This window comes from Burkholderia sp. BCC0322 (genome assembly GCF_902833045.1).
GTDB lineage: Bacteria > Pseudomonadota > Gammaproteobacteria > Burkholderiales > Burkholderiaceae > Burkholderia.
Genome location: NZ_CADFDU010000001.1, coordinates 562,161 through 618,785, shown reverse-complemented (window position 1 = coordinate 618,785; position 56,625 = coordinate 562,161). Strand labels below are relative to the sequence as shown.

Sequence of the window (56,625 nt, the reverse complement as noted above, 5' to 3'; positions counted from 1 at the left end):
CGACGTGTTCGAACGCCATCTGCTCGACCGCGACCCGCATCACGTCGAACGGCTGTTCCGCCAGGCCTATTCGAGCGGCTTCACGCAGCGTCCCGACCTCACGATGATGGGCGTCGTCAGCGGCCTCGAAATGGCGTGCTGGGACATCGTCGGCAAGGCCGCGGGCAAGCCCGTGTATGAACTGCTCGGCGGCAAGATCCACGAGCGGCTGCGCTCGTACACGTACCTGTACCCGAAGAACGCGAAGGGCGAATACGACTACGACGACCCCGACCTCGCGGCCGAATGCGCGGCCGAGAACGTGAAGCTCGGCTTCACGGCCGTCAAGTTCGACCCGGCCGGCCCGTACACGGCTTACTCGGGCCATCAGCTGTCGCTCGAGGTGCTCGACCGCTGCGAAACGTTCTGCCGCAAGGTGCGCGACGCCGTCGGCAGCAAGGCCGACCTGCTGTTCGGCACGCACGGGCAGATGGTGCCGTCGTCGGCGATCCGGCTCGCGAAGCGGCTCGAGAAATACGACCCGCTGTGGTTCGAGGAGCCGGTGCCCCCCGGCCAGGAAGAAGCGATCGCACAAGTCGCGAAGCACACGTCGATTCCGATCGCGACCGGCGAGCGCCTGACGACCAAGTACGAATTCCACAAGCTGCTGCAGGCAGGCGGCGCATCGATCCTGCAACTGAACGTCGCGCGCGTGGGCGGCCTGCTCGAAGCGAAGAAGATCGCGACGCTCGCCGAAGTGCACTACGCGCAGATCGCGCCGCACCTGTACAACGGGCCGGTGGGCGCAGCCGCGAGCATCCAGCTCGCGACCTGCACGCCGAATTTCCTGATCCAGGAAAGCATCATGACGTGGGGCGGTTTCCATGCCGAAGTCGTCAAGACACCGATCCGCTGGGAAGACGGCTACATCATTCCGTCGACCGAACCGGGCCTCGGCATCGAGCTCGACATGGACGTCGTGCGCCGTCACACGCCGTACACCGGCAAACGGCTGCACCTGCAGATGGGCGAACACCCCGTCGACGTGAAGGATCTCGCCCCCGCGAAGGGCTGAGCGCAAAGGACAGACATGAGCTACGACTACATCATCGTCGGCGCGGGCTCGGCCGGCTGCATCCTCGCGAACCGCCTGAGCGAATCGGGCCGTCACTCGGTGCTGCTGCTCGAAGCCGGCGAACGCGACGCGTCGTTCTGGTTCAAGGTGCCGGTCGGCTTCACGAAGACCTACTACAACCACCGCTACAACTGGATGTACTACAGCGAGCCCGAGGCGCAGCTCGCCGACCGCAGGCTGTACTGCCCGCGCGGCAAGGTGGTCGGCGGATCGGGCTCGATCAACGCGATGGTCTACGTGCGCGGCCAGCGCAGCGACTACGACGACTGGGCGAACGCCGGCAATCCGGGCTGGGCGTACGACGACGTGCTGCCGTACTTCCGCAAGCTCGAAACCCACGCGGCCGGCGCGACCGACCCGCAGCATCACGGTTCGACGGGACCGATCCACATCACGTCGATGAAGGCCGACGTGCATCCGATCGTCCACGAATTCCTGAAGGGTTGCGCGCAACTGAACCTGCCGCGCACCGACGACTTCAACGGCGCACAGTTCGAAGGCGCGGGCATCTACGACCTGAACACGAAGAACGGCGAACGCTGTTCGAGCAGCTTTGCGTACCTGCGTCCCGCGCTGGGCCGCGCGAACCTCACGCTGCGCCCGGGCGTGCTGGTGCGGCGCGTGACGTTCGACGGCACGCGGGCGACCGGCGTGGTCGTCGCGGGCGAACAAGGCGACGAAACGCTCGTCGCCGCGCGCGAGGTCATTCTCGCGGCGGGCGCGGTCGATACGCCGAAGCTGCTGCAACTGTCGGGCGTCGGCGATCCGTCGCTGCTCGCGCGCCAGCACGTGCCGCTCGTGCATGCGCTGCCGGCAGTCGGCCGCAACCTGCAGGACCACCTGTGCGTGAGCTTCTACTTCAAGGCGAACCGGCCGACGCTGAACGACGAGATGGGCACGCTCGTCGGCAAGATGAAGATCGGGCTGCGCTACCTGCTGACGAAGCGCGGCCCGCTCGCGATGAGCGTGAACCAGGCGGGCGGTTTCTTCCGCGGCTCGGACGACGCGCAGGAGCCGAACATCCAGCTGTACTTCAATCCACTGTCATACCGGATCCCGAAGAGCGACCGCGCGAGCATCAAGCCCGAACCGTATTCTGGATTCCTGATCGCGTTCAACCCGTGCCGGCCGACGAGCCGCGGCACGATCGAGATCGCGTCGAACCGCGCGGAAGATGCGGCAAAGATCCACATCAACGCGCTCACCACGCGGAAGGATCTCGATGAAGCCGTGCAGGGCAGCAAGATGATCCGGGCGCTGATGCACGCGCCGGCGCTGAAGTCGATGACCGTCGAGGAAATCTCGCCGGGGCCGCAGGTCGATTCCGACGAAGCGATGCTGCAGTATTTCCGCGAGCAGTCGGGTTCGATCTATCACCTGTGCGGCTCGTGTGCGATGGGGCCGGACGCGGCGACGTCGGTGGTCGATGCATCGCTGCGCGTGCACGGGCTGCAGGCGCTGCGGATCGTCGATGCGTCGGTGTTCCCGAACATCACGTCGGGCAACATCAACGCGCCGACGATGATGGTCGCGGAGAAAGGCGCGGATCTGATTCTGGCGGATGCGCGGCGCGGCGAGACGGCGGCGGACCGGGCGCACGAACGCGAGACGGCCGCTCACTGACGCGCGGCGGATTTCAGCCGCTTCATTCCGGTCACGGCAGCTCAATTGAGCGCTGCCGTGACCGCGCTCCAGAAGGTCGGGGCTTCATCGCCCAGGGCCCACATCATCAGGTCCGCGCTCCGGACGAGCGCCGCGTATTCGTAGGGCCACGTCCACGTGTTGGTCGAATCGTCGCTCGTCTTGGCCGGCACGCTCAGCACCAGCGTGGCGTGGATCGCGTGCAATTGCGCGGCCAGGTCGGTCACGAAGCGGGGGTACGCATCGCGATCCGCAGGATCGACGCCTTCGAAATCGAGATTGATGCCGGTAAGGTTTGCCGTCCTGGCGAGTGCAACGATGTTCTGGAGCGCGGCGGCACGGTGGGTCACCACGGCGCCGTGGGCAAGCGCCGGATCGAAGTCCGTCGCGCCGAAATTGGAGATGCTCGCATACGTCGGCCGCCACCAGGATGACGTCCAGCGACACGGCGGTGATCGGTGAGGCGGCGGCCGGGGCGCCGGCTGCATCGGATCCGCATTGACAGGCGCTTCACCGGAATGACTCGCGCGATCGCGCCGTTTCCTCAAGGGCGCGTCACAGGCGCGAAACGTGCATTCGGTTGTCGGGAAAACGCTCGCGAATCGGCTCGCCCCGTATCGCGCGCCTTACGCAACCCGGGATTTGCCCGGTTGGTTCCGAATGCCTGCCTGAACGAGGATTCCGACAAATGGAACGTGCATGCGTCGCCACAAGAGCGGCCATCCGGCGACGGCGTTCGTCGCCTGTCTGGCGCGTTCCAACGGAACCCCGCACGGCTTGCCATCCGCCTCGCAGCAAGTCCTCCCGAAGGACGGGCGACTTCGCGCCGGGAGACACGCCGTGAAGCGCATGCCGATCCGCTACGTCCGTGCCATTACCTACGCCAGCCTGCTGCTGTTTCAGGCCGAGACGCTGGCGCAGTCGCTGGACAACCAGTCGACGCAGGAAAACATTTCCGCGCTGCGCCAGGAAGTCGACCAGCACCTGAAGGAACTGGATGCGCTCAAGCGCAGGCTCGCCGAGGAAGAAACGAATCTCGCCCGCCTGAGCCGCGCACTGGACACCCGCGAGCTCGCGGACAAGCGCGGTGCGGGCACCGGCGAGACGGGCGGTGCTGCACAGCAACCCGATGCCGGCGGCGCAACAGGCGCGGCCGAAGGCAATGCCGGCAATGCGCAACCCGCCGCCGCCCCGTCTCCCGCGCAGCCGGTCGGCCAGGCTCCCGTGCCGGAAACCGCGCCGCCGCCCGTCGCGCCGATCTTCGATCAGCCCGGCGTGCTGACGCCGAAGCACAAGCTCGTGATCGAGCCGTCGTTCCAGTTCAGCTATTCGTCGTCGGACCGCGTCGCCCTCGTCGGCTATACGATCATCCCGGCCTTGCTGATCGGCCTCATCGACGTGCGGGAAGTCAAGACGACCATCCTCACGGCTGCGGTCGCGGCGCGCTACGGGATCACCAACCGGATGGAATTCGAGATCCGTGTGCCCTACGTCTACTCGACGACCGACACGATCAGCCGCGAGATCTTCACCGGTTCCGCGCAGGACAACGCGTTCAACAGCCACGGCCACAACATCGGCGACATCGAAATGACGCTGCGGTACCAGTTCAACACCGGCGGCCCCGACAAGTTCTATTACATCGGCTGGCTCCGCTTCAAGACCGCCACCGGCAAGAGTCCGTTCGACGTCGTCACCGACTGCGTCACGCGCTGCGTCGGCAATACCACCGGCACCGGCCTGCCGCTCGAACAACCGACCGGCTCCGGTTTCTACGCGATCCAGCCGGGCCTGACGTGGCTCTTCCCGTCCGACCCGGTGGTGTTCTTCGGCAACGTCAGCTACCTGCACAGTTTCGGCCGTGACAACCTGAGCCTGACGATCCTCAACGGACAGAAGGATTTCCTCGGCAGCGTGCAGCCCGGCGACATCTGGGGATTCAACATCGGCATGGGCCTCGCCCTGAACGAGAAGGCGTCGGTGAGCCTCGGCTACGACCAGAGCATCGTGTTGCCCACGAAACAGAACGGCCAGACGGTGCCGGGTTCCGTGCGCGTGATCCTCGGCACGCTGCTCATCGGCTACTCGTACCGGCTGTCGCCGAAAACCACGCTGAACCTGTCGGTCGGCGCGGGCCTCACGCGCGACACACCGGATCTGGTCCTGACGCTGCGCATGCCGATCGCATTCTGAGCGCGAGCGGTTCGCCGGGCATCCCCCCCGGCGAACCGCGCCCGCTCACCGGCCCGGCAACGCACCGGCCAGCGCGCTGTTGATCGTCGACATGACGTTCAGGTTCTTGAACAACGACAGCGTGTTGACGGTCGTGTTGATCGTCGTCAGCGTCTGGAGGTGCTGATTGTTCAGCGTGTTCTGGATCACCGCGCCGGTCAGCGCGGGCAGCGTGCCGGCCTGCACGGTGTTGCCGTTGCCGACCTGGAGCAGCGCGCCTGCGTTCGCAGACGCCAGCGCCTGCGCCTGCTGCGCGGTCATCTGGCCGACATCCGGGATGTTGAAGCTGGTCGATGCGACCAGATTGCCGTTCACGAATGCGACACGCGAGATGCCGAACGACACCTTCAGGCCGTCCGGCATGTCGAAACCGCCGCGCATCGCATCGAGACGCGCGTCGCTGAGCGCAAGCGCTCCACCTGCCGGCCACGCGCGTTCTTCCTGCGCGCCATCGGCAGCCGGCACCGCCGCGTCGCCCTCCGCCTGCGCCGCACACTCACCGGTCGCGGCCGGCGATCCGTCCTGCATGGCCACGGCGTCCGTGGCGGTCAGCGCGCCGCACGCCATCGCGACAACGCCGGCCAGTCTTGCGTGTGCCGATCTCATGGTATTCCTCAGAAGTCGCCCGGACCGTGCTTGGGCACCACGACGTTGAACAGGCCGTCGCGTTCGATCCCGATGGAGAGCGGCGCGCTCGGTGCGATGCGCCAGTCGCGCGGATCGTTGAACGCCGCACGCTCGGGATGGTTGTGGATCACGAAGATCACGTGGTCCTCCCATTTCTGCTCGAAACTCGACAGCGTCATCGGCGTCGTGCCGTTCGCCGGATCGCCGACCAGCACCCGCCCGTTGCGCAGCCCTTTCACGACGACGAAGTGGTGATAACCATGCTCGGTGATCAGCACGATCGCGGGCGTGTGCGTCTTCGCGAGCGTCTGGATCGGCAGTTCGTAGCCGTCCGCGACGAAGCCTTGCGCTTCGAGAAAGCGCCGGATGTCGAGCAGCGAGAAACCCTGGCGGCGAATCTTGTCCTGGTTGCCGTTCTCCCACATCTGCGCGAAGGCCGTCTGCTCGGTCACCGGATAGTCGTACTGATAGGTCAGCAGCGTCGCGACGGCGGCAGACCCGCAGCTGAAGTCGTACTGCTGCTTCACCGTCCGCTTGAAGCGCGCTTCCTTGAGACTCGTGACGTGCATCGCGTAGCCGGCCCCCGTCGGGTCGACCACGGTCATCTCGTCCGCCCGCGCCGCCGCCACCGACGACATGCACGCGAGCGCCGCCGCCCACACTGCCGCGCAATGTCTCATCGCTCAATTCCCGAAGCGCACGTTGAGGACCGTGGCGTTCTGGATCAGCACGTTCGCGCCCGTATTCTGGATGACCGTCGGCAAGCCGCTCGAATTCGCGAACGAGCCGTCGGCAATCGCATTCGAGCCCGTCGACACCCGGCTCGCGACGTTGTCGGACACCGCGCCGTTCAGATAATTCTGGCCGATCAGCGCATCGCCGCCCCGGCGGGCGTCGAGCTGGTCGGCACTCATTGCGACCCCGAAGCCGCCTTCACGCGCGGCCGCGCCGCCGTCGGCGGGTTGCGCGGCGTCTGCCGCGTCTTGCGCCCCATCCGTCGCCGCCCGGGCAGCCGGGCCCGACAGCAGCAACGCAGGCACTATCACCATCGACACTGCGATGCGGATTCGCATGGCTGTCTCCTTGGGCCCTGCGCACGTCCACGGGGGCCGTACGCGCAGGGACCGTCGTCGGCGCGATCGCCGCGAGGCAGGCTGCGCCCCGCGGCGATTCGCACGACTCACCTGGATCGGCCTGCCGTTTCAACGTCCGACGGTCAGGTTCGCCTGCACGGTCACGGCCTGCTGCACGAACGACGCCATGCCGCTGTTCTGGTTGGCAACCATGATGCCCGCCGCGGTCTGCCCGACGCTCGTCATCGTGTTGGACATGTTGAACGTCCCCGCGTCGACGACGTTGGCTCCGCCCGCGCCGCCCGTGCCGCCCACCGCTCCGGCGCCAGTGCCGCCGTTGCCGACTCCGCCCGCGCCGCCTGCACCGCCCATGGCGCCTGCCGCGCCGACCGCGCCGTTGCCGGCGGTCGCACTGCCGTTGCTAGCCATCGACGTCGAGCTGCCATTCGCCGCGCCGCCGCCCGTGCCCGCGCCGCCTGTGCCGCCGTTGCCGGCACTCGCTGTCGCGGCACCGCCGCTGCCGCCCGCCGCCCCTGCCGCGCCGCCCGTTCCCGACCCCGAACCGCCGGATGCCGTCGACGCGCCCGCCGTGCCGGAGCCGCCTGTGCCGCTGCCCGAGCCTGTCCCGGTGCCGGTGCCCATGCCGCTCCCGCTCGATGCGGTCGCCGTACCGCCGTGGTGCGTCGCGGCGCTTGCCCAGCCGGCACCTCCCGTGCCCGTGCCGGAGCCCTGGCCCGCGCCGCTGCCGTAGCCGCCTACGCCGACCGACGCGGCAAGCGCGCCGCCGCCCGAGCCGGTCCCGGAGCCCCCGCTCGCGGTGCCGTAGCCGCCTCTGCCTGCACTGGCGGTCGCCGCACCGCCTGCACCGCCTCCGCCCGCATTGCCGTTGCCGGCCGTCGCACCGCCATTGGTGGCGTTGCCGGCCGACGCACTGCCGTTGACCGAACTGCCGCCGCTACCGCCCGCGCCGCCGCCGCCGCCGTTGCCGGCATTGCCGCCCGCACCGCCGTGGCCGCCATAGCCGTAGCCATTGCCGCCCTTGCCACCGCTTCCGCCGCTGGCGCTGCCGCTGTTGGTCGCCTGATTACCGATACCGTAGACCTGGACGTTGGTCACGTAGCCGTCGAGCTTGCTGAGCGCGACGACCTTGGTGGTGTTGTAGGAATCCTGATAGACAGCTGCACCGGGCGAGACTTCATTCGCATTGGACCCGGTCGTGCTGGTCTGCGACGAATTGACCGTATTGGTCAGGTTGTTCGATCCGTCGTCAGCCTTCTGGCTGCATGTTGAACTCGTATCGCTGCTGCATGGGTTGGCCATCGCGTAACCACTGCATCCTAGGGCGAGGAGCGCAGCGGACGCCATTAATGTTTTGCGCATGAAATCCTCCTGAGTCAACGAGGGACGGCTTGGCCGACTGCGCCAATCCGTGCCACCCGACGCATCGGCAATGCCAGCCGCGCGGGTGACCCATGGCCGGAAGGGGAGCGCGTGTTACCGGACGATACGACCCGGCGCGGCCAGGTCCGGCGTGCGATTTATGTTTCAGTCTTGAAACACCTCGATCGTCACGACGACAGGGGTTTCGAGATCTGCGGGTGAAAACCCTTGCTGTTTCAAACGCCTGCATGCGCTTTCGAATGACGGCCTGACGAGCGCAAAATGTTTCACTTCCGATACCGTCCTGCCCGGCCCGCGGGATGCCCGATCCTGCGTGCGATTCGATCGCGATCGTGGGCGCCCGTCGGGCAAGGGCCGCGACCGGATCCTCGCCCGACGAGGCGGCAACGGCCGCCGGCAACGGCCTTCCGACAACGTTTCAAACATGATCATGCGGCGCGTTTTCGCCGCATTCCAGCGTCGTCGCCCTGCGCCGGCATCCGTCGTTTCATATGGAAAGAGGATCGCCGCCGCCGTCCGCCGTAACGCGTGCTCACGCAAAAATTGCAGCACGCGTAAACGAAAAGAGGCGGCACAGTGTGCGCCGCCCTTTCGCCTTTCGCTTCGATACGTCAATACGTCAGTTCACGCTCGACCTCTTCTCCACGAACCGCCGCACATAGTCATCCGCCGGCCGCGACAGGATATCGTCCGGCGTCCCGACCTGCACGAGCGTACCGTCGCGCAAAATCGCGATGCGGTCGCCAATCCGCAGCGCTTCGTCGAGATCGTGCGTGATGAACACGATCGTCTTCGCAAGCGTCGCCTGCAGCTCGAGCAACTGATCCTGCATCTCGGTACGGATCAGCGGATCGAGCGCCGAGAACGCCTCGTCCATCAGCAGCACATCGGTATCGGCCGCCAGCGCGCGCGCCAGCCCGACACGCTGCCGCATCCCGCCCGACAGCTCGTCCGGATAGTGATCGCCATAGCCGTCGAGCCCGACTTTCGTCAGCCAGTTGCGCGCCGCCTCGGCCGCATCGTGCCGCTTCTCGCCGCGCGTGCGCAGCGCATACGCGGCGTTGTCGAGCACAGTCTGGTGCGGCAGCAGCCCGAAGTTCTGGAACACCATGCTGACCTTGAAGCGGCGCAGCTCGCGCAGCCCGTGCGCGTCGAGCTTGATCACGTCGCTGCCGTCGATCACGATCTCGCCGGCCGTCGGCTCGATCAGCCGGTTGAAGTGCCGCACGAGCGTCGATTTCCCGGAGCCCGACAGCCCCATGATCACGAAGATCTCGCCCGACTCGATGCCGAGGCTCACGTCGTTGAGCCCGACGTTGCAGCCCGTTTCGGCCAGCACGTCGGCCTTGCGCTTGCCCGAGCGCAGCAGGTCGAGCACGCGCGCATGCGCGGCCTGCGGCCCGAACAACTTGTACACGTGTTTGACGTCGATGGTCGCCATGTCTGTCTCCGTTCCTATGCACGCGACGACTGCGTCGCCTGATTCGAATCGACGCCCGCCGACTGCGCCTTGCGCGCCAGCCGGTACGGCACGCGCGACGCGCCCTTCTGCCGGCGCTGCTGCGCGAGCCGGCGGCGCGCGCGTCGTTCCTGGCCGAAGCCCTGGCTGATCCGGTCGATCACGATCGCGAGGATCACGATCGCGAGGCCCGCCTGCGTGCCCTTGCCGACGTCGAGCGTCTGGATGCCCGCGAGCACGTCCTCGCCGAGCCCGCGCGAGCCGATCATCGACGCGATCACGACCATCGACAGCGCCATCATCGTCGTCTGGTTGATGCCGGCCATGATGCTCGGCCGCGCGAGCGGCAACTGCACGTTGACGAGCAGTTGCCAGCGCGTCGTGCCGAACGCGCGCGCGGCTTCCGTCACGTCCGGATCGACCTGGCGGATGCCGAGATCGGTCAGGCGGATCAGCGGCGGCAGCGCGTAGATGATCGTCGCGAGGATCGCGGGCACCTTGCCGAGCCCGAACAGCATCAGTACGGGGATCAGGTACACGAAGCTCGGCAGCGTCTGCATCACGTCGAGCACGGGCAGCAGCATCCGCCGCAGCCACGCGCTGCGCGACGCGAGGATGCCGACCGGCACGCCGATCGCGACCGACAGCACCGTCGAGACGAGCATCAGCGCAAGCGTCTGCATCAGCTTGTCCCACAGGCCGAAGCAGCCGATCGCGTAGAGCAGCAGCATGAAGAGCGCGCCGAGGCCGATGCGGCGCGTCGCATTCCACGCGATCGCGCCGACGACCAGCAGCACGAGCCACGGCGGCGCCACGCGCAGCGCGCCTTCGAGCGGCACGAGCAGGTAGCGCAGCACCAGTACGCTGAAGTGATGGAAGCCGTCGCCGTATTGCGCGACGAACGTCTCGAGCGCGCTGTTCACCCAGTCGGCGATCGACAGGTGCAGAAAGAAGCCGTTCATGTTGATTCTCCGTCGCGCCGCGAAGGCGCGTGACGGCGGCAGCGGGCGCGGGCCCGCCGCCGCGCGCAGGTTACGCGCCCTTCAGGCTGCCGGCGATCTTCTGCGCGACGTCGGCCGGCACCCACTGCTTCCACATGTCCTGGCGGGTCTTCAGGAATTGCGTGGCCATCGCCGCGCCGTCGATCTTCTTCGTCGTCATTTCGAGGATCGTCTGGTTCAGGAAGTCCATCGGGAAACGCACCTTGCCGAACACGCCGACGAGATCGGGGTTCGCATCGGCGAACGGCTTCGACACGCCCACCGTCAGCCGCGACACCATGTACGACGATGCGCACTGGTGCGTGCTGCTCTCGTCGCGCAACGTCTTCCAGCATGCTTCGTTATAGGCCGGCATCTTCAGCGCGGTGAACTTGTATTTCGCCATCAGCGCGGCCGGGCCCCAGTAATAGAACACGATCGGCGCGCCGCGCTGGTACGCGGACGCGATCGCCGCGTCGAGCGCCGCGCCCGTGCCCGGATGGAAGTTCGTATACGACTGGTCGAGCTTCAGCACCTTCAGGAGGCGCGTGTTCACGCGCTCGCAATCCCAGCCGGTCGGGCAGTTCAGGAAGCGGCCCTTGTCCGGTTCCTCCTCGTCGGCGAACACCTGCTTGTACTTCGGCAGATCGTCGACCGACACGAGCCCCGGCGCGACCGGCTTGATGTTGCGCGCCGGATCGCCCTTCACCACGTAGTCGGGCACGAACCAGCCTTCCGTCGTGCCGCCCGGCAGCGTGTCGCCGATCAGCTTCACGGCGCCCGACGCGACGGCCTTCGCGGTGATCTCGCTGCGCCCCGTCCACTGCTCGGCCCAGATCTGCAGGTCGTTGCGCGCGAGCGCCGTTTCGGTGGCGGCCGTGCTGCCCGGCACGACGTCCGTCTTGCAGCCGTAGCCCTTTTCCATGATCTGCCGCAGCACTTCGGTCGCGAACGACCCGCTCTCCCACGTGATGCCCGCGAAATGGACCGTCTTGCCGTCGGCGCACGCGCCGCCGGCCGCATGGGCGGCAGGCGCGGACAGGATCGCCGCGGCGGCGAGAAGGACCGTTTTCAGTCGTCGAATCTGCATGGTGGGTTGTCTCCAAATCGAATCTGTTGTTTGTGCGTCGCGGCATGCGCGGCGACCGGCGCATCGTGAATCCCGCCACGTCCGGTCAGCCTGCATGTTTCAGCCGCCAATTTGTTTAGGGAAACGAGTAATTCCGATCATTGCAATCGGCAGCGTCAATCGATCCCCGGGCATCCCTGCAAGCCCGCCGGACGGGCCTCCCAGCCGATTCCGCCAGTCCAGCCACGGCCCCGCGCGTGCCGTGTCGCGCCCCTGTTCGGCCGTCGCGCGAGCGGCCTTGAATCGTGGTGCGACGCACCCCGTTTCGACTGTCGAAACAGCCTGTCGCGCCCCCATTGGCGAAGCCGATTGCAATGATCGAAATTACTCGCTTTCGAATCCTTTGCGGCTTGGGAAGAATGCGCGGTGTCATCGGAGGAGACACGACCCGACGCTGCCGGTTGCCGCGCCGCCGCGCCTTGCGCGTTTCCGGCGCCGCACGCGCTGCGCAGGGTCGCCCCGGATGACGGGGCGCGCCTCGCCGGACGCGCTCACGACAACCGATACAAGCTGGATATCCCGGAGATCTCAATGAAAAAGACCCTGACGGCGCTCGCCGTAACGGCAACCTTCGCAGCCCCCGTGTTCGCGCAAAGCAGCGTCACGCTGTACGGCGTGATCGACGAAGGCCTGAACTACACGAACAACGTCGGCACCGGCCACGTCTACGAAATGGCGAGCGGCTACGCGCAGGGCAGCCGCTGGGGCCTGAAGGGGAGCGAAGATCTTGGCGGCGGCATGAAGGCGATCTTCCAGCTCGAAAACGGCTTCGACGTGAACACCGGCCGGCTCAACCAGGGCGGCCGCATGTTCGGCCGCCAGGCCTACGTCGGCCTGAGCCAGACCCAGTACGGCACGCTGACGTTCGGCCGCCAGTACGACTCCGTCGTCGACTATCTCGCGCCGACCACGGCCAACGGCAACTGGGGCGGCTACCTGCTCGCCCACCCGTTCGACAACGACAACACCGACAACTCGTTCCGTCTCGACAACACGGTGAAGTACGCGAGCCCGAACTTCGGCGGCTTCCAGTTCGGCGGCGCATACAGCTTCAGCAACAGCACGAACTTCTCGGACAACCGCGCGTACAGCTTCGGCGCGCAGTACCAGAACAACGGCCTGCTGATCGGCGCGGCCTACCTGCAGGCAAACCGCCCGGGCGACGGCTCGGCCGGCGCGATCACCGCGAACGACGCGAGCTACATCGCCGAGCGCATGCGCGTGTTCGGCGCGGGCATCAACTACACGTTCGGTCAGGCGACGGTCGGCTTCGCGTACACGAACTCGAACTACAAGAATCCGACCGGCAACGGCTACCTCGGCACGCCGGGCGCGATCATCGCCCCGGGCGCGACCGTCAGCGCGATCAAGTACCAGAACTTCGAGCTGAACGGTTCGTACCAGATCACGCCGGCGTTCATGGTCGGCGCACAGTACGTGCTGTCGCTCGAGAAGTACGACGCGTCGACCGGCAATGCGAAGCCGAAGATCCATTCGGCCGGGTTGATGGCCGACTACAACCTGTCGAAGCGCACGGACGTGTACGTGCAGGCCGCCTACCAGCACATCGCCGGCGACAAGACGAACTCGATCCTCGACAACGCGTTCATCCCCGGCACCGATGCGCCGTCGTCGACGTCGAACCAGGTGGCCGTGCGCGTCGCGCTGCGCCACAAGTTCTGACGCAGCCCGGTTCTCCATTCTTCACGCGACACCCGCGCGGGTCTGCCCGAGGTGTCTTTGCCCGCCCGCAAGCGCAAGCCTGCCGGCGGGCTTTTTCATGGTTCGTCGCCGGATGCCGGAGCGCGTGCGCGATATCGGCTGACTCGCCAGGCCGGACACACGCGTCCGACGGCCTCATGAGAATCCGCGACAATCGTTTCCAGCCTTTCATGCCCGTCGGCGCCTGTCTCGATCCGGCGCTCGGCCAATACCCTCGCAGGGCGTGCGCCATCCGTCGGGCAGCGCACGCCGTGCCGCGTTCGGGTCGATCGTAGACAAGCCGCTTGCGGGATGAAGGACGCTCGCGCTTGCGCATTGCTCACAATAATTTGCAATTCCACGTCAGGCCGGTCGATATGATCTGCCTGTCACCACCGTGGCGGTATGGGCATATGCAATCCTGCGGCCACGCACCGCAAAGAGCCCAAATGGCTCGACGAACACAACGCATCGGGGGCTACGGCAATGGAGCACAACGAACACCCAAAATCACACGGCGCTGCCGGCTTCTGGCGACGAACCGCCGCCTTTTCGATCGATTCAATCATGCTTGGACTGATCGGGCTGGCGATCGCGATCCTGTTCTTCAATGCCCTTTCGACGATTGGCGAATGGGCAAGGCTGATCGGCTTCCTGATCGGTTCCATTTACTTTGGCCTGCTCGAGGGCGGAACTCGGCACCAGTCGCTCGGCAAGCGGGTGATGCAGATCCGTGTCGTCGATAGCGCCGCCCCTGACGGATCCGGTCCCGGGTACCTTCGCGCCTGGGCACGGTACGCGCTGATCGCCGTTCCGCTAATACTCGGCGGCATTGCCTTTATCGATCTGCCCGCGCTTCACGAGCCGGACATGGAATGGCTCGCCGCCGCAAACGGCGCGATCATGTACTTCTGGGGCATGGCGTTGCTGTATCTGCTCGTGTTCAACAGGCCGAGCCGCCAGTCCGTCCAGGATCTGCTCACCGCCAGCAGGGTCGTGCGAGTCGCGGCCCCTGTCGAGGATGCCGCTCCGGTTGGCCGAAAGCACTGGGCGATCCTGGCTGTCCTTGGCCTGCTTTTGTTCGTCGGCAGTCGTTTTGCGGCATCGCGGCTGATCGACGACGATCGCCTGGCCGATATCCATCAGATCCAGCGTGCGGCATCCACCGTTCCGGGCGTGCTCCAGAGCGGCGTCTGGATCGGCAACCTGCGTGCGGTCGGCCCAGCGGGCCAGACGGCGAAAACGGTCGTCACCATCACCGTGGCCGCGAGCACGCCGACGATGATGAACAAGGCCGGGGCGACCGCTGTTGCACACGCAGCGCTTTCTGCATCGGCCTGGCTGCGGCAGCAGGACCTCGTCAACGTGGTCAGTGTCCGCTCAGTCAATCTTGGCATTGCGACGTGGCGAAACCAGTTTTTCATGGGGCGTTCGCCTGCCGAATGGGCCGCGACCGTCAGCACCGGGTCGACGTGACGATGCAAGCGTGACCGCCGCTCAATGAATCGAGTCATGCCCGTCAGCCGGGCGAAAGCGAAGGACGCACTGCGGAAGCAACGATGCCGACGCCAGCGCACGCGGCCAGTGATTCCGGCGATTGCAGGCCCATGCGAAACGCGCGTCGGGAGTCGCCACGTCGGATCGCGGCGCCAGCTGAACACGACGGAACGTACGTCCACACATACAACGGAGCATCCTGAATGAGTGACATCGGCATCGACCTGCCGATCTGGGTCGTCCCGGTCCTTTACGGCGCCATCTACTGGCCGGTGACGCTCTTTTTCGGATCCCTCAGCCTGTATGTCGCCGTGACTCGCCTGCACGGCATCCGTCGTATTGCCTTCATCGTCATCGCGCTCCCGCTTCTCGCCGTTGCGTGCCTCGGGATCTATTACGTCCTCGCAGGACATTGAGCAACGGCGCATGCCCCTTGACTGCACGATACCCGCGGCTACCCGGGTTCGATCGGGCCGTACCGTGTCATGAACGCCAGCCGCCCCGTCAACCGTGACAGGTCGACAGCCGACGATCCGTCGATACACTGTGTGCCGCCCCATCCGAAGGAGTGTCACTTGATGCACTGGCGCCGCACCCAGTCCGTAGCCGCCGCCGGCCTCCCGGCCGCGCGCTCCACCCTCGCCGAACCAGGCAGCCCGCAATGAGCACCGGCCCGCGCAACGCGCGAATCGACCTGCTGCGCGGCGTGTCGATCATGCTCGTCCTGCTGCATCACTTCAACATCCCCTACTCGCTGCGCGATACGTCGCTCGCGCGCGTGCTCGGCTGGGACGCGGTGCATGCGATCGTGCGCAACGGCAACTACGGCGTGACGATGTTCTTCGTGATCTCCGGCTACCTGATCACGTCGAATGCGCGCCGCCGCTGGGGCCGCCTCGGCACGGTCGACGTGCGCGCGTTCTACGTGTCGCGTATCGCGCGCATCGTCCCGTGCCTGGTCCTGCTGCTCGCGCTCGTCAACGGCCTCGCGGCGGCCGGCGTGCCGATCTTCCAGAACCATGCGCCGGAAGGCATCGCCGTATCGTTCTGGCTCGTGAATCTCGCATCGCTGACGTTCTGGATGAACGTGCTGATCGGCGCATACGGGTGGGTCAACTACGCGCTCGGCGTGCTGTGGTCGCTGTCGGTCGAAGAGGTGTTCTACCTGTCGTTTCCGCTGCTGTGCGTCGCGCTACGCCGCGACGCGCGGCTGGTCGCGTTCTGGGTGGTCATCGCCGCGATCGGGCCCGTGTACCGCTTCACGCACGCCGGCGACGAAGGCGGGTTCCTCTATGCGTACTTCGCGTCGTTCGACGGGATCGCGATCGGCTGCTGCACCGCGTTGCCGGCCGAGCGCGCGAACGGGCAGCGGCTGGCCGCGCCGTTCGTGCAGTGGCCCGTCGCGGCCGCGATGGCCGCGCTTTACCTGGCCTGGCCGATCGCGGAAAGCCATGTCGCCGGCGTCACCGCGATGGCGCTCGGCACGGCCGTGTTGCTGATCGGCGCGCACGTCGGCGGCGAGCGCGCGCAGGGCCGCCTGCTCGCGCCGTTGGGCCGGGCCGGCAAGCTGAGCTACGAGCTTTACCTGTTCCACCTGATCGTGCTCGGCGGGCTGCGCACGTTCTGGCCGCCGTCGGCCACGCACGGCGACACGAAGCTGCTGTTGCTGATGGCGTATCTGGTGTTGTCGGCGGCGCTGAGCGCGGCGATCGCGCGCGGCTATGCGACCCCGCTCGACCGCTACATCAAGCGGATCGCGTCGCGGCCGTCGACGCGCGTGCCGGACGGCGCGCGCTTCTAGCAGACCGTGCGGCGCGGCGCGCGACCCGGCCGCAATCGAACGACGAAAAAAACGGCCAGGCGCCGGCCGTATCGCTTGACGATATCGGCCGGCCTGACCGCAAGCCCCGTGATGAATCGTCGATCGACCGTGAGACCGCGCGGGTCGTCCGCCGGTCGCCGGTCGCCGGTCGCCGGTCGCCGGTCGCCGGTCGTGGGTCAATCCAGATAGTCCGCGTATTCCTTGCGCGTATAGCGGGCGAGCGTCTGCCACGGCAACGTCTCGCGCCGCGCGGCCGGCGCCGGTGTCAAGGTCAGCTTGCGCGCGACGCTGCCGTCGGCGCTCCGGTATTCGACCGACAGCGGCGCCTGCAGCCGCTCGCTCCACAGGATCCGGTTCACGCCGCGCGCGCCGGGTGTGTCGACCGCCTGCTCGTACCAGCGGGTGCCGGGCACGTCACCGCGCTTCGCCACCGCGAGCCGCTTCAACTGCGACGGCGGCGTGATGTAGTACGCGTTGTCCCACGAGCCGTCGAAGCCGGTGGTTTCGTACTCGGCCGGCGGCACGCCGACAACCGTCCGGTTCGCCGCGTCCACATACTCGATGCGCGCCGCCTTGCCGTCGTACGTCACGTGTCGCGCGGCCGCCTGGAAGTTGAAATGCTTGTGGCCCGCGTGGGCAGCGGCCGGCTGTACGCCGGTGCGAGCGCCCGCGTCGTGGTCATGGTCGTGATCGTCGCCATGACCACCCGCCGCCGCGACGGGCAGCACGCGTTCGACCCACACGTGCCCGTCGCGCCGCACCATCCGTTCGCGATACATCGTCGTGCGCGTCACGCCGTCGGCCGTCACCGTGCGGCTCTCGTGCAGCAGCACGGCGTCGAGATCGGCCGCAGCAAGGGCCGGCAGCGCAACCCACCCGCAAGCGAGCGCACAGAGAAGCTGACGTTTCATCGGGCGTTCCCGTTCCTCATGCCGTCCACGGATTCAGAAACCGAACGCCGAGCGCACGAGACCGAACACCTTCGTGTTGTCGATCGTGCCCTTGAACGCCTTCGCATCGGCGCCGTCGGCGAACAGCATCACGTCGCCGCCGCCGTGCGTCTCCGAGCCCGCGCTGCCCATCCGCACGCCGACTTCCTGCAGATACGCGTCGTTCGTCGCGGTGGCCGAATCGACCGACGCGCGCACGTTCGGCCGGTTCGCGCCGTTGCCGAACACGAGCGTCGTGTAGGTATTGCCGTCGGCGTCCTTGCTCGGCTGGCCGTCGCGGTAGTTGCGGCTGATGTCGAGAATCGGGTTGCCGCGCTTCGAATAGCCGTTGATCGTCATCGTGTGGTCGTGGTCGGCCGTCACGACGATCAGCGTGTTCGACAGGTCGACCTTCGACAGCGCGACGCGGATCGCTTCGTCGAACGCCACCGTATCCTCCAGCGCGCGCTTCGCGTTGGTGCCGTGCAGCGCGTGATCGATCCGGCCGCCTTCAACCATCAGGAAGTAGCCGTTCGATTGCTTCGACAGCACGTCGATCGCCTTCGACGTCATCTCGGCGAGGCTCGGCTGCGACGGCCCTTCGCCCTTGCCCGCCACCCGGTCGAGTTCGTACTCGAGATGGCTCGTCGAGCTGAACAGGCCGATCAGCTTGCCGTTGCCGGCCTGTGCGAGCTGATCCTTCGTGGCCACGACCGTGTAGCCCTTCGCCTTCATCTCGTCGAGCAGGTTGCGGCCGTCCGCGCGCCCGCGCTTGTTGGCCACCGGATCGAACGGCGTCCAGTGGTTGCGGCCCCCGCCCATCAGCACGTCGACGCCGTCGCCGAGCGCCGCGTTGTAGCCTGCGCCGCCCGGCGCGGCCTGCGCGGCGATGTCGTACTGCGCATCGCGATGGCAGATGTGCGAATAGGTTGCGGCGGGCGTCGCGTGCGTGAGCTCGGTCGTCGTGATCGCGCCCACCGCCTTGCCGCGCGCCTTCGCGAGTTCCAGCAGCGTCGCGACCGGCTGGCCGTTGCCCGGCGCGCAGTTGTTGACGGTCTTGTTGCCGTTGGCGTCGCTGCCCGGCGCGACCGCGCGCGTGTCGGACGACATCGACAGCACTTCGTTGTTCATCTTCACGCCGGTCATGTACGCGGCCATCGACGGTGCGCTGTCGGTCGTCTGCGCATCGTTCGAGAAGGTCTTGACGCGCGCGGTGCGGGCCAGCTTCTCCATCGTCAGTTGTCCCGACTCACCGACCTTGTAGATCCGGCTCGCCGTCACCGTCGTCGGCCCCATGCCGTCGCCGAGAAAGAAAATCACGTTCTTCGCCTGGCCGGCGGCCTGCGCCGCGCCGCACGCGAAACCCGCGACGGCCAGCGCCGCCGCGATGCACTTGATGGTCGACATCCTGTATTCCCCTGTACCCGTTTGGTCGGCGCTCACAGCTGCACCGCGTTGCGCACCAGCTCGAACACCTTGTTGTTCTCGATCACGCCGTGGAACGCATCCGCGCCGCGGCCGATCGCACCGAGGAACACATCGGTGCCGCCGTGCGTCTCGCTGCCCTTGTCCATGCGCACGACCGCTTCCTGGCGATAGTCGTCGGCGCCCGTCACCGCGTCGGTGAGCGCCGTGCCCGCGCGGCTGCCCTGCACGCGGTTCTCGCCGTTGCCGAAGCCGATGATCGTGTACGGCGCGCCGTCCGCATCCTTCGCCACCGCACCCGTCTGGTAGCTGCGCAACACGCCGAGCACGCCGGGCTTGCCCGCCTCGGTCTTGCCGGTGCGCGCCGCATAGCCGTTCAGCACCAGCGTGTGATCGTGGTCGGCCGTGACGACGATCAGCGTGTTCTTCAGCTCGGGATCGGTCTTGCGCACCTTGTCGATCGTGGCCTTGATCGCGTTGTCGAACGCGACCGTGTCCTGCAGCGCGCGCTTCGCGTTGGTGTCGTGCAGCGCGTGGTCGATCCGGCCGCCTTCGACCATCAGGAAATAGCCGTTCGGGTTCTTCTGCAGCACGTCGAGCGCGCGCGTCGCCATGTCGGTGAGGCTCGGCTCCTTGGTCGCGCCGCGATCGAGGTCGTAGCTCATGTGGCTCGACGCGAACAGGCCGACCAGCTTGCCGCCCTTCGTCGCGTCGGCGGCCAGCAAGTCGTCGCGGTTCTGCGCGAACGCATAGCCCTTCGCCTTCAGCTCGTTGACCAGGTTGCGGCCGTCGGTGCGCTTGCCGCCGCCGTCCTTCGGCACGAAGAATTGCGTGCCGCCGCCGAGCACGACGTCGACGCCGTCGCCCAGCGCGCCGTTGTAGCCCGCGCCGCCCGGCACGAGCTGCGCGGCGATGTCGTTCTCGGCGTCGCGATGGCACACGTGCGCATACGTCGCGGCGGGCGTGGCGTGCGTGACGCGCGTGGTCGTCACGACACCCGTGGCCAGCCCCTTCGCCTTCGCGATCTCGAGCAGTGTCGTCGCCGATTTGCCGTTGTTCGCGCCGCAGTTGCCGGTGAGGCCCGCGGTCGGCTCGATCGCCTTCGTGTCGGGCGACATCGAGATCACTTCGTTGTTGGTCTTGACGCCGGTCATGTACGCCGACATCGACGGTGCGCTGTCGGTCACCTGCGCATCGTTGGAATAGGTCTTCACGAACGCGGTCTCGGGCAGCGTGTCGATCGTGAGCGCGCCGTCTTCACCGACCGCATAGATGCGCGCGGCCGTCATCGTCGTGATCCCCATGCCGTCGCCGAGGAAGAAGATCACGTTGCGCGCGGCCGCCTGCACGGCGGCGGGCGGCGTGCTGCTGGTCGGGCCGTCGTCGCTGCCGCATCCGGCCAGTGCAAAGGCGCCCGCGCCCAGCAGAGCCGCCAGTTTGATTCGATTCATGTTGCCGGTTCCCCCCGCCATTGATGCTTTCGAAATGAAAGGCGATGGTAGGAACCCGATGTGACGCCGATATGAATGGTAATTGGAAGGATTTGAATGGCTGATGAAAGGCAGCGTCGAGGCGCCACGACGGGCACCCCGCTCGCAGCGGCATCACCCCGCGTGTTCGGCAGCAGCGCTGCGCACGGTCACGATGCGCGCAGGCGGTATGTTTGCCCACACGATCCGGCTGCCGCAGGCGACGAATGCCGAATCGCCGAGCGGATGGCGGCCGGGCGGCCGCAGGTCGTAGGTGAACTGAATCATCACGCCGTCGGCCGACAGCACGCGACGGCACTGGTCGACGATCGCCGTCACGTCCCGGCGCGGCAGTGTGCGCAGCGGCAGGCACGACACGATCGCGTCGACGCGCGCGTCGGGCGGCAGCAGCCGCTCGAGCTGCCGCGCGTCGCCCGACACGACCGAGATGCCCGGAAAGCGTCGCCGCAGATGCTGGACGAACGCCGGCGAACGCTCGACCACGACGAGCCGCCGTGGCGCGACGCCGCGTTCGAGCAACGCCGCGGTGATCGCGCCGGTGCCGCCGCCGAGCTCGACGACCAGCCCGTCGCCGTCCGGCACCGCGTCGGCCATCTCGCGCGCCAGCTGCCGCGAACTCGGGCACAGCGCGCCCACCGCGGCCGGACGGCCGACCCACTCGCGCACGAACAGTGCCGAGACACGCCACGCGTTCGGCCACATCATGGGCGGCCCTCCCGCGGCTGCGCTGTCGGCCTCGACGTGCCGATGGCTTCGTTGAACAGGGCTACGGCGACACGGGGCTTTGGCATGCGCATCCTCCTGGACGAGGCGGTCCGCCGCAGGAAGAGCGGCGTCCAAATCGATTTTAGGAAACGCAAACTTAAGGCGACGTGAAGATTGTCCCTGATTCCGCCGATCAATTCGTGCCGGATCGGCCGCCGCATCGCGCGCGGCACCGCATTACCGCAGGTTGGTTCTCGCCAGCTCGACGATCTCGTCGCCGCGCCCGCTGAGAATCGCGCGCAGCATGAACAGGCTGAAGCCCTTCGCATGCGCGAGTTCGATCTTCGGCGGCATCGCAAGCTCGTACTTCGACGTGACGACGTCGACGACAGCCGGCCCGTCGTGCGCGAACGCCATGCGCAGCGCTTCCTCGACGTTCTCCGAATGCTCGACGCGCACGCTGAAGATGCCCGCGCCCTTCGCGATCGCCGCGAAGTCGGTCGGGCTCAGGTCGACGTTCGTGTCGAGATAGCCGGCCGCCTTCAGCTCCATCGACACGAAGCCGAGCAGGCTGTTGTTGTACACGACGATCTTGATCGGCAGCTTGAGCTGGCGTGCGGTGAGCAGATCGCCGAGCAGCATCGACAGCCCGCCGTCACCGGACAGCGATACCACCTGCCGCCCCGGATGCGCGCCCTGCGCGCCGAGCGCCTGCGGCATCGCATTCGCCATCGAGCCGTGATTGAACGAGCCGTGCAGTTGCCGCTTGCCGTTCATCGTCAGGTAGCGCGCGGCCCACAGCGTCGGCGTGCCGACGTCGGCGGTGAAGATCGCGTCTTCCGCCGCGACTTCGTCGACGATCTTCGTCAGGTATTGCGGATGGATCGCGCGGCCCGGCGGCTCGGCCACCGCGAGATCGTCGAGCCCCTTGCGCGCCGCCGCGTAATGCTTCAACGCGTTCTCGAGGAAACGCCGCTGCGTCTTGCGCGTGAGGCGCGGCAGCAGCGCCGCGATCGTTTCCTTCACGGTGCCGACGAGGCCGAGCGCGAGCGGCGCGCGATGCCCGAGCTGCGAGCCCTTCCAGTCGATCTGCGCAACCTTCGCGTTCGACGGATAAAACGGCCGGTACGGGAAATCCGTGCCGAGCATCAACAGCGTGTCGCACGACTCCATCGCGTGATAGCCCGAGCTGAAGCCGATCAGCCCCGTCATCCCGACGTCGAACGGGTTGTCCCATTCGACGAACTGCTTGCCGCGCAGCGCATGCACGACCGGCGCGCCGAGCGTGTCGGCCAGCGCGACCACTTCATCGTGCGCGCCCTGCGTGCCGCTGCCGCACAGCAGCGTCACCGCGTCGGACGCATTGAGCAGCGCCGCGAGCCGGTCGAGATCGGCGTCGGCCGGCAGGATCGACGGCGGCGCCGATTCGCTCCACGCCGGCCGCTCGTCCGGGCCGTCGCCGAGCGCGATGTCGCCCGGCAGCACGATCACCGCGACGCCGCGCTCGTCGATCGCGGTGCGCATCGCGCGCGCGAGCACGCGCGGGAACTGCGAGGCGTTCGTCACGAGCTCCGCGAAGTGACTGCATTCGCGGAACAACTCCTGCGGATGGGTTTCCTGGAAGTAGCCGAGGCCGATCTCGGTCGACGGAATGTGCGCGGCGATCGCGAGCACCGGCTGGTGATTGCGGTGGCAGTCGTACAGCCCGTTGATCAGGTGCAGGTTGCCGGGGCCGCAGCTGCCCGCGCACACCGCGAGCCGCCCGGTCGACGCGGCATCCGCGCCGGCCGCGAACGCGGCGCTTTCCTCGTGCCGCGTATGCATCCAGCGGATCGAGCCGATCTGGCTCAGGCTGAACGACAGGCCGTTCAGGCTGTCGCCCGTCACGCCCCAGATGCGCTCGACGCCCGCTGCCGCCAGCGTCTTCGCCAGGTATTCCGCCATCGTCTGTCTTGCCATCACGCCCTCACTCGTTGATTGATCGAGACATGCATGAACCGGCCGTGCGCTCGCACGTATCGCCGACCCGACGAGCATACGCGACTGGCCCGCGCGGTGTCGCGACGGCGCAACCGGGCCGACTGCCGTATGACGCGCCCCCACGCGATCGGTTCGATCCGGCGCCGCGCGGCGCGGCGGGCGTCATCGTTTCGTCACCGCCGCATCTGCGAACGGACAGGCTGGCCGGCGCCGCACTCGGCTCCAGTCGGACGCCGACTCATCCGGATCGACGAGCGTGAACCCCGCCGCCGGCAACGGCAACGCGGTCTTGTAGCGCACCTGTTTCAGCGCGAAGCTCGGGATGATGGCGAGCGCGATGCCGCGGTCGTACGCACCGCGCGCGAACGACCCGGCAAGACTGTGCCGCGGCCCGGTACGGCACCTTGGCGGCGCTAAGCACGCCGGTTGTTTCCACCACGATGCGCTGCCCCGTCAGGCAGCGCTATCGACACACACCGTTTCCGCTGGCGCGGCGCGCGCGACCGGCCACTCGTCACGCAGGCGGCGCTACACCGGCAGCGCGTGCGTCGACAATATCTCCTTGAGCACCATGAACGAGCGCACCTGCCGCACGCCGGGCAGGTAGATCAGTTGTTCCGCATGCAGCCGGTTGAAGCTCTCGTTGTCGCGCGTGCGCACGAGCATGAAGTAATCGAACTCGCCGGTCACGACGTGGCACTCCACGCACCCTGACACCTTCTGCGCGGCCTTCTCGAACGCGGCGAACGCTTCCGGCGTCGAGCGGTCGAGCACGAAGCCGATCACGACGAGCATGCCGGCCCCGAGCGGCTTCGGGTCGAGCAGCGCGACGATCCCGCGAATCATCCCCATCTCCTTGAGCCGCTCGACGCGCCGCAGGCACGCCGGCGCGCTCAGCTTCACCTTCGCGGCAAGGCTCACGTTGGAGATCGACGCGTCCTGCTGCAGTTGCCGCAGGATCGCGCGGTCGATGCGATCGAGCGCCGGTGCGGCATCGGCCGGCGTCGTCGGTTTTCCACTTAATTTCATTGCGCCAGATTCCGTTTTTTTGAACTCGAATTGCTTTATCAAAACTCAAGTCGTTACTAACGTAGGTCGGCTATATTTATTTCGCAAGCTCATTTCTCGCGTGCTTGCCTATCATTTTTCCATCGGGAGACCGCGTGCCGGCCGCTCCCGAGCGCACCGATGCTCGCGCCAACCCTGCCTTTCCGGAGACAAAAGCCGATGAACCTGCAACGCTTCCCCCGATATCCGCTGACCTTCGGCCCCACGCCCATCCAGCCGCTCAAGCGCCTGAGCGCGCACCTCGGCGGCAAGGTCGAGTTGTATGCGAAGCGCGAGGACTGCAACAGCGGCCTCGCATTCGGCGGCAACAAGACCCGCAAGCTCGAATACCTGATCCCCGACGCGCTCGCGCAGGGTGCGGACACGCTCGTGTCGATCGGCGGCGTCCAGTCGAACCAGACGCGTCAGGTCGCGGCCGTTGCCGCGCATCTCGGGATGAAATGCGTGCTCGTGCAGGAGCACTGGGTCAACTATGAGGACCCCGCGTATGACAAGGTCGGCAACATCCAGCTGTCGCGGATGATGGGCGCCGACGTGCGGCTCGTTGCCGACGGCTTCGACATCGGCATCCGCCGTAGTTGGGAAGAAGCGATGGAGAGCGTGCGGCAGGCGGGCGGCAAGCCGTATCCGATTCCGGCCGGCTGCTCCGAGCATCCGCTCGGCGGGCTCGGCTTCGTCGGCTTCGCCGAGGAGGTGCGGCAGCAGGAAGCCGAACTCGGTTTCAAGTTCGACTACATCGTCGTGTGCTCGGTAACGGGCAGCACGCAGGCGGGGATGGTCGTCGGCTTCGCGGCGGACGGGCGCGCTGATCGCGTGATCGGGATCGACGCATCCGCTACGCGGGAGAAGACGCATGCGCAGATCACGCGCATCGCGCGGCATACGGCTGAAATCGTCGAGCTCGGGCGTCGCATCGACGAGCAGGACGTCGTGCTCGACACGCGTTATGCAGGCCCCGAATATGGGCTGCCGAACGACGGCACGCTCGAGGCGATTCGTCTGTGCGCGCGGCTCGAGGGCGTGCTGACCGATCCTGTGTACGAAGGAAAATCGATGCACGGGATGATCGACAAGGTGCGGCGCGGGGAGTTCGAGCCGGGCTCGAAGGTGCTGTATGCGCACCTCGGCGGCGTGCCGGCGTTGAGTGCGTATGCGGAGATTTTCCGCAACGGGTGATGGGGCCGGGCGGAGGCGTGCACCGGCGTCACGCCTCCGTCGAACCGGCACCGCATCCGCCGGGTCCGGCTCCGCTCATCGGGCCATCTCACGCAGTGCCTTCATCTCGATGTCGCCGTAATAGATCGTTCGCTCGGTCACGTCGGACGGGCGGGTCTTCCACCACCATTTGTAGAGGCCGAGCTTGAAGTAAGCGTCGCGATCGTTCGGATATGCGTTCGGTACGCCCGTAACATGCACCACGCGTTCGCCGTTCCGGAACACATCGGTCAGCGCATCGACGCCTGAATCGTCCGGTCGATACCGCAGCACCCACCAGACCCGTTTCCCGCGATCCGCCGACGGATCGCCGAACGCAATGGATCGGCTCGGCATGCCCGGCGCGCCGCGCACATCGACTTCGTACTTCCCGTTATTCAGCAGCAACGCAAACGGCGGTGACCCGTCGCTGCCGCCCTGATGCAACTGCGCGATGAGTTCCGGCTGTCTGGAATCGAACCGGTAGTCGGCGGGAATGACCGTCGACCAGCGCACCTCGTAGTCGCGACCGTTGACGAAGCGAAACACCGGAGAGAAGCTGATCTCGGCACGTGGCGTGCCGCTCGCCACGCTGCTGAAATCCTGCGAGCGGTTCATCGTCACCCTCAACAGCGTGCCGTGAATACCGGGAATTTCGGCGGTGGTGATGTTCTGCGCCACCGGCTCCTGCAAACGAAGCCGCGAATCGATGCCGCGCGCCCAGTCCGACCGATAGAAGCGCGTATCGTCATGCTTGCCGCCTTCCGGGCCCGCGTGGCAAACCGACGCGACGAGCACGCATGCGGCAACGACGAAGCTACCGCGCATCCCGCTCTCCCTTTCGCCGAAACAACCGCGACACATACGCGCGCGCCAGCATCGCCAGGAAGCGGCTGTTGGTCGACAGATAGCGTTTCCACATCCGCCCCGGCTCCTGGATCACGCGAAACGCCCACTCCAGCCCGCTGCGCTGCATCCACGGCGGCGCCCGCTTCACCTTCCCCGCCACCACGTCGAACGTCCCGCCCACGCCCATCACGAAATCGACGCCCAACTGCGATTTCCAGCGATTGATGAAGTTTTCCTTGCGCGGCGACGTGATCGCGACGAACAGCAGCCGCGCGCCCGACCGGCGGATGTCGTCCACGACCGCCTGTTCGTCGTCCCAGAAATAACCGTGGTGATATCCGGCGACCGGCAACCGCGGATAGCGTGCCGCCGTCACCGCGACGACCCGCTCGACGACCTCCGGCGTCGCGCCGAGCAGATAGACCGGCAGCCCTTTCGCTTCGGCCAGCGCCAGCAGCCGTGCGAACAGATCCACGCCCGCGACGCGCTCCGGCACCGGGATGCCGAGCAGCCGCGCCCCCCAGACGACACCCATGCCGTCGACGTTGACGATGTCGCATTCGCGGACCGACGCGGCGAGTTCCGCATCGCGCTGCAGGTTGACGAGCTTCGCGACGTTGACGACGACGTGCTGCGTGAATTGCCGTTTCTCGACTCTCGCGCCGATCCAGTCCACCGTATCGTTCATCGACATCAGATGGATCGGGCATGAAAAGAATTCAGCGCGGTTCATTGCAAGGCCTCACCATCATTTTTTTTGACATCCGGAATATCGTCGGCAAATCGCGACGACCGGTGCAGCAACGCGTACAGCTCCTTCAACTTCGCCGACACATCCGCGGAGAAGTAACCGAGCGCCGCAAGCTTCTCGCGCCCGTTGGATCGCACGCCAGCCTTCAACACATCGGCAAGCTCGTTCGTGAGACGGCCCGCATCGTGGTCGAACACCACCATGCCCGGCGACACGCCGTCGAGCAGTTGCCGCACGTTGCCGACATCGACCGATACGACCGGCAGATTGAGCGCCATCGCTTCCTTGACCGATTGCGGCGACCCTTCCCGGGTCGACGTCATTAGCAAGCACGCTGCACGCGCCAGCAGGTCGCGCACCTCGCCGCGATCGAGACCGTCGATATGCCGCTCCTGCACCCGGATGCCGTGTTGTTCCGCAAGCTGCCGCAGCACCAGCGAAAACAGCGGATAGTTCTTCTCCGGCCGCTTCGGCGACGACGGGAAGACAACGATCGGCACGGCGGATTTCATGAGCGTATCGTCGCGATCCCCGGCGAAGACCATCTCGTTGACAGCACACGGAATCGTCACGCAGCGGCGGCGCAGCCGGATCAGGCGCGATGAAATTTCCGCACTCACGCCGATGCACGCATGTGCGAAGCAGGCCATCGATTTCGACACCGCGCGCATCCAGAGCGGCCCCAGGATGTCCGTGCCGTGGAACGTGATGACAACCCGCGCTTTCGTGAACAGCCGGACCAGCGGTGCGGAACACGCGCTCAGGCCGAAGTGGTAATGCACGATGTCGTACCGGCCCGCACGAGCGGCCCTCCACACCTGCAAGATCGAGCGCAGGTATTCGCGCTTGCCGCGATACCCTTCGATGACGAGCACGTCGACCGTGCAGCCGCCGGAACGCCGCAGCGCGTCGACCTGCTCGGTCACGAACACGCCTTGCCAGGGGCTCGCGCGGTTGCTGCCGAGATACATGTTCGTAACGACGAGAATTTTCATGAGCGAACCTCCACCGCCGCGCCGCGATGCGCCGGGCGGACGCGGGGCCGCCCCCACGAGAACGCATACATCGCCAGCAGCGCGGAAAATACGTAAGACGGCGACACAAATGCCATCGAGAAGATGTTGTCGAAGCAGAACGCGCCGACGATGTAGAACCAGACAGCCGGCTTGCATCGCCCTTGTCCGTATCCCAGCACGAACACCAGCCACGCCAGCGCACCGAACATGCCCATCTCGACGAACAGGTGCGGGTAGAACGTGTCGGTGGTCTTCAACAACCCGCCGAGCCCGTACCAGTCGAAGTGATAGAGCTGGTAGAGCGGCGACGAGAACTTCACCGATGCCGGGCCGCCGAAGCTGCCCAGCCCTTCGCCGAGCAGATTGCCGTTGCGGATCGACTCGAACATCACGCGATAGGATTCGGCGCGCGCCGAATTGCCAGCGACGACGTAGAACAGGATCTTCGCCATGCCGACCTTCAACAGCGCATCCAGCACGCCCATCGCCATCAGCACGAGCATCATGCCCGCTATGCCGGCGGCAGCCAGCCACGCGCGCACATCCCTGACGTTCCTCACGAACGGATAGAGCGCCAACGCCGCGAACAGCTTGAACGAGAAGCCGAGCAACGCGAAGACCAGGAAACCCCACGACGCGATTGCCGCGCGACGGCCGGACCAGTACCAGCGGCACTGCAGAAACGCGCAGAGATTGATGAAGCTGAACTCCGAAAAGAACCCCATCCATCCCTGCGCACGCAGGAACAATCCCGAGTCGATCCGCACCGGCATGAACAGCGGCAGCCCAACCGCATACGACACGTAGAAATACAGCTGGAACAGGTCGTTGCTCACGACCACGCCGACGAACGTCTTGACCAGCACGTCGAGCCGGTCGCGATACGGGAAAATCGCCACCGTGATCGCGACCGGAAAGAGGAAGCGGACGAGCTCCTCGATCCCGGCATGGACGTTGAACGACAGCAGCATTCCGATGCAGAGCGACACGGCGATGGGCAGCGCGAGAACGGCCAACCGGTGAAAGCGCGGACGCAGCAGGATCGCCGCGAACACGAGGCCGAACGCGCCGACCTTCACGACCTGCGAACGATCGTCGTCGAGCGTGAGCAGCGTATCGCTGACGCAGAAGACCAAGTAAGCGAGCGCCAGCAGTCCGGCGCCCAGGTCCGCGATGCGCGATCGACGGTGCGGCACGATCGCCGGGAATCGGGCGGCCGCGTTCATGGACGCGCTCCCGACGCCGCCGGCGTCGCTTTCATATCGGCGACGCCCAACGCGCTGATCGATTCCGTATAGGCCGCGCATACCCGCCGTGCATGCATCACGACGATCGCGTTCCGGATCAGCGTCACGACCACCGCTGACGCCAGCATGCAGAAAAACCCGGTTTTGCCGCCGATGACGACGCAGCCGCCGAGCAACGCGACGAACAACGCCGATGTACCGATGTTGATCCGCGCGGTGACCGCGCTCTGCTCGAACACCATCATCACGTTGCTGCTGACGACACCGAGCACGCCGGCCGCGCACTGGATCGCCAGCAGCACGCCGCCCGCGAGCACCGCGGACACGCCGTGGCCGTCGAGCCCGTATCGGTAGGTCAGTCCTGCCACCATCGCAAGATTCGCGACAAGTACGACCAGATTCGACAGGTCGATATTGCGCCGCATCGCGCCCAGCGTCGCATCGAGCGGCGCCTCGTCCTTCTTCCGCTTCACGAGGTCCGGCAATTGCGCGATCGAAATGGCGCGCGGCAGCAGATTGCCGATCGCGGTCACCGAAGAAAACAACGACAGCATCCCCGCGAACGACGCACCGCACATCGCCTTCGCCACCGGTACGGTCACCAGCGCGATGCCGCCGGACAGGAAATTGGTCAGTCCGAACTGCAGCCCCTTCACGTCGATGCGCATCGAAAACGCGCGACGATCGGGTGCGCCGATCGCGGCGAACATCGCGACGGCCACCATGACCAGCGCAACGGCCAGGCACGACGACGCGGAATAGCCGTGGCGCGTGCCGATCCACAGCATCGCGCACGAGCCCACGATCAGCAGGCAGTCGAACGCGATCGTGATCCGGTAGCGGCGGTACGACACGAAGAAATGTCGCGCGAGCTGATACACGGTCCAGCCCCACATCAGCGCGACCACGCCGCCGAGATCGAACGCGACGAGGCCGGTCGCGGACACCAGCACACATGCGAACGTGGCGGCCACGGCGGTCCATCCCGCCATCGACACCAGCGAGTAGAACGCGCCGCGCGCCGCCTGCTTCCCGTCGGTCGCCGGTACGCGTACCAGAATCAGCGTCGCCCAGCCGATGGCCGTGAAGAAGCCGATCATCTGCGCGATCGACAGGTTGGACGCCGCAGCCCCAAGCTCGTCCAGCGAATAGATCCGCTGGACGACCCAGAACGTCAGCACGCGATAAAGACCGGGCGCGCCGGTACAGACAAGCGCTTCGACACGGCCCAGCAGCTTTTCGGCGTCGGCATTTCGCAGCATGATGTTTGTGCGTCCGCCCGTTACCCGCGCGCCAGTACGCCGCGCGTGTCGATCACGACCTTGGTCTGCAGCCGCACCGGGTCCATTCGCCGGAACGGCGCGTGATCGACGAGGATCACGATCACGTCGGCTTCGGCCAGCGCGGTGTTCAGATCGCACAGCCGGGTCTTCCCTTCCAGCGACGCCGGCAACGCGGCGATGTTGGGTTCGACGACCAGCAGCGTCGCACCGGCGTTCCGCGCCAGCGCTTCGACGATCTCCATCGCCGGGCTCTCGCGCAGATCGTCGATATCCGCCTTGAACGCAAGCCCGAGACACGCGATCACCGGCTCGCGGAACCGGCTCGCCGCCTGCCGCACGCGCTCGTAGACGAAATGCGGCTTGTCGTCGTTCACGTTGCGCGCGGTTCGGATCAAACGCGCGTGCTCCGGCGCGGAATCGACGATGAACCACGGATCGACCGCGATGCAATGGCCGCCCACGCCCGGCCCCGGCTGCAGCACGCTGACGCGCGGATGGCGGTTCGCCAGCCGGATCAGTTCCCACACGTTGATGTCCAGTTGGTCGCAAATCACCGACAACTCGTTCGCGAACGCGATGTTCACGTCGCGAAACGCGTTCTCGGTCAGCTTGCACATTTCGGCGGTGCGCGCATCGGTCAGGATGCACTCGCCGCGCACGAACACCTCGTACAGCTCCTGCGCACGCGTGCCGCATTTGCGCGTCATTCCGCCGATCACGCGGTCGTTCTCCACGAGTTCGCGCACGACGTGGCCCGGCAGCACGCGCTCGGGGCAATGCGCGATACGGATGTCCGAGCGCTCGCCGGCCTGTTGCGGAAAGCTCAGGTCCGGGCGGTGCGCCGCGAGCCACGCGGCAATTTTTTCGGTCGCCCCGACCGGCGAAGTCGACTCCAGCACCACCAGGTCGCCCTTCTTCAGCACCGGCGCGATCGACCGGCATGCGGCCTCGATATAGGTCAGGTCCGGCTTGTTGCCGTCGGCAAACGGTGTCGGCACCGCGATCAGGAATGCATCGGCCGGCTCGGGCGTTGCCGTCGCGCGCAGGTAGCCTTGCGTCACGGCGGCATGCACGAGCATGTCCAGTTCGGGTTCGACGATATGGATCTCGCCGCGATTGATCGTGTCGACCGCGTGCTGCGACACGTCGACGCCGACCACGCTTTTACGGCGCGCGGCAAAGGCCGCCGCGGTGGGCAGGCCGATGTAGCCCAGCCCGATGACGGAAACGGTTTCGAAAGACATGAATGAGGTTCTCCAGACGTCGGGGGATTCAGCAGGGCGAGCCGGCCAGGTATGCCGGCCCCTGCGTCAGGATCGGCGGCGAGACCAGCAGATCCGCAATCCGCTCGCTTGCACGGCCGTCGCCATACGGGTTGTGCGCGCGGCTCATCGCGCGATAGGTGCGGCCGTCTTCCCAGAGCTCGACCACCGCGCCGACCAGCCGCTCGACTTCGGTGCCGACCAGCCGGACCGTGCCCGCCGCGACGGCTTCCGGCCGCTCGGTGGTGTCGCGCATCACGAGCACCGGCTTGCCGAGTGACGGCGCCTCTTCCTGGATCCCGCCGGAATCGGTCAGGATCAGCCACGCGCGGCTCATCAGATAGACGAACGGCAAGTACTCCTGCGGCTCGATCAGCATGACGTTGCCGATGTCGCCGAGCAGCCGCGTGACGGGTTCGCGCACGTTCGGATTCAGGTGCATCGGGTAGACGATGCGGCACGCCGGATAGCGCTTCGCGATGGTCGCGATCGCTTCGCAGATCTGCTCGAAACCGCTGCCGAAGTTCTCGCGGCGATGGCCGGTCACGAGGATCATGCGCCGCTCGTCGTCGATGAACGGAAACCGCTCGCGCATCCGCTGCACCAACGCCCGGTCGTGCTTGAGGCGCTCGGTGATCGTCAGCAATGCGTCGATCACGGTGTTGCCGGTCACGTGCACGCGAGCGGCTTCGACGCCTTCGGCCAGCAGGTTCGCCCGTGAGGTTTCGGTGGGTGCGAAGTGATGCAGCGCGAGCGCGCCCGTCACCTTCCGGTTCGCCTCTTCCGGCCACGGTGAATACAGGTTGCCGGTGCGCAGCCCGGCTTCCACGTGACCGACCGGAATGCGCCGGTAATACGCCGCGAGCGTCGCGCCGAGCGTCGTGGTCGTATCGCCGTGCACGAGCACGAGATCGGGCCGGAACGATTCCAGCACCGGGTCGAGCGCATTGAGGATGTGCCCGGTCAGGCTGCCGAGCGTTTGCCCCGCGCGCATCAGGTCGAGATCGAAATCCGGCACGATGCCGAACAGGTCGAGCACCTGATCGAGCATGTGGCGATGCTGGGCCGTCACGCAGACGCCGCAGCGCACGCCTTCGCGGGCTCGCAGCGCATGGACGAGCGGCGCCATCTTGATGGCTTCAGGGCGGGTGCCGAACGTGACGAGGATGTTTTCGTGGTGATGGGTCATCGGAATCTCCGTCGGCGGATCACGTGCGATCCGCAGCGGTTTGCGAATCGGCGTTGTCATACCCGTACGCGCCGTAGTTGCCGTACCGGGCGGAGCGCAGCCCCGGCCAGAAGCCGTTGAACACGACCGCGGTCGCGCGCGCACCGACGCGTTCGATCCGCTTCGCCGCTTCGAGCAGTTCGCCCGAGGTCGTGACGCCGGCACGTGCCGCGAGCAGGATCGTGTCCGCATGCGCGGCCAGGACGACGGCGTCCGTCACCGGCAACAGCGGCGGCGCGTCGAGCAGCACCACGTCGTAATCGCGTGCGACGTGCATCAGCAACGCCGACAGACGATCGGACGACAACAGTTCGACGGGCCGATCGGCATACGGGCCGGCCGGCAGCAGGTCGACGTTCGGCGCGACGTCGCGCACGATGGCGTCGGCGGCGGTCGCGCCGCCGCGAAGGACGGTCGACAGGCCGATCTCCGGCCGCATGCCGAAGCGCTTGGCCAGCTCGCCGCGACGCAGGTCGCCGTCGATCAGCAGCACTCGCTTGTTCGACTGTCCGAGCAGCGCGGCCACGTTGGCCGACACGAACGATTTCCCGACACCCGCGGACGGCCCCGTGATCAGCACACGGTTGCCGTCGGGCTGGTCCATCAACTGGAACCGCAGCGCCGTGCACAGGCTTCGCAGCGCCTCGACCGCGGGTTCGTTCGGTCGCGCCAGCGCCAGGACCGTCGCCCCGCCTGCCGCAGCGTCACGCTCCGCGATCCGGTGTTGCGCAACGCTGTGCGGAATCGTCGCCATCACGTTCAGGTTCGTGTCGCGCTCGATCTCCGCGGGATCGGTCACGCCGCCGAACAGCACCGCGCGGCCGATGACGGCGCACGTGCCGAGCACGAGCCCCATCAGGGCGGCCATCACCGTGACCAGCGCCGGCTTTGGCCGCACGGGCTCGTCCGGTACGATCGCGCGATCGATCACGCGCACGTTGCCGATCTTGCTCGCGGTCGCCAGGCGAAGCTGCTGGATGCTGTTCAGCAAGCCGACATAGATCTCCGTTTGCACGGTCACATCGCGGCGCAGGCGTACGACGTTCTGCTGCGCGTCGGGCAAGCGCCGGATCGTGTCGTTGATCGTCCCGATCTGCGCGTTGGCGGCGGCGATCCGCCGGTCGACCGCCGCGAGCTCCGGGTGAGCCGGCGTCAGCGTCGACGCCAACGCCAGCCGTTTCTGTTCGAGTTCGAACAGCGACATCTGCGCGGCGGTCGATTGCGTCAGCATCGCCTTCGCCTGCTCGGTCAGGTCCACGATTTCGTGGCGGGCCTGGTATGCATTGAGGCGATCTTCGGCCGCGCGCAACTGACGCTCCACGGTCGGTACCTGGTCGCTCAGGAACGCCAGCGACTTCTCGGCGGTAGCGGCCTTGCGGCTCGCGTTCTGCCGAACGTAGTTGTCGGCGATCGCGTTCAGCACGGCGGCCGCGCGCACCGGATCATGGTTTTCGTACGACACGCCGATCACGCCGGACTGATCCTTGCCGCGATTCGCTATCGTCAGTTTCTTCTGCAGTTCGGCGAGCACGACCTGCCTCGAGCCCGCCTTCACGACGAACTGCGCGCCCGCTTCGGCTTCGATACCGGCCACCTGCAGCGTCACGTCGCCTGCGGCCGTCTTCACGCGCAGCGGCTCGCCGATCGCGCCTTCCACATCGCGATCGAGATCGCCGCCGGACAGACGATAGCGCCCGTCGCCAAGCGACGTGACGATGAACGCATGTTTCTGGAAGTCGCGCGGCACGTCGAATGCCGGAACATCGATGCGCTCGTTGCCCCAGACGAATCCGCCGATCCCGAACAGGCCGGGCGTCGACAGCCCGCGATTGAAGCGCGCGACGGCGGAGCCGATCACGGGCACGCGGCGCGGACGCGCTTCGATGTACAGATGCTGACCGTCGACGACCGGTTCGGTCACGAGCCGCGAGCGCAGGATTTCCATCTCGCCGTCGTCGGTCGACTTCACGTCGAACAGCGCGCCGAGGCCGCCGACGAGCCCGCCCTCCGCCATGCTGCGCAGGTCCGAGCCGCCGCTTTCGACCTGCACGGCAATGTCTGCCTTGTAGACCGGCTTCGCGACGATCGCATAGCCCGCGCCGAGCGCGGCACACGCCACCGTGATCGCGGCGATGCGGCCTGCATGCCGGATCAGCACGTCGAGGATGCCGCGCACGTCGAGTTCATCGGCGTCGCGTAAATGGGGTTGGCGTGGGTTCGATGCGTTCATTTGAGGCTCACCGCAAGTGTTCCGGCGTATCCGCGCCGGTATCCGGATGCTGCTGGTTCGGTTCGAAAGTGGCGATCCGCGCGGCCCAATCTGCAACGCCGTGCTCGATCAGCTGCATCGCGTAGTCGTAGATGTAGCGGCTTCGGCGATACGGGTCCGGAACATCGGTCCGGTATCGCTCGGTCAGCCGATACACGCGGCCGCGCATCATCGGGAAGGACCGCTCGATCAGTTCGCGATGTGCGACCTCCATCACCAGAATCAGGTCGGCCCACCAGCAGGTCCGGTGATCGACGCGCCGTGCCCGATGCGCCGACAGGTCGAAGCCGCGTGCGGCCAACAGTGCATTCATCACAGGGTCGGCCGGCATCCCGCCGATCGCCGCGACGCCGGCCGACTCCACCGTGCGACCGGGCAGCGCGCGCGACAACAGCGCCTGCGCGGCCGGGCTGCGGCATACGTTGCCGGTACACACCACCAGGATCCGTTTCATCATTTCGTGACGATCGCGGCCGTCAGGCCCGCGTTGATGGCCGGAAGCAGTTGCGCGAGCACGCGGCCGAAGCGCGCCAGCTTCGTGCTGTCGACGTACACGACATCGCGCGGCTGCAGCTCGAACTCGTTGGCGAGCACCATCGACACCGGCGAGCTGCCATCCAGATGAAACACCTGCGCCTGCCGGTCCGCGCCGGCGCGAATCACGTAGGTCTGCCTAGGATCGGCCGTACCCTGGTTCACGCTGCCGGCCTGCGACAGCGCGTCGGCCAGCGTGAGCCGGCCGTTGCGCAGCGGCAGCGCCGTCGTCGGCTTGTTGACTTCGCCCATCACGTACACGCCGAACTGGTCGCGCGCGCCGACCTGCAGCAGATCGCCGTTGCGTAGCACGATGCGCGACGGATCGACGCGCTCGCGAATCAGGCCCGGCAGGTCGACCGGATAGGCGGCACCGTCGCGCACGAGCGTCATGCGGCTCTGATCGGCGTCGGCCGTGAAGCCGCCCGCGCGCGTGACGGCTTCGAGCAACGTCATCGGCGTGTCGTTGAGCGGTTGCGCGCCAGGCGCATGAACTTCGCCGTCGATGTAGACGCGATTCGCGCGATACGACGCAACGCGCACCGTCAACTGCGGCGCGACGAACCACTTCGACAGCCGCGCGCGAAGCGCGGACTGAATCTCGCTCGTGTTCATGCCGGCGACATGCAGTTCGCCCACGTACGGAAAAGCCAGGTTGCCGGCCTGATCGACGACGAAGCCCGCCGGCGGATCGGCAGGGCGCACCTGTTGCGTGCCCGGGCTGCCCTGCGCCGCGGCCAGTTCGGGGTGATCCCACACGGTGATCTGCAGCACGTCGCCCGCGTCGATCGCGTATGGCGCCGGCGCGGCAAAGAGCGCCGCGCGCATGCGTTCATCCTGTGTGCGCGCCTCGCGCCGCTGGGCCGCGATCAACTCGCCGTCGATCGGCCCGATCGGTACCGACGCCGCCGCCTCACGCAAAGCGGGTGCGTTTTGCGGCTGGCCGAGCGATGCCGCAACGATGCGATGCATTGACACCGTCAAGCCGCCTTCGTATGTCTGCGTCGCGATACCCTCATCGTGAGGCGCATCGTGCGCGAGGTTCATATGCATGCCCGGTTCGACCGCGCAGGCGGACAGCAGCACGACGGGCAAGACCGTCATCGCCGATCGCAATCGTTGCGCCCGAGAGCCGGGCCGTTTTCCTGTTTCCATTTCCGTTGTCCAGACGCCGTACGTCGACGCGTCATTCAATAGGCATTGCGATGCGTGAATCCATACAGAACGGTCGCCGCCACGATCCGCATGTCCATCGCAAACGACCAGTTATTCAGGTAATAGAGATCGTGTTCGATCCGCCTCTGCATCTTCTCGATGCGATCCGTCTCGCCGCGATGGCCGTTGACCTGGGCCCAGCCGGTGATGCCCGGCTTGATCCGGTAGCGCTGGATATAGCCGTCGACCAGGTGCCGGTAGAAGCGGTCGTGCTCCACCGCATGCGGGCGTGGCCCGACCACCGACATGTCGCCCTTCAGCACGTTGAAGAACTGCGGCAGTTCGTCGAGGCTCGTGCGCCGCAACAGCGCGCCGACACGCGTGACGCGCGGGTCGCCTTGCGTCGCCTGCCGGACTTCGCCAGGCTCGCGCGGGTCGCACATGCGCATCGTCCGGAACTTGTAGATCGTGAAGACGCGCCCGTAAGCGCCCCTGCGTTGCTGCCGGAACAGCACCGGCCCCGGCGACGACAACTTGACCGCCAGCGCAACGACGGCCATCAGCGGCGCGATTCCGATCAACGCCAGGCCCGCGAACACGCGATCGAACATCGCCTTGCCCGCCAGCGCCCGCGCGGACAGCGGCGACGACACGAGATCGAGCGCGCGGCCACGAATCGCGCCGTCCGGATGAAGCGGCGTCATGCCGGTGAGATCCGGCATGAAGCGGATGTCGACCAGATCCTCGGCGAACGCGCGGACGATCTCGCCGACGCGATCGGCCTCCGACAACGGCAGCACGATCCAGACTTCCCCGACCTGCGCGCGACGCACGTGCTCGACGAATTTGGCCAGGTCACGATGCACGGCCGGTTCGTCCGGCCCGATCGGCGACGGACCGGCCATGTCGAAGATCGCGGCTATCCGGAACGGCCGCCACGTTTCACGCGCATCGCGGCCAACGAGCGTCCGGCAACGTTCGAGATGCCCGACGAGCGCGACCGGTTTGCGCCGCGCATGCCGCGCCGCCGCGACAACGCCGAGCCACCACCGCCCGGCCTGCGACACGACGAGCGCGACCGCCGACAACGCGAACCAGCCGGCTACCCACTCGAGCACGATGGGAAATTGCCGGTCGTGCGCCGTGACGGAAATCGCGCCGACACACAACGCGACGGCCAGACAGGCCGGCGCGAGCCACACGCGACGCCATGACAGGCGGCGCTTGGGATCGTCGTACAAGCCGACCAACGGAAACAGGACCAGTGCGCACGCGATCGAAACGGCCATCAGCACGGCATCCGATTCGGCGGACGGCGAGCCGCCCAGCCAGCTTCTCGCCGCCCATGCGGTAACGACAAGCAGCGCGGCATCCAGCAACCTGAACCGCGACGCTTTTCCGCGAACGGCGGGTGTGTATCTAGTTTGGTTGAATGAAGGCATAACCCTGGGCGATCACCGTCGCGGTCGAGCGGCAATGGAGCGTCAGCGCATCGTCACCCAATGCACGCCACGCCGGCACGGATCGACTCCCGAACCGATGATCGACTTCATCTATTGATTAGTAATGCGAATCCGATTCGATTGACACTGACCTTCAATCAAACGTTACGAATTGTTGAATTTCGAACCTGGTTGACGTGGCCTGACAACTTCAACGAGACCGACGCTCTCCGCTTACCGCAGGCTCATCGCTTATCGAGACGATGTAAGACTCGATACTGCCACCACGATCTGGCGCTTTAAATCGGTCATGTCCGAAACAAATTGATATAGAGATTTGTCTTGTACTATTTGCTAATGAGGCCTCTGCCTACACGGCAGATTGGTTGATGTCAATTGATCAAGCACGCGGCGTGATGCGCATCGGGTCACTTCGCGAGACAGTGTGGAAGCACCGCCATCCCGCGAACACGATGACCGACGATTGCGACGTGTGTCGACGTTGCGATAAGTGCGGCGTCAATGCGCCGCTACGCGTGGGTGGTCGGTTTTCGCTGCGCGTCCTGACGAGCAACGCGCGCCGGCGTCACTTCCGCGCTTCGTCTCGGGTGCCGGCCGACCCGGTGTCGACGTGCATCGACGTCGCCTGTTCCGACATGACGTCCCGGCTCCGCGACGAATTCGAGGATCTCGACTGTGACAAAAGGGCGCGCGTGCGCATCCATCGCGGCAACGTCAGCGTCGACGCTCGGCTCACGTGTGAGAACAAGAAATCTGCTTTGAGCGTGATCGAAATTTCGCAGCGAGATCGCGTACGGGGCGCAATCCGACGCGTAAACGAAACGCCGCCGGCAAGCCGGCGGCTAAAGATGCGTCCACGGATGACGTGGCGCACCTGAGGCACTCGACTCAGCGAGCGCGGGTCATTCAGCAGTGAACGACCCGCGCGACGCGGCTGCGCCAGCGTCGCCCGCTCAATTCTGCGTTAGCGGATTCAGCGTCGTGCACAGGAATCCCGTGCAGTTGGCCGGCTTGAAGTAGAACGACGCCATCACCGGAGTCGACGTGCCAAGCGCGAGATCGCCCAGGTACGCGGAGCCCTGCGCGCCGAAATTGTTCGACTGCTGGACGAAGCTGTCGCCGGTCGACTGGATCGCGGCCGACTGGTACGTGAAGGTCGGCGACTGGGTCTGGTCCTTCACGTAGACCCACGAGATCGTGCTGCCGAACAGCATCCCGCCCTTCGCGCGATAACCCTTCGCGCCTTCGCTGTTGGCCTGCGCGATGAAGTCGCTGACGTTCGTCGCCGGCACCAGCACATCGTACGTATAGGTCGCGTTCGACGCGTTGTTCTTCATGTACACGTTCGCCTGCACCGATCCGACCATCATCGGGCCCAGGAACCAGTAGCCCGACTGGCCCTGGCCGTTCGCCTGCGTGAGGAACGCGTTCGTGTCGGCCGGCAACGCCGTCGTCGCGTACGTATAGGTCGCCGACGAGCCGCCGTCCTTGCGATAGAGATAGCCGTACGTGAGCGGCCCTTCGTAGCGGTAGCCGCTCGTGCCTTGCGCGTTGGCCTGGTTGACGAAGCCCGTCATGTCGGACGGCGCCGCCTGCAACTGGTACGTGTACGTCTGCGCCGCGCCGTCGTTCACGAAGATCGAACGCGATCCGCCGTTCGACGCACGGTAGAAGTAGTCGCCCAGATAGCGATAGCCCTTCGCGCCTTCGCTGTTGAGCAGCGTCAGGAAGCTCGCCTGATCCGCCGCGGTCGGCTGCGCGTCGTAGCGCAGCGTCAGCGTGCTGCCGCCCGAGCCACCGCTGCCGCCGCTTCCCGTCCCGCCGGAACCCGTGCCGCCGGTGCCGCCACTTCCGCCGTTGTTGCTCGTGCCCGATCCGCCGGATGCCGCGGGCGAGGAATCGTCGCCGCCGCAAGCGGTCAGCGCCAGACACGTCAGTGCGATCAATGCAACGGCTTTCATCGGGATCACCTCGGAACGAAAAGGACGAATGAAGCCGATGCGCACGGATCACGCCGCGAGCACGGACAGCCGCGAATCAGGAATCGGCCGGCGGCGCACCACCGGCCCGGGGGCGTCAGTTGACCTGAAGCTGGCCACCGCGGCCGAGGCCGCCCTTGACGTCCTGCGCCTTGTAGCTGCGCAGCGCAACGACCATCTTGTTGTACGCGTCGATGAACGCGACGACCGTCGCCTTGCCTTCCGGCGTCGACGAGAAGCCGGCAAGCGCGCCGCCCACGCCGCCGCCGAAGCCGCCCAGCGCCGCACCGTAGTTGGTCGCCGTCGAGCTGCCTTCCGACGCCGCGATCTGCACGGCCGAGCGCACGTCGAACAGCGTCAGCGTCACGACCGACGCCTTCGTCTGCAGGTGGCCGGCCACCGCCGCCACCGCGCTGTTGCCGATCAGCCCGCCGATCATGCTGCCGATGCCGCCGATCGGCGAATCGTTGATGACGATCTGCGGTTCCATGTAATAGTCGGCCGCGACACGCTGGCCCTTCTGCTGCTTCGAGCCCGCGCGGTATTCGCCCGAGTTGCGTTGCAGCTGCGTGATGCGCGACAGGCGCGCGTCGCTCTTCTGGTTGCCGATCGACGTGATCACGAAGCAGTTCGACTGCTGGACGGCTAGGCGCAGCAGCGGGTCGATCGTCGTCATCTTGGTCGCGCTGCCGAACGGGCCCCACCAGTCGGCGTTGCGGCCATCATCGACGGCGATCGTGCCGAGCGGCGACGCGCAGCGCTGCAGCCCCGAATCGGCGCCGGCGCTCGCGCCGCCCGCGGCGGCACCGGTCACGCCCGCGTTCTGGCCGCCGGGCGTCACCACGCCGCCGCAGCCCGTCACGGACGCGCAAAGCGCCGCCACCAGCGCACCTTGAGTGAGACGTTGGGAAAGGATGGTCTTCATGTCGTTATTGATCGATTAGAGTCGTTGTCCGGCTTATGTGTTCGTGCGAACTTCGATAAGCCCCCCCGGCAGGCGCGCGATGGTGGTCTCCCCGCTGCTGCCCCCGTTGCTTCAGGCCCGGTCAGTAGTACCAGTACGTCTGCTGCCAGACGCCGTAGTACGGATAGCCCGAGTACCAGTAGCCGTAATAGCGGTCACGCCATTCCGTGCGCCATTTCCAGTCTTCTTCGTCTTCCTTCTTGGCCTTGCGCGCCAGGTCGAGCAGCTTCTTCGACTCCTTGTCGCCACGGCCGGCCGCGATCGACAGCCACTTCTCCGCTTCACGCGCGTCGGAGCCCATTTCCTCGAGGCCGAACAGGTAGAAGCTGCCGAGCGCCTTCTGCGCCTGCAGGTCGCCGCGCTCGGCGGCCTCTCGCATCCACTTGAGTGCCTGGTAGCTGTCCTGGCGCACGCCGTCGCCGCGGAAATAACGCAGGCCGAGGTCGTAGGCGGCCTTCGGCTGGGTCTTCGCGGTCTGCTTCAGCGCAGCGATGCGCGGGCTTTCCTGGTCTTCCGAATCGTCCCTTTTTTGATAGGAGACCTGATCTTTAGGGCGGTCGGAACAACCTGTGTCGTCGCAGATCCGCACCGTGTTGCTGGTGATCGACGGATCCTGCGCGCACGCGGCCAGTAGCAACAGCAGCCCCGGTGCGAGTAAACGGCGGTACATTGTTACTTCCCTCAGGTTCTATTGGCGCCGCAATTCTTCGAGCTATCCCACCCCCGCGAGCTCGTACCCGGCGGCGCGCGGCGCAACGGATACAATCCGCCAACGCCGACACGCACTCCAAGGCTCTCTCAGGTTCTCTCTTCGAATCGTTCAGTCACTGCTTCATGATTCCCGCGTTTCGCTGCACCGCCTGTGGCCGGCATCGATCTCCAAACATGACGCGAAAAACAATAGTGACGTGGTGAGCAATAATAATGGAGAAAAATGGCATGTCAAGGTCATTCGCTTTTTCAAAGCTTGCATGACGCGTCAGTTTTGATATGCTCACCCTCGCCAAAACCCCTGGAGACCCCGTCGAGATGTCCAACAGCGAGCAGGCCAACGTCGATCTGATCACCGCCAACAAGGTGCGCGACCTACTGAACCGGAACGGCATTCCGCCGCGAAGTCACAACACGACGATCGCGAACGTGCTCGGCCTGAGCTTCTCGGTCGTCACGCGCAAGATGAAAGGCCTGATCCCGTGGAACCTGTCGCAGTTGCAGGACATCGCGACGCACTTCGGCGTGCCGCCCGCGATCCTGCTCGACGACAAGGGCACGCAGCCGGCCGCCGCCGAGATGATCGACGCGACGCTCGTGATCGAGTCGCGACGCTTCCGCTGCCGCGCCGCGATCTCGACCAAGGCCAGCAGCCAGATCGAGACCGATTTCGTCGCGCTGCAGTGGCAGGGCGAATGGCTCATCACCGAGCGTCAGCACGCACGCGAAGGCCGCACGTATCCGGTCGACGTCATCGAGCTGCGCTCGACCCAGCCGAACGTGTATGCGGCGCGGATCGCCGTGGTCGACGATTCGCGGGATGTCGCCGAAACGGTATGTGAATATTTCATCGAAAAAGGCGTGAACGCGATTCCGTACTTCGACGGCGCGGCGTTCCGCAAGGCACTGGAGGTCGAGGATTTCGACGGCTACATCCTCGACTGGATGCTCGGCGACCAGACGGCCGCCGAACTCGTGCGCGGCATCCGCTCGAGCGAGAACAGCGGCGCGCCGATCTTCCTGCTGACCGGAAAGATCTCGACCGGCGAAGCCAGCGAGGACGAAATCGCGCACATCGTGTCGCACTACAACGCGCGCTGCGAGGAGAAGCCGGTGCGCCTGCCGATCCTGTTCGCCGAAGTGGCGCGCGAACTGAAGATCCCGTTGCCGGCTCCCGCCGCCGCGAACTGAGGCCACAACGACAAATCACCACCGCACGACCGAGGGCAAGACATGCGAATCTCGACCATCTGGACCAAGGGCCTGCTGACGGCCTGCCTGCTCGGCATGGCGGCCGCGACCTGGGCCGCTTCGTCGTTTACGTTCACCGTCGACGGCAAGATCGACAAGCACAACCAGCAAGGCAAGACGGCCTACGTGTTTTCCGAGCAGGCGCTGATGGCGCTGCCGCAGCACACGATCGTCACGTCGACGAGCTGGACGCCGAAGGCGACCTTCACCGGCCCGCGCCTGTCCGACATCCTGAAGACCGTCGGCGCGCACGGCACGCAGATCGAGTTCCGCTGCATCGACGAGTACACGTTCACGATTCCCGTGTCCGACGCCGATCGTTACGGCGTGATCCTCGCGCGGACGATGAACGGCAAGGTGCTCGGCAACGACAACTACGGCCCACTGTGGATCATGTACCCGCGCGACCAGTATCCCGATGAACTGAAGACGCCGCTCGGCGAAGCCAAGTTCGCGTGGCAGATCATCGGCCTGACGGTGAAATGAAACGCCGGCGATGGAAAAATAGAAAAATCATCCTGGTCCTCGGCTCGCTGTGGATCATGGGGTTCGCCGCGTGGGCGTTCCTGTTGTGGGACCTCCTCGCCACGTCGGTCAACGAGGGCGTGCTCGAAGGGCCGCGCGAAGGCGTGTTCTGGACCGCCGCGCAATACCGGAACGTCTATACGCGATTCGACCGGCAGCTGATCCTCTACGCAACGCATCAGGACGACGACTTCGATCACGTGCAGATGCAGCTCGACAGCCTGTCGGTGTCGTTCGGGTTCCTGCAGCGGCCGTCCGAGGTATCCGAATACTGGCTGCGCATCCCGCGCGCACGCGACGAAATCGCCGCGCTCGGCGAATTCATGACGCGCCTGAAGCACGACGTGCCGTTGCTGCGCGGTGCGCCAAAGAACGCGCGGCAGCTGATCCACGAGGTCAATGCGTACTGGCCGAAGGTCAACGGCCTGGCGAACTACTTCCGCGCGATCGAGATGGCGCAGCGCGACTTCACGTTCCATCAGTTGAAGGAAAAGCAGCGCGCGATCCTGATCCTCGGCATCGTGCTCGGCGTGATCCTGTGCGCGCTGTTCCTGCTGCTGTTCTACACGATGCGCACGCGCGACGACCTGCTCGAACGGCAGGACGCGGCGCTCGACGCCGAACGCAAGGCATCCGATCGTGCGTTCGAGATGATCGAGGCGAAGAACGCGTTCCTCGGGATGGTCAGCCATGAGCTGCGCACGCCGCTACAGGCGATCTGCGGGTCGATCGAGATCCTGCTCGCGCGCCCGCAATCCGACGCAAACCTGAAAACGATCCGGCGGCTGCAGAATTCCGCGCTGTCGCTCGAGGCACTCGTCAAGGACCTGACCGACTACATCAAGCTGCGCTCGACCAAGCGCCTCGCCGAACTGGAAACGGTCGGCATGGCGTCGCTGCTCGTCGAAGTCATCGAGCCGCTGCGCGAGAAGATCGCGGCCAAGCGTATCGCGGTCGCGCAGCAGGTCGAACCGCACGCGCTCTCGATCCGCTCGGATCGCAAGCTGTTGCGACAGGTGCTGTCGAACCTGATCGAGAATTCCGTCAAATACACGCTCGGCGGATCGATCGACATATCGATCGCACTCGCCGACGCACCGGCCGGCAAGCAACTGACGATCGCCGTGCGCGACACGGGTACCGGCATCGCGAAGCAGCATCTGCCGAAGATCTTCGAGCCGTTCTATCGTGCGAACGACGCGGTCGGGCTGCATGTGGACGGGATCGGCATGGGGCTTGCCGTCGTGCGCGAAATCGTCACGACGCTGCGCGGGCATGTGGACGTGCGCAGCGTGGTCGGCGAAGGCAGCGAATTCGTCGTGACGCTGCCCGTCGAAGTGCCCGACTTCATCGAGGCCGCCGGCGAAGCGCCCGCGTGGCCGGCCGCCGCCGCGCATCGCGACCGGCGCGCGCTGGTCGTCGACGACAACGACAACGCGCGCGAAACGCTCGGCGCGATGCTGTCGGCGCTCGGCATCGACGCCGATCTGTGCGGCACCGGCGAGGAAGGCGTCGCGCGCTTCGGCGCGGGCCGCTACGACATCGTGGTTCTGGATCTCGAACTGCCGGACCTGAGCGGCTTCGAGGTTGCGCGCCGCATTCGCGCGGTCGCGCAGCCGGACGACGACGGCCGCCATCCGGCGATCCTCGGCGTCAGCGCGTATGAATCGGCCGCGCTACGCGAGAACCAGCACGTGTTCGACGAATTCCTGCCGAAGCCGGTGCACCTGCGCGAACTCGGCGACCTCGTCGAGAAGCTGCTCGCCTGAAGCGGTGCGCCGCATGCAAACGTGCACGGCGTCGCGCGCCGGCGCTGCGGCTGCATCGCGCGTTCCGCTCGCGCTCGCGCTTATTCGCCGATCAGATGCAGCACGATATCGCGCCGGTGCGCCGCGCGCCGATGCTCGAACAGATAAATCCCCTGCCAGGTGCCAAGCACCATGCGGCCATGCTCGACCGGAATCGACAGCTGCACCTGCGTGAGCGCCGTGCGCAAATGGGCGGGCATGTCGTCGGGGCCTTCGGTGTCGTGCTCGTAGCGGCTTTCGTCTTCCGGCGCGAGCGTCGCGAAGTAACCTTCGAGATCGCGCCGCACCGACGGATCCGCGTTCTCCTGGATCAGCAGCGAAGCCGACGTATGGCGGCAAAACACCGTGAGCAGGCCCGTGCGGATCGACTGCTGGTCGACGAACGCGCGCACCTGCGGCGTGAACTCGACGAGGCCGCCGCCGTGCGCGTCGACGGCGATATGCGTGATGGCTTGTTGCATGGCCATGGCGTCAGGCCAGCGCGGCGAAGCCGTCGGCTTCGATCTGCGCGGCATCGGTGGGGCGCACGACGCGCGCGACCTCGACGCCGTCGCGCAGAAACACCAGCGTCGGCCACAGCTTGACGCGGAACGAGCGGCCGAGCGGGCGGCCCGGCCCGTCCTCGATCTTCAGGTGGCGCACGGCAGGATGGGCGGCGAACGATTCGACGATCGCGGGCTGCGCGGCCGCGCAGATGCCGCACCAGTTGGCGCCGAATTCGATGACGGTCGCGCCGGCGAGTGCGTCGACTTCCTCGCGCGTGGGCGCGTTGGCGATATAGCGTTGCGGCGTGTTCATCGGGGCCCTCATGTGCAATTCCGGAATGTAGCCGTGCGGCACGCGAGGCGCGGCGGCATGCGGCCTGCGATTTCTTACTGTAGCGGAAAAGCCTGCGTGGTGCCGATGCGCTCGTGGCCGCTCGCGCGCCGCATGCTCGCGCCGTTGCCGCGCATCGCAGGCGCTGCCCGGCGAGCAATTTTCCTGCGTCGCCGCATCGCGACAGTCTCCGGATGAGACGACAAGAATCGGAGCGCCGCGCGGCCGCGACAGGATCAGCATGCGAGCAGATCTCTCAACGAAGCGAAGGCCCCGACCATGAACGCCCCACATCGCGTCACCGAACCGAACATCCTCTATTTCGGCACGCCCGTCGTGCTGGTCAGCACGCTGAATCCGGATGGCACGGCCAATCTCGCGCCGATCTCGTCCGCGTTCTGGCTCGGCTGGCGCGGCGTGATCGGCATCGCCGCCAGCTCACAGACCACCCGCAACCTGATGCGCACCGGCGAATGCGTGCTGAACCTCCCGTCGTCCGCGCAAGCGCACGCGGTCGACCGGATCGCACGGACGACGGGCACGCATCCGGTGCCCGAATCGAAGCGTGCGAGAGGCTACGTGTACGAGCCGGACAAGTTCGGCACGGCGGAGCTGACGGAGGTGCCATCGCAGACCGTATCACCGCCTCGAGCGCTCGAATGCCCGGTACACCTGGAAGCGGTCGTCGCGGCCACGCACGGCCTCGCCGAGGAAACACCGGACCTGCGCGGGAAGATCACGGTGTTCGAGGTACGCATCCAGCGCGTGCACGTGCATCCCGACCTGCTGATGGATGGTCATCCGGACCGCATCGATCCGGACAAATGGTCGCCGCTGATCATGAGTTTCCAGAAATTTTATGGCCTGGGGCCACGGCAGGTGCATGCGTCGAGGCTCGCCGAGATTCCGGAGCGCGCGTATCGCAGCCCGGACATCGAGCGTTCGCGCGATGTCGGCGTGCCGGCCGACGCGGGGCGGTGATGAAGCGCGATGTGGCGGCCCGCGCCGGCCGGTGCACCGAAACCGATCGGATAAAATGCGGCCGGCCACGCTCATTGGCCCATGACCGAACCGACGGAGTGTTTTCAGTGATTCAAGCTACCCCAGTATTCAAGGACAATCTCGCGCAATTGCCGGCCATCGACGGCATCGCGCGCATCGATCTCGTCGGCGCGAACGGCGATGTGGTCGCCAGCATCGAGAACCAACCCGGCAAGCAGGGTTCGCTCGCTGTGTACCACTACCTGAAGCAGGCATTCGGTACGCTCGACGCGAAGGCTGCCGAGCATGGCCTCGCCGTGTTCGCGGAGCACACTGCCGACGCACGCAACCGCCCCGGCGCGCATCCGAACGTCGATCGCCTGCTCGCGATCGTCGCCGGCGGCGACGCGCTGCACATCAACGTCGTCGCGAAGGGTTGAGCAACGGGCGGGGCCATGATGCCGCGCCTCGACGCGCGGCACGCTCATGCATCTCTTTAACGAGTGCCAATGCGTGCCGCATCATCGGCCCACCCGCAGAACCTCGGCAGTTCAGTCATGCCGCATCGAGCGCATGCACGTGTCGGCACAGACTCTTCGCTTTCGTCGAGCACTCGCAGTTGCCCGCCGCACGTCGGCCCGGCTTGGCGAAAGGCATAGCTCCCCGCGCATGCCTTGACGCATGCGCCCGCATTCATATCATCGATGACGGCCTCGCACGCCGGTCGTCATTTTCGCGATTGGCTGCGCCGATTTAGACAAAAACCTCGCGAAGATCGCCCGCACTGCCGCCGGCGAATCACCTCATCCATCACGCGTCAGCGTCGAATTTCTTGCGATGCATCGCACACACGCACTTGAGGCGCACACGGTCCGCTGCGGGAATCGCGTGCATCCGCCGCGCCTCCGCATATCGTTCGGCATGCAAAGCGCTTCCCGCGGCAACGACGACGATGCGTACTAACGCAATGTGGGCATCCAGGACGCGCTCGTGCCGCGGGAGACGCTGCTCGCACACGATGCCCATCTGTGTCGTCTCGGGGCGCCTGCACGGCGCGCTGGAATCCGTGCTGCAGGGGCGGCCTGCGTACCACGTCAGCTACGCGCGCAAGGGCTTCGGCACGTATGCGAACCAGCATCTCGACGACTCGGTCGTCAACGGCGCGGCGTTCGACCCGGACCTTGTCGCCAAAAAATCCTCGCCGACGGATCGGCAACCGCGCTCTGGCAATCGAACCGGATGGCGCTCGACCGGTTTCACACCGCGCGCGAACATGTGATCGACGCGTTGCGCACGGCTCGATACGCTGGACGACCCGGAGACCGCGAGCATGCAGGGCGCCGCCCCGTTCTGCGATCGAAGCACGTCAGGATGGACGCCCGAAACCGGTGCCGTTCGGATGATTGAAGCGTTTCGTCACCGGACATCTGCCGTGACGTACGCCTCCAATGGCATGCCGTCGTAGCGGGATACCGCGACACCGGCATGTCCTGCCGACTGCCGATGCGCGATGCCCCTCGGCCTGCGCGGGCGCCTCGTCCGACATGAAATACCGGGCCGCTGACAGTCATGAGGGTGACTATTGAAACTGTCACGCGACGACATTCCGTTTCTGCCGGGGATTTCGCCGCAACAGTAAACGACATGCACGGAATGGTGCTTTTCTAAATTCCGGCACAAAACATATAACGACAGGAAACCGGATCATACGCGCAGCACTTGATATCGGATCCGGCGAAAATGAATTTCGCATGCAAACCGACCAAGCATTCCGGCAAGCACCGACGACGCTCCCCCGTCCATCCCGCCGAGCGGTTGCCATCAGCATCAGCTCGATCTGACAACGTCAAATCCATTTAATGTTTCAACGAAATGCGCGTCGAGACTTTCTCCGACGATACAAATTAGTACTTGTCCTATACCAACAATCCTCCATTTCGAACACGTCCAGTTTATAGGCGTGTCGGCGGCACGATACCATCCTTACAACTCTTCCAAAGAGTTATTTACCCCCTTTAAATCACGTTGAAACGGAGAAAATCATGGCCTTCAACAAAAACATTCTCGCTATCGCAGCAGCAGCAGCTTCGTTCGCAGCAGCAGGCTCGGCAATGGCTGCCGACGGCACCATCAACTTCACCGGCGCAATCACGACCGCATCGTGCACGCTCACGGGCGGCGCAGGCGCCAACGTGTCGCCCGGCACCGGCGGCCAGAACATTGCGGTCAACCTCGGCACTGTGAGCGCGGATTCGATCGGCGGTACCGCCGGCGGTGGCGTGGCAGCAGGCACGCAGATCAACCTGAACCTCGACTGCGGCAACACCGGCACTGGCCTGAACATGGTCAAGATGAAGTTCGACCCGGTCGCAGGTTCGGGCATCGACGGCAAGAACAATCAGTTGCTGAAGATCGCGGGCAACGCGGAAGGCGTTGGTATCGGCCTGTACGACAGCAACAACAAGCTGCTGAACCTGGCTGCGAACGAAACGTTCGATGCCCCGCTCGTCAAGGGCGGCACGGAAGAAGCGCCGAGCTACACCGCCGCGCTGAATCTGCGTGCAGGCTATGTTGCAAACGGCGCAGCGGTCAAGGCCGGTACGGCAAACGGCACGCTGCCGTTCACGCTGACCTACGAGTAAAGCTCCCCTACGGGCGACGCGGCGGGTCATGGTTCCGTCGCCCTTCTCACTTTCCAAGTCCATCATGAAACGATCACTCATTGCCGGGCTGGTCGCGGCCAGCTCGCTATTACCCTATTCCGGCGCATCTGTCGCCGGCATCTCGTTGAATGGCACGCGTGTCATTTACACGGCGCAGAGCAAGGAAGCGTCCGTGCTCGTCAGGAATCCGTCTAAGCAAGACGTGATGATCCAGTCATGGCTGGAATCCGACGACCAGAAAGGCGATCTGCCGTTCGCTATCACGCCTTCGCTGAGCCGTCTCGGCGCCGAAAAGCAGCAAACGCTGCGGATCTTCTATGCCGGCCAGGGTTTGCCGACTGACCGCGAATCCGTGTTCTGGCTCAGCGTGCAGGAAATTCCACAGAAATTGGATGGCGAGAACACGCTCCAAGTCGCGGTGCGTCAACGCATCAAGCTGTTCTATCGACCGACCAACCTCGCCGGCAAGCCGGAGGACGCACCCAAGCAGCTTCAATGGCACTGGCGGGCGGTGGGCGGAAAATATGGCATGGAGGTTGTTAATAACACCCCCTATTACGTATCACTGGTCAAGGCAACGCTCCGTAGTGGCGCGCAAACGCATCCGATCGACACGGAAATGATTCCGCCGCAATCGACCCGTCAGCTCAGCGTCAAGAATTACACCGGCCAATCGCTTGCACCGGGCGCCAAGGTCGATTTCGAGTCGATCAACGATTTCGGCGCGACCGAAGAGAACAACGCAGCAGTCTCCAACTGACAGCACATTCTGTCAGTTCCGGCCCCGAATCGCTCAATAGCAATTCGCATTACTAAATTATCGGAGGGCGCGCATTCCTGAAATCCGGGCAGGTTGGGAAAGGCACGCGATCAAGGTCAAGGCATGAATACCACTGAAAAGAAAATCGATTTGCGGGTAGCGGCGTGCCAGGGCGCATCCTGCCTGGTGGCGCTCGGGAGCCTCGTTGCGGCCACGTCGGTTCAGGCAGCAGAATTCAACGAACTGTTCCTCAAGAAAGGGGACGCGCCCGTCGAGCTCAAGTACCTCGAACAGGGCAGCTCGGTTCCGCCCGGCACGTATGACGTCGACGTGTCGCTGAACCAGCGTCCCGGCAAGCGCGAATCGATCGTCTTTCAGGCGAACGGCGGCGAGGTCAAGCCCGTCATCACGCTTGGCCTGCTCAAGGCGCTCGGCGTGGACGTGAAGCGACTCGAGCGGGAAAACCGGATTCCGGCCGACCTGCAAGACAACGCCGCGCTGAATCTCGCCGAGATCATCGACGGCGCGTCGACCGATTTCGACGTCGGCGCACTGTCGCTGAATGTCAGCGTGCCGCAGGCCTACGTGCCGGGCCGGTCGCGCGGCTATGTGGATCCGTCGAAGTGGGACGACGGCGTGATTGCGGCCTACAGCAACTATCAGGCCAATTTCAGCCACGACTCCGACTCCGGATACAACAGTTCCTACTATTACCTCGGCCTGCGCAACGGCTTCAACGTCGGCGGCTGGCGGCTCAGGAACGAATCGTCGCTCACCGGGCGCCGCGGCACGAAGTCGCAGTTCACGTCGAACCGTACCTACGCGCAGCGCGACCTGCGCGGCATCAAGGGCACGCTGTCGGCAGGCGAACTGTATTCGGCCGGCGAAATCTTCGACAGCTTTCGCTTCGTCGGCGTGCAGGTCGGTTCGGACACCGGCATGCTGCCGGACGACGAGATCGGCTTCGCGCCGGTCGTGCGCGGCATCGCGCAGACCAACGCGGTCGTCGAGGTGCGCCAGAACGGCTACGTCATCTATTCGACCACGGTCACGCCCGGCGCATTCGAGCTGAAGGACATCTATCCGAGCGGCTCCAACGGCGATCTCGAAATCTCGATCACCGAATCCGACGGCAGCGTCCGGCGCTATACGCAACCCTATTCGTTCCTGCCCGTGATGATCCGGCGCGGCTCGGTTCGTTATTCGTTTTCCGCGGGGCAGTATCGCGGATTTGGCGACGTTCGCCCGAAATTCGCGCAGGGCACGATGGTGTATGGCCTGTCCGACAACTTCACCGGCTACGGTGGCCTGATCGGCGCGCAGAACTATGCCGCGATCGCGCTCGGGATCGGCTTCAACTCGCGGCTCGGCGGCATTTCGTTCGACGTGACGCATAGCCAGTCGAACGCGCCCGGCCGCAAGGCGAACGGGCAGAGCTTCCGGTTCCTGTACTCGAAGACGCTGGCGGCCACCGACACCACGTTCACGATGGTCGGCTATCGGTATTCGACCGACGGCTTCCGCACGCTTAGCCAGCACGTCGACGACATGAGCAGCCGGCAAGGCGACGGGGTACGGCGCCAGAAGAGCCGCGTCGATCTGAACATCAACCAGTCGCTCGGCCGCAATGGGTCGGTCTACGCGAGCATCGGTGAAACGAGCTACTGGAACCGTGGCGGCACGAGCCGCAACATCCAGCTCGGCTACAGCGGCTCGCTGAAGAACATCAGCTACAGCGTCGCGCTCGCGCGCACCGAGGATACGGGGCCGTTCGGGCGCACCGACAACCAGATCTCCGCGACGGTCAGCATTCCGTTCGGCAACACCGCGCGCGCGCATCGTGCCTATTCGAACGTCACGGCGTCAACGCGCGGCGACGTGAGCGTTCAGGCAGGCGTATCGGGCTTCCTGAACGACCAGAACACGGTCAACTATTCGGTACAGGGCGAATACCAGAAGGACAACGGCGGCTCCGGCGGCGTGGGCCTCGGCTGGGATACGCCGATGGTGAAGCTGACGTCGAACTACAGCCAGTCCGGCCACGGCAAGCACGTCGACGTCGGCGCAACCGGGTCGGTCGTCGCGCACCGCGGCGGCATCACGCTCGGCCAGCCGGTTGGCGAGACGTTCGCGATCGTCGAGGTGCCCGGCGTGAAGGGCGCGCGCTTCGATTCGTCGTCGACGGTCAGCACCGACCGTCGCGGCTATGCCGTGCTGCCTTATGCGCAGCCGTACCGCTACAACTGGCTCAACATCGACACGGAAAGCCTCGGCAACGACACCGAGATCACCGAGAACGCGAAAACCATCGTGCCGACGCGCGGCGCAATCGTGAAGGCGCGCTTTGCCGCGGAAACCGGCCGCCGCATCCAGTTCGACGTGACGACGACCGACGGCAAGAAGGTGCCGCTCGGCGCAACGGCTTACGACCAGGACGACAAGGTACTCGGCATGGTCGACAACGCATCGCGCGTGCTCGTGTTCGGCGTGAAGGATCAAGGCCGCCTGTCGATTCGCTGGAGCGAAGGCACGTGCGAAGGCGACTACGCGTTGCCGCAGCAGAACAAGGCGCTCATGTACGAGCGTGTTGCGATGAGCTGCCGCATGGCTGGCCGGTAGCGCACGGGGGGGCTGTGCACGCCAGCTCGTGTCCGATGCCTATCACTCGCGCCACTTACAGGTTTGCCGGGATGAAGGCGCGTATGAAGGCAACCAGGGGCTACGCGACATGACAAAGGCTATGTAAGCAGGACGCAATACGCTGTCTGCTCAACATCAGAAACCCGACATTCAGACTGACTGAGTCTGAGTGTCTCAACAGAAATTCATGGGGTCCGCAAATGCGCACGATTATTCTTCCAGCCGTCCTGTTTGGCGCTATGGTGTCGCCTGCCTCGGCCGATTGGCCCGGGGAGCCATGCCATTGGGAAGACAACAATAAACAGGAGACTCGCGTCATCACTGTCAGCAGTTACGCAACGCCCGAATTCAATCCGTCGGTGCCGGTCGGCACCGTGCTCGCTAGTAGTGTGGTCCCATTAGCGGCGAATACGAGTCTGACCATATCTTGCCCGGGTTCAACTACCGGCGGCATATTCCAAGGACGATTGAACGAATCAGTGGACCCTGTATATAACACCTATTCGACGTCCGTTTCCGGTGTCGGCATACGTATACGCTACGAATCTTCAGCAGGCAAGTGGTGGCCGATCGAATGGGGAGATGGGAATCAACGCATCACATTTGGTTATACGCCGCTGCGCATCGAATTCATAAAGGTCGGCCCGATCACTGCAGCAGGCTCGTTGCGGGGCGAAGTAGCTGGCGGCTGGATTCGGAAAAAGTGGCAGGCTGTTTCGTTCCGTATCGCTGGTTCGATCGAGATCAAACCAAAGGTGCCGACCTGCGCGGTTGCGACCAAGCAAATCGACGTCAAGATGAGCCCGACAGGTAGTAACTTCACGTCGCGCGACTTCGGCGGTGTCGGCGGCACCACACCCGAGCGCGACTTCAGCATTCAGTTGAATTGCTTAGGCGGTGACGAAGGCACATCGACCAACGCATATGTAACGCTGACCGACAATTCCAATTCCGGCAACCGTTCGAACCTGCTGTCGCTCACACCGGATTCCAAGGCATCGGGCGTCGCCGTCCAGATTCTGAAAAACGGGACGCCACTGGGTTTCGGTCCGGATTCCAGCGATCAGTCAAACCCCAATCAATGGAAAGCCGGCAATATCCCGCAAGGACAGGGGGTATTCACGATTCCATTGACCGCACGTTATATCCAGACCGGCACATTGAAGGGCGGGGCGGCAAACGCGGTTGCCACGTTCACGATGAGCTATCAATAGCGGGAAGGCAGCGAGGATCGTGCATAACACTAGGCAACGCATGATCCTCGAAGCAAATGTTCGATCGCAGTTCGCCTTCCTGCGAGGTGCTTATTCCCCGTCTTCAGCCAATCGGCTCAACGCCTGTTCGATCCGGCTCTGAATGCCCGGCCAGAGCGCGTTTATCGCGTCCGCGCCTCCTTCGTTCACGATCCGCTCCATCTCCGCGCACGCATCGCGCGCCTCCGTGTCGCCCGCCAGCGCGAAGCCGCCGCGCATCGAATGCAGTTCGATGCGTAGCGTATCCACGTCGCCGCTCACGAGCGCGTCGCCGATCGCCGCAAGCGAATGCAGCGTCGCCTCGTGCAGCGTGCGCCGCACCTCGTCGGTCATTACGGGCGCGACAGGCGCCCGCACGTGCGCCGGCGCAGGCGACGTCGCCTCGCGTCCCGCATGCCGCCGCAACGCAGCGTCGAGTGTCTCGATCGACAGCGGCTTGAGCACGACTTCCACGGCGCCGGCCTGTTCGCAGCGCCGGCGATCCTCGTCGGTCGCGTGTGCCGTCATCGCGATCACGGGCACCCGCGCGCCCTGCTCTCGCAGGAAGTTCGCGAGTGCGAAGCCGTCGAGCTCCGGCATGCCGAGATCGGTCAGCACGACGTCGTACGGTCGCTCGAAGAAGGCGCGCATCGCCTCGATGCCGTTGGAAACGATCGTCGCGTCGTAGCCCAACGCGTCGAGCTGGTCGCGCAGCAACGCCCGGCTTGCCGGATGATCCTCGGCGACAAGCACCTGCAGCGGTTCTTCATCGTCGGCCTCGGCGGCAGCCTCCGCGCAGGCTTCGGAGTCCGCCTCCGTGTCGTATCCTCGCGCGGTCTCCGCGAACGTCCCGAGTTCCGGCGCATCGTCTCGCCAGCCGGACGGTGCTTCGGGCAACGGCAACTCGGCCACGAAAAGCGTGCCTTCACCAAGACGACTGTCGACGCTCAACTCGCCACGCATCAGCGTCACGATGCGCTTGCACAGCGGCAGCCCGAGCCCCGTGCCGCCGAAGCGCCGGTAGATCGATGCATCGGTCTGGACATAAACGTCGAACAGGGTCGGCAGGCTGTCTTCGGGAATGCCGATGCCCGTATCGCTGACGGTGATTTCGACGCCACCACGGGCCGGGCCCTCCTGTGCAAGCCGCACGTCGATCGTCACGCCGCCGCGCTTCGTAAACTTGATCGCATTGCTGACCAAGTTCGACACCAGTTGCCGCAGCCGGGTCGAATCGCCTACGTAACCATCGGCGAGATCCGAAGCAATGCGGCACGTCAGCGCCAGGTTTTTCGCGTCCGCGAGCGGGCGGAAGATCGCGGCCACGTCGTTCACGACACGACGCAGGTCGAACGGAATGCTCTCCAGCACCATCTGGTTCGACTCGGCCTTCGATAGATCGAGCACGTCGTTGATCACGCGCAGCAGCGCATCGGACGACGTTACGATCGTCCCGAGACGCCGCCGCTGCGGCGCCGGCAGCGGCGCGCGCTCCATCAACTCCAGGTTGCCGATGATCGCGTTGAGCGGCGTGCGGATCTCGTGGCTCATGGTCGCAAGGAACGTCGATTTCGCTTTGTTCGCGAGTTCTGCGGCTTCGCGCGCCTCGCGCAGCTTATCCTCCGCCTGCTTGCGGGCCGTGATGTCGAGCAGCGTGCATAGCAGCACATCGATCCCGCGGTATTTGGTGCGCACGATGTGCGCGTCGAGATAGACGGTGCCGTGTCCCTCGCGCTCGACGGCCAGCTCTCGCGTCACGCGCTTGCGTGCG

At 65.7% G+C, this 56,625-nt stretch carries 51 protein-coding genes and 1 pseudogene (2 of these 52 running past the window's edge); 19 read left to right on the top strand and 33 right to left on the bottom strand.

The annotated features are described in order from the left end of the window. Together HWX39_RS02880 and HWX39_RS02875 are read left to right on the top strand one after the other, a co-directional pair. On the top strand, positions 1-1,054 hold the 3' portion of the coding sequence (locus HWX39_RS02880) for a mandelate racemase/muconate lactonizing enzyme family protein (RefSeq protein ID WP_175965469.1). 164 nt of this gene lie to the left of the window's left edge; the window shows 1,054 of its 1,218 coding nt (coding positions 165-1,218); its start codon lies beyond the left edge, outside the window; it ends in the stop codon at positions 1,052-1,054. Between the two features lie 15 nt (positions 1,055-1,069). Next, positions 1,070-2,737: a GMC family oxidoreductase N-terminal domain-containing protein gene (locus tag HWX39_RS02875; protein ID WP_175965468.1), complete on the top strand. Its 1,668-nt coding sequence runs from the start codon at positions 1,070-1,072 to the stop codon at positions 2,735-2,737. A 41-nt stretch (positions 2,738-2,778) separates the two neighbouring features. Here the strand turns inward: HWX39_RS02875 and HWX39_RS02870 are convergent, their stop codons facing one another. Further along, positions 2,779-3,243: a hypothetical protein gene (locus tag HWX39_RS02870; RefSeq protein WP_175965467.1), complete on the bottom strand. Its 465-nt coding sequence runs from the start codon at positions 3,241-3,243 to the stop codon at positions 2,779-2,781. Between the two features lie 352 nt (positions 3,244-3,595). Between HWX39_RS02870 and HWX39_RS02865 the strand changes: the two genes are divergently transcribed. Further along, positions 3,596-4,948 (top strand): acetate kinase, encoded by a 1,353-nt coding sequence (locus HWX39_RS02865; protein WP_175965466.1) that lies wholly within the window; start codon positions 3,596-3,598, stop codon positions 4,946-4,948. A 45-nt stretch (positions 4,949-4,993) separates the two neighbouring features. On the opposite strand, the gene HWX39_RS02860 is transcribed toward HWX39_RS02865, so the two are convergent. From HWX39_RS02860 to HWX39_RS02830, 7 genes are all read right to left on the bottom strand, one after another. After that, positions 4,994-5,593: a hypothetical protein gene (locus tag HWX39_RS02860; RefSeq protein ID WP_175965465.1), complete on the bottom strand. Its 600-nt coding sequence runs from the start codon at positions 5,591-5,593 to the stop codon at positions 4,994-4,996. Positions 5,594-5,601: 8 nt separating this feature from the next. Then, positions 5,602-6,294, bottom strand: coding sequence for a C39 family peptidase (locus HWX39_RS02855; protein WP_175965464.1), 693 nt, complete (start codon positions 6,292-6,294; stop codon positions 5,602-5,604). 3 nt (positions 6,295-6,297) lie between these two features. Further along, complete coding sequence (locus tag HWX39_RS36065; protein ID WP_244134881.1) at positions 6,298-6,687, bottom strand: hypothetical protein; 390 nt, start codon at positions 6,685-6,687, stop codon at positions 6,298-6,300. A gap of 129 nt (positions 6,688-6,816) precedes the next feature. Further along, entirely contained in the window at positions 6,817-8,067 is a 1,251-nt protein-coding gene (locus tag HWX39_RS02845; RefSeq protein ID WP_175966060.1) for a hypothetical protein, read from the bottom strand. 640 nt (positions 8,068-8,707) lie between these two features. Further along, complete coding sequence (locus HWX39_RS02840; RefSeq protein ID WP_105815790.1) at positions 8,708-9,529, bottom strand: betaine/proline/choline family ABC transporter ATP-binding protein; 822 nt, start codon at positions 9,527-9,529, stop codon at positions 8,708-8,710. A gap of 14 nt (positions 9,530-9,543) precedes the next feature. Further along, positions 9,544-10,509 (bottom strand): proline/glycine betaine ABC transporter permease, encoded by a 966-nt coding sequence (locus tag HWX39_RS02835; RefSeq protein ID WP_175965463.1) that lies wholly within the window; start codon positions 10,507-10,509, stop codon positions 9,544-9,546. A gap of 70 nt (positions 10,510-10,579) precedes the next feature. After that, positions 10,580-11,617 (bottom strand): ABC transporter substrate-binding protein, encoded by a 1,038-nt coding sequence (locus HWX39_RS02830; protein WP_175965462.1) that lies wholly within the window; start codon positions 11,615-11,617, stop codon positions 10,580-10,582. 570 nt (positions 11,618-12,187) lie between these two features. Here HWX39_RS02830 and HWX39_RS02825 point away from each other — a divergent pair. The 4 genes from HWX39_RS02825 (at position 12,188) to HWX39_RS02810 (ending at position 16,655) form a co-directional block, all read left to right on the top strand. Then, positions 12,188-13,339 carry a porin gene (locus HWX39_RS02825; RefSeq protein WP_174956757.1) on the top strand — a complete coding sequence of 384 codons (1,152 nt, stop codon included), beginning with the start codon at positions 12,188-12,190 and terminating at the stop codon, positions 13,337-13,339. A 504-nt stretch (positions 13,340-13,843) separates the two neighbouring features. Next, complete coding sequence (locus tag HWX39_RS02820) at positions 13,844-14,833, top strand: RDD family protein (protein WP_175965461.1); 990 nt, start codon at positions 13,844-13,846, stop codon at positions 14,831-14,833. Positions 14,834-15,057: 224 nt separating this feature from the next. Then, entirely contained in the window at positions 15,058-15,270 is a 213-nt protein-coding gene (locus HWX39_RS02815; RefSeq protein ID WP_175965460.1) for a hypothetical protein, read from the top strand. Between the two features lie 245 nt (positions 15,271-15,515). After that, positions 15,516-16,655: an acyltransferase gene (locus HWX39_RS02810; protein ID WP_175965459.1), complete on the top strand. Its 1,140-nt coding sequence runs from the start codon at positions 15,516-15,518 to the stop codon at positions 16,653-16,655. Positions 16,656-16,852: 197 nt separating this feature from the next. Here the strand turns inward: HWX39_RS02810 and HWX39_RS02805 are convergent, their stop codons facing one another. The 7 genes and pseudogenes from HWX39_RS02805 to HWX39_RS02780 all read right to left on the bottom strand — a co-directional run bounded on the left by HWX39_RS02805 (position 16,853) and on the right by HWX39_RS02780 (position 24,234). Beyond that, positions 16,853-17,587, bottom strand: coding sequence for a hypothetical protein (locus HWX39_RS02805; protein WP_175965458.1), 735 nt, complete (start codon positions 17,585-17,587; stop codon positions 16,853-16,855). 33 nt (positions 17,588-17,620) lie between these two features. Then, positions 17,621-19,012 (bottom strand): alkaline phosphatase, encoded by a 1,392-nt coding sequence (locus tag HWX39_RS02800; RefSeq protein WP_175965457.1) that lies wholly within the window; start codon positions 19,010-19,012, stop codon positions 17,621-17,623. 32 nt (positions 19,013-19,044) lie between these two features. Then, entirely contained in the window at positions 19,045-20,481 is a 1,437-nt protein-coding gene (locus HWX39_RS02795) for an alkaline phosphatase (protein ID WP_175965456.1), read from the bottom strand. A gap of 153 nt (positions 20,482-20,634) precedes the next feature. After that, positions 20,635-21,225 carry a methyltransferase domain-containing protein gene (locus HWX39_RS02790; protein WP_175965455.1) on the bottom strand — a complete coding sequence of 197 codons (591 nt, stop codon included), beginning with the start codon at positions 21,223-21,225 and terminating at the stop codon, positions 20,635-20,637. A gap of 237 nt (positions 21,226-21,462) precedes the next feature. Further along, positions 21,463-23,184: a ubiquinone-dependent pyruvate dehydrogenase gene (gene poxB / locus HWX39_RS02785; RefSeq protein WP_175965454.1), complete on the bottom strand. Its 1,722-nt coding sequence runs from the start codon at positions 23,182-23,184 to the stop codon at positions 21,463-21,465. Between the two features lie 183 nt (positions 23,185-23,367). Continuing rightward, positions 23,368-23,547, bottom strand: a pseudogene (locus HWX39_RS35900) (hypothetical protein); the annotation flags it as partial. 186 nt (positions 23,548-23,733) lie between these two features. Beyond that, entirely contained in the window at positions 23,734-24,234 is a 501-nt protein-coding gene (locus tag HWX39_RS02780; RefSeq protein WP_175965453.1) for an Lrp/AsnC family transcriptional regulator, read from the bottom strand. Positions 24,235-24,432: 198 nt separating this feature from the next. On the opposite strand from HWX39_RS02780, the gene HWX39_RS02775 reads away from it, so the two are divergent. Beyond that, entirely contained in the window at positions 24,433-25,449 is a 1,017-nt protein-coding gene (locus HWX39_RS02775) for a 1-aminocyclopropane-1-carboxylate deaminase (RefSeq protein WP_175965452.1), read from the top strand. Positions 25,450-25,524: 75 nt separating this feature from the next. Here HWX39_RS02775 and HWX39_RS02770 read toward each other — a convergent pair whose 3' ends face one another. The 11 genes from HWX39_RS02770 to HWX39_RS02720 all read right to left on the bottom strand — a co-directional run bounded on the left by HWX39_RS02770 (position 25,525) and on the right by HWX39_RS02720 (position 38,503). Beyond that, positions 25,525-26,295, bottom strand: coding sequence for a heparin lyase I family protein (locus tag HWX39_RS02770; RefSeq protein WP_175965451.1), 771 nt, complete (start codon positions 26,293-26,295; stop codon positions 25,525-25,527). Continuing rightward, positions 26,285-27,010, bottom strand: a complete 726-nt coding sequence (locus HWX39_RS02765) for a WecB/TagA/CpsF family glycosyltransferase (RefSeq protein ID WP_279613058.1) — start codon at positions 27,008-27,010, stop codon at positions 26,285-26,287. The genes HWX39_RS02770 and HWX39_RS02765 overlap by 11 nt, the downstream gene beginning before the upstream one ends. A gap of 35 nt (positions 27,011-27,045) precedes the next feature. Further along, positions 27,046-27,993, bottom strand: coding sequence for a glycosyltransferase family 4 protein (locus HWX39_RS02760; RefSeq protein WP_175965449.1), 948 nt, complete (start codon positions 27,991-27,993; stop codon positions 27,046-27,048). Positions 27,994-28,058: 65 nt separating this feature from the next. Then, positions 28,059-29,309 (bottom strand): hypothetical protein, encoded by a 1,251-nt coding sequence (locus HWX39_RS02755; protein WP_175965448.1) that lies wholly within the window; start codon positions 29,307-29,309, stop codon positions 28,059-28,061. Further along, positions 29,306-30,592, bottom strand: a complete 1,287-nt coding sequence (locus HWX39_RS02750) for a hypothetical protein (protein ID WP_175965447.1) — start codon at positions 30,590-30,592, stop codon at positions 29,306-29,308. Before HWX39_RS02750 ends, HWX39_RS02755 begins: the two co-directional genes overlap by 4 nt. 20 nt (positions 30,593-30,612) lie before the next feature. Continuing rightward, complete coding sequence (gene wecC, locus HWX39_RS02745; RefSeq protein WP_175965446.1) at positions 30,613-31,857, bottom strand: UDP-N-acetyl-D-mannosamine dehydrogenase; 1,245 nt, start codon at positions 31,855-31,857, stop codon at positions 30,613-30,615. A 28-nt stretch (positions 31,858-31,885) separates the two neighbouring features. Next, positions 31,886-33,064, bottom strand: a complete 1,179-nt coding sequence (gene wecB / locus HWX39_RS02740; protein ID WP_175965445.1) for a UDP-N-acetylglucosamine 2-epimerase (non-hydrolyzing) — start codon at positions 33,062-33,064, stop codon at positions 31,886-31,888. A gap of 19 nt (positions 33,065-33,083) precedes the next feature. Then, entirely contained in the window at positions 33,084-35,333 is a 2,250-nt protein-coding gene (locus HWX39_RS02735; RefSeq protein WP_175965444.1) for a polysaccharide biosynthesis tyrosine autokinase, read from the bottom strand. Positions 35,334-35,340: 7 nt separating this feature from the next. Continuing rightward, on the bottom strand, positions 35,341-35,829 hold the full coding sequence (locus HWX39_RS02730) for a low molecular weight protein-tyrosine-phosphatase (RefSeq protein WP_175965443.1): 489 nt from the start codon (positions 35,827-35,829) through the stop codon (positions 35,341-35,343). Continuing rightward, positions 35,826-37,010 carry a polysaccharide biosynthesis/export family protein gene (locus HWX39_RS02725; RefSeq protein ID WP_347879563.1) on the bottom strand — a complete coding sequence of 395 codons (1,185 nt, stop codon included), beginning with the start codon at positions 37,008-37,010 and terminating at the stop codon, positions 35,826-35,828. The genes HWX39_RS02730 and HWX39_RS02725 overlap by 4 nt, the downstream gene beginning before the upstream one ends. Before the next feature lie 86 nt (positions 37,011-37,096). Next, on the bottom strand, positions 37,097-38,503 hold the full coding sequence (locus tag HWX39_RS02720; RefSeq protein ID WP_175965442.1) for an undecaprenyl-phosphate glucose phosphotransferase: 1,407 nt from the start codon (positions 38,501-38,503) through the stop codon (positions 37,097-37,099). A gap of 389 nt (positions 38,504-38,892) precedes the next feature. Between HWX39_RS02720 and HWX39_RS02715 the strand changes: the two genes are divergently transcribed. Continuing rightward, positions 38,893-39,402 (top strand): hypothetical protein, encoded by a 510-nt coding sequence (locus HWX39_RS02715; RefSeq protein WP_175965441.1) that lies wholly within the window; start codon positions 38,893-38,895, stop codon positions 39,400-39,402. A 75-nt stretch (positions 39,403-39,477) separates the two neighbouring features. Here the strand turns inward: HWX39_RS02715 and HWX39_RS02710 are convergent, their stop codons facing one another. The 3 genes from HWX39_RS02710 to HWX39_RS02700 all read right to left on the bottom strand — a co-directional run bounded on the left by HWX39_RS02710 (position 39,478) and on the right by HWX39_RS02700 (position 42,137). Next, complete coding sequence (locus HWX39_RS02710; RefSeq protein ID WP_175965440.1) at positions 39,478-40,485, bottom strand: hypothetical protein; 1,008 nt, start codon at positions 40,483-40,485, stop codon at positions 39,478-39,480. A gap of 115 nt (positions 40,486-40,600) precedes the next feature. Beyond that, entirely contained in the window at positions 40,601-41,428 is an 828-nt protein-coding gene (locus HWX39_RS02705) for a hypothetical protein (protein ID WP_175965439.1), read from the bottom strand. Positions 41,429-41,549: 121 nt separating this feature from the next. After that, positions 41,550-42,137, bottom strand: a complete 588-nt coding sequence (locus HWX39_RS02700) for an SEL1-like repeat protein (RefSeq protein ID WP_039369757.1) — start codon at positions 42,135-42,137, stop codon at positions 41,550-41,552. 359 nt (positions 42,138-42,496) lie between these two features. On the opposite strand from HWX39_RS02700, the gene HWX39_RS02695 reads away from it, so the two are divergent. From HWX39_RS02695 to atsR, 3 genes are read left to right on the top strand one after another with little or no spacing between them, the layout of a single operon-like run. Then, on the top strand, positions 42,497-43,369 hold the full coding sequence (locus tag HWX39_RS02695; protein ID WP_175965438.1) for a helix-turn-helix domain-containing protein: 873 nt from the start codon (positions 42,497-42,499) through the stop codon (positions 43,367-43,369). 42 nt (positions 43,370-43,411) lie between these two features. Beyond that, positions 43,412-43,915, top strand: coding sequence for a molybdopterin-dependent oxidoreductase (locus HWX39_RS02690; RefSeq protein WP_085038380.1), 504 nt, complete (start codon positions 43,412-43,414; stop codon positions 43,913-43,915). Next, a complete protein-coding gene (gene atsR / locus HWX39_RS02685) occupies positions 43,912-45,723 on the top strand; it encodes a hybrid sensor histidine kinase/response regulator AtsR (protein ID WP_175965437.1) in 1,812 nt (603 codons plus the stop codon). The genes HWX39_RS02690 and atsR overlap by 4 nt, the downstream gene beginning before the upstream one ends. An 80-nt stretch (positions 45,724-45,803) precedes the next feature. Here the strand turns inward: atsR and HWX39_RS02680 are convergent, their stop codons facing one another. Both HWX39_RS02680 and HWX39_RS02675 read right to left on the bottom strand, forming a co-directional pair. Continuing rightward, complete coding sequence (locus HWX39_RS02680; RefSeq protein WP_175965436.1) at positions 45,804-46,223, bottom strand: secondary thiamine-phosphate synthase enzyme YjbQ; 420 nt, start codon at positions 46,221-46,223, stop codon at positions 45,804-45,806. A gap of 10 nt (positions 46,224-46,233) precedes the next feature. Then, a complete protein-coding gene (locus tag HWX39_RS02675) occupies positions 46,234-46,560 on the bottom strand; it encodes a thioredoxin family protein (RefSeq protein WP_175966056.1) in 327 nt (108 codons plus the stop codon). Between the two features lie 297 nt (positions 46,561-46,857). On the opposite strand from HWX39_RS02675, the gene HWX39_RS02670 reads away from it, so the two are divergent. Both HWX39_RS02670 and HWX39_RS02665 read left to right on the top strand, forming a co-directional pair. Next, positions 46,858-47,559 (top strand): flavin reductase family protein, encoded by a 702-nt coding sequence (locus HWX39_RS02670; protein WP_175965435.1) that lies wholly within the window; start codon positions 46,858-46,860, stop codon positions 47,557-47,559. 107 nt (positions 47,560-47,666) lie between these two features. Further along, positions 47,667-47,999, top strand: a complete 333-nt coding sequence (locus HWX39_RS02665) for a DUF2322 family protein (protein ID WP_175965434.1) — start codon at positions 47,667-47,669, stop codon at positions 47,997-47,999. 370 nt (positions 48,000-48,369) lie between these two features. Here HWX39_RS02665 and HWX39_RS02660 read toward each other — a convergent pair whose 3' ends face one another. Beyond that, positions 48,370-48,585 carry a hypothetical protein gene (locus HWX39_RS02660; protein ID WP_175965433.1) on the bottom strand — a complete coding sequence of 72 codons (216 nt, stop codon included), beginning with the start codon at positions 48,583-48,585 and terminating at the stop codon, positions 48,370-48,372. On the opposite strand from HWX39_RS02660, the gene HWX39_RS02655 reads away from it, so the two are divergent. From HWX39_RS02655 to HWX39_RS02635, 5 genes are all read left to right on the top strand, one after another. Next, entirely contained in the window at positions 48,578-48,838 is a 261-nt protein-coding gene (locus HWX39_RS02655) for a hypothetical protein (RefSeq protein WP_175965432.1), read from the top strand. The two genes, HWX39_RS02660 and HWX39_RS02655, sit on opposite strands and share 8 nt — an antisense overlap. Before the next feature lie 763 nt (positions 48,839-49,601). After that, positions 49,602-50,201: a fimbrial protein gene (locus HWX39_RS02650; RefSeq protein ID WP_175965431.1), complete on the top strand. Its 600-nt coding sequence runs from the start codon at positions 49,602-49,604 to the stop codon at positions 50,199-50,201. 64 nt (positions 50,202-50,265) lie between these two features. Continuing rightward, the gene (locus HWX39_RS02645; RefSeq protein ID WP_175965430.1) at positions 50,266-50,982 is read left to right on the top strand and encodes a fimbria/pilus periplasmic chaperone; all 717 of its coding nucleotides are present in this window, start codon (positions 50,266-50,268) and stop codon (positions 50,980-50,982) included. Between the two features lie 123 nt (positions 50,983-51,105). Further along, positions 51,106-53,601, top strand: coding sequence for a fimbria/pilus outer membrane usher protein (locus HWX39_RS02640; RefSeq protein ID WP_175965429.1), 2,496 nt, complete (start codon positions 51,106-51,108; stop codon positions 53,599-53,601). A gap of 221 nt (positions 53,602-53,822) precedes the next feature. Beyond that, positions 53,823-54,836, top strand: coding sequence for a fimbrial protein (locus HWX39_RS02635; RefSeq protein ID WP_175965428.1), 1,014 nt, complete (start codon positions 53,823-53,825; stop codon positions 54,834-54,836). A 90-nt stretch (positions 54,837-54,926) separates the two neighbouring features. Here HWX39_RS02635 and HWX39_RS02630 read toward each other — a convergent pair whose 3' ends face one another. Continuing rightward, positions 54,927-56,625, bottom strand: partial view of a hybrid sensor histidine kinase/response regulator gene (locus HWX39_RS02630; protein WP_175965427.1) — the 3' portion only. It continues 1,367 nt past the right edge of the window; 1,699 of the gene's 3,066 nt are visible here — the last part of the coding sequence; the start codon falls outside the window, past its right edge; its stop codon occupies positions 54,927-54,929.

Bases quoted from the DNA above. Each gene is read 5' to 3' on its own strand.
- HWX39_RS02875 (WP_175965468.1), top strand. From the start codon at position 1,070: ATGAGCTACGACTACATCATCGTCGGCGCGGGCTCGGCCGGCTGCATC.
- HWX39_RS02870 (WP_175965467.1), bottom strand. From the start codon at position 3,243: ATGCAGCCGGCGCCCCGGCCGCCGCCTCACCGATCACCGCCGTGTCGC.
- HWX39_RS02860 (WP_175965465.1), bottom strand. From the start codon at position 5,593: ATGAGATCGGCACACGCAAGACTGGCCGGCGTTGTCGCGATGGCGTGC.
- HWX39_RS02855 (WP_175965464.1), bottom strand. From the start codon at position 6,294: ATGAGACATTGCGCGGCAGTGTGGGCGGCGGCGCTCGCGTGCATGTCG.
- HWX39_RS36065 (WP_244134881.1), bottom strand. From the start codon at position 6,687: ATGCGAATCCGCATCGCAGTGTCGATGGTGATAGTGCCTGCGTTGCTG.
- HWX39_RS02845 (WP_175966060.1), bottom strand. From the start codon at position 8,067: ATGCGCAAAACATTAATGGCGTCCGCTGCGCTCCTCGCCCTAGGATGC.
- HWX39_RS02840 (WP_105815790.1), bottom strand. From the start codon at position 9,529: ATGGCGACCATCGACGTCAAACACGTGTACAAGTTGTTCGGGCCGCAG.
- HWX39_RS02835 (WP_175965463.1), bottom strand. From the start codon at position 10,509: ATGAACGGCTTCTTTCTGCACCTGTCGATCGCCGACTGGGTGAACAGC.
- HWX39_RS02830 (WP_175965462.1), bottom strand. From the start codon at position 11,617: ATGCAGATTCGACGACTGAAAACGGTCCTTCTCGCCGCCGCGGCGATC.
- HWX39_RS02825 (WP_174956757.1), top strand. From the start codon at position 12,188: ATGAAAAAGACCCTGACGGCGCTCGCCGTAACGGCAACCTTCGCAGCC.
- HWX39_RS02820 (WP_175965461.1), top strand. From the start codon at position 13,844: ATGGAGCACAACGAACACCCAAAATCACACGGCGCTGCCGGCTTCTGG.
- HWX39_RS02815 (WP_175965460.1), top strand. From the start codon at position 15,058: ATGAGTGACATCGGCATCGACCTGCCGATCTGGGTCGTCCCGGTCCTT.
- HWX39_RS02810 (WP_175965459.1), top strand. From the start codon at position 15,516: ATGAGCACCGGCCCGCGCAACGCGCGAATCGACCTGCTGCGCGGCGTG.
- HWX39_RS02805 (WP_175965458.1), bottom strand. From the start codon at position 17,587: ATGAAACGTCAGCTTCTCTGTGCGCTCGCTTGCGGGTGGGTTGCGCTG.
- HWX39_RS02800 (WP_175965457.1), bottom strand. From the start codon at position 19,012: ATGTCGACCATCAAGTGCATCGCGGCGGCGCTGGCCGTCGCGGGTTTC.
- HWX39_RS02795 (WP_175965456.1), bottom strand. From the start codon at position 20,481: ATGAATCGAATCAAACTGGCGGCTCTGCTGGGCGCGGGCGCCTTTGCA.
- HWX39_RS02790 (WP_175965455.1), bottom strand. From the start codon at position 21,225: ATGATGTGGCCGAACGCGTGGCGTGTCTCGGCACTGTTCGTGCGCGAG.
- poxB (WP_175965454.1), bottom strand. From the start codon at position 23,184: ATGGCAAGACAGACGATGGCGGAATACCTGGCGAAGACGCTGGCGGCA.
- HWX39_RS02780 (WP_175965453.1), bottom strand. From the start codon at position 24,234: ATGAAATTAAGTGGAAAACCGACGACGCCGGCCGATGCCGCACCGGCG.
- HWX39_RS02775 (WP_175965452.1), top strand. From the start codon at position 24,433: ATGAACCTGCAACGCTTCCCCCGATATCCGCTGACCTTCGGCCCCACG.
- HWX39_RS02770 (WP_175965451.1), bottom strand. From the start codon at position 26,295: ATGCGCGGTAGCTTCGTCGTTGCCGCATGCGTGCTCGTCGCGTCGGTT.
- HWX39_RS02765 (WP_279613058.1), bottom strand. From the start codon at position 27,010: ATGTCGATGAACGATACGGTGGACTGGATCGGCGCGAGAGTCGAGAAA.
- HWX39_RS02755 (WP_175965448.1), bottom strand. From the start codon at position 29,309: ATGAACGCGGCCGCCCGATTCCCGGCGATCGTGCCGCACCGTCGATCG.
- HWX39_RS02750 (WP_175965447.1), bottom strand. From the start codon at position 30,592: ATGCTGCGAAATGCCGACGCCGAAAAGCTGCTGGGCCGTGTCGAAGCG.
- wecC (WP_175965446.1), bottom strand. From the start codon at position 31,857: ATGTCTTTCGAAACCGTTTCCGTCATCGGGCTGGGCTACATCGGCCTG.
- wecB (WP_175965445.1), bottom strand. From the start codon at position 33,064: ATGACCCATCACCACGAAAACATCCTCGTCACGTTCGGCACCCGCCCT.
- HWX39_RS02735 (WP_175965444.1), bottom strand. From the start codon at position 35,333: ATGAACGCATCGAACCCACGCCAACCCCATTTACGCGACGCCGATGAA.
- HWX39_RS02730 (WP_175965443.1), bottom strand. From the start codon at position 35,829: ATGATGAAACGGATCCTGGTGGTGTGTACCGGCAACGTATGCCGCAGC.
- HWX39_RS02725 (WP_347879563.1), bottom strand. From the start codon at position 37,010: ATGACGGTCTTGCCCGTCGTGCTGCTGTCCGCCTGCGCGGTCGAACCG.
- HWX39_RS02720 (WP_175965442.1), bottom strand. From the start codon at position 38,503: ATGCCTTCATTCAACCAAACTAGATACACACCCGCCGTTCGCGGAAAA.
- HWX39_RS02715 (WP_175965441.1), top strand. From the start codon at position 38,893: ATGTCAATTGATCAAGCACGCGGCGTGATGCGCATCGGGTCACTTCGC.
- HWX39_RS02710 (WP_175965440.1), bottom strand. From the start codon at position 40,485: ATGAAAGCCGTTGCATTGATCGCACTGACGTGTCTGGCGCTGACCGCT.
- HWX39_RS02705 (WP_175965439.1), bottom strand. From the start codon at position 41,428: ATGAAGACCATCCTTTCCCAACGTCTCACTCAAGGTGCGCTGGTGGCG.
- HWX39_RS02700 (WP_039369757.1), bottom strand. From the start codon at position 42,137: ATGTACCGCCGTTTACTCGCACCGGGGCTGCTGTTGCTACTGGCCGCG.
- HWX39_RS02695 (WP_175965438.1), top strand. From the start codon at position 42,497: ATGTCCAACAGCGAGCAGGCCAACGTCGATCTGATCACCGCCAACAAG.
- HWX39_RS02690 (WP_085038380.1), top strand. From the start codon at position 43,412: ATGCGAATCTCGACCATCTGGACCAAGGGCCTGCTGACGGCCTGCCTG.
- atsR (WP_175965437.1), top strand. From the start codon at position 43,912: ATGAAACGCCGGCGATGGAAAAATAGAAAAATCATCCTGGTCCTCGGC.
- HWX39_RS02680 (WP_175965436.1), bottom strand. From the start codon at position 46,223: ATGCAACAAGCCATCACGCATATCGCCGTCGACGCGCACGGCGGCGGC.
- HWX39_RS02675 (WP_175966056.1), bottom strand. From the start codon at position 46,560: ATGAACACGCCGCAACGCTATATCGCCAACGCGCCCACGCGCGAGGAA.
- HWX39_RS02670 (WP_175965435.1), top strand. From the start codon at position 46,858: ATGAACGCCCCACATCGCGTCACCGAACCGAACATCCTCTATTTCGGC.
- HWX39_RS02655 (WP_175965432.1), top strand. From the start codon at position 48,578: ATGCCCATCTGTGTCGTCTCGGGGCGCCTGCACGGCGCGCTGGAATCC.
- HWX39_RS02660 (WP_175965433.1), bottom strand. From the start codon at position 48,585: ATGGGCATCGTGTGCGAGCAGCGTCTCCCGCGGCACGAGCGCGTCCTG.
- HWX39_RS02650 (WP_175965431.1), top strand. From the start codon at position 49,602: ATGGCCTTCAACAAAAACATTCTCGCTATCGCAGCAGCAGCAGCTTCG.
- HWX39_RS02645 (WP_175965430.1), top strand. From the start codon at position 50,266: ATGAAACGATCACTCATTGCCGGGCTGGTCGCGGCCAGCTCGCTATTA.
- HWX39_RS02640 (WP_175965429.1), top strand. From the start codon at position 51,106: ATGAATACCACTGAAAAGAAAATCGATTTGCGGGTAGCGGCGTGCCAG.
- HWX39_RS02635 (WP_175965428.1), top strand. From the start codon at position 53,823: ATGCGCACGATTATTCTTCCAGCCGTCCTGTTTGGCGCTATGGTGTCG.